Genomic DNA, 57,671 nt, shown 5'->3' with positions numbered 1-57,671 from the left:
ATCCTTCATTAATTGTATATATCTGACCAACCGTAATCTTCATATCGACAACATCTCCGGTCAGATCCAGTCGTTTATTATTATTTATATCCTTATAAACATTGATCTGTTTAATTTTTCTTTCATCAAGTGTTCCTAGTTTGTCTAATTTGATCGACTCCCAATTTATCTGTTTTCCATTAGTCGACAACGAGAGGACTGCACCTATTGCTTTTTCCTCAGCCTGATATAAATTTTTGCTCACAACATCACTGAAAAATACTGTTACATAATTCCTTGGAATACTTATTGTAGAATAGTCCGTCTCGAATACTGCGTTATCAACACGCACTATAGTGCCATTGTCTACTCCATAGGAATCAGCTGATTCAACTCTTAATTGAAATTTATTCCCAATATTAGCTGAAGGATGTACATCTACAGCCAAGAAATACCAGTTGGAGGTACCGGTCATTACTTCTGCATTATCAAAAGTAAGCTCAAATATTTTTCCATTTTTATAGGTATTTACAGTAACTTCGCTATCCCCCAGGTCGCATACACCAATACTACCAGTATTAGGATTATCACGAATAATATGAATTGAAGTTATTTCGCTATCTTTCAATGTTCCGTTAACTCTAACAATAAGCGAATTCCAGTTTAAGGTAATGGATTCATGATTAGAGCTTAACAAAAGCTTCTCCATAATATTAAAGGTTGTCCCTGTCCCTGCCTCATGAGGAGCTAAACTACCTACATCGTTCACGTATAATTGCTTTGGAAGCTCATTAATTGAATGAAACCCATTGTAAAAAGCACCGGAAAAACTGACAATATCAGGTGAAGAAACCTTAAAATCGCTTGTGCTTATAGTAAACCCTAGATTACCTGTTATTCCAATTGGGGCAAGATCTTTCTCAAGGTCAACTACAAAATAGTAAACTACAGGCTGAGTACCAATAACTTCTGCAGCAGAAAAGGTAATCGTAGCTTCCTGTTTCTCAATAGAGCTTACTTGAAACCGGACCTCTCCAACAAAATAATCTTTCCCTGAATCAAAAGCGTTGTTGCCAGAATTCTCTTTATATACAGCAAAACGCTTCAGGTCAAGAAATTCGCCTGGGACATCGTTACCGGCATTTAGCTGAAAGTGAATAGCTTGAAAATACGTTTCATGCTGATTCGCAGATAGCGTTAATTTAGAAATAGGAACAAAACGATCTCCACGATAAAATACATAATCCTCGTTTAAGGTATAATCATTTATGCTTACAGTCAACATATCAGTAGCTTCTATAATATTTATCGTTGCTGCTGAAAAATTTCCCATTTCAATTTTATCCTGATCATCCGTCCGAGAAAGATACAGATTATCTTTTGAACTAATGATTTTAACGTAGTGATTAGCACTCGCATGTCTAGCAACATCGAACAGAACAAAATAATTCCTGGTCAAGACATCAGTCACAATCATTCCATGTTCTGTTCCCTGAATCATTTCATCGGGGAATACAAATTCTACCGAATTATCATTTATAGTTGAGGTAGCTATGCGCTCATCCTGAACATCGTAGGTGCTATTCAAATTCGTATCTTCATAAAGATAAAAGGCAGAAAAATCATTAGAATTATAATTACCGGTAACTTCCAACTCCAGTTTTTCAAGAACAACTGAGTTGGATGATGCCCTTAAGGAAATTGCAGTTAATTTGTTAAGCTTTGAGTCACTCGTTACAATATATTCCTGAGTAAGATAATTATTGAAGATAACGTTCAAAGTATCCGATGAAGCTTCGATAGCTAAATTATCTGATTGAATTAAGATAGCATTGCTTGTAACCTGATCAGAGAAAAGAGAATCGTTAGCCAGTATAAACGAATTATTGGTAATCGTAAAAATTGATTGATGATTAATCTCCGCGATATTATCGATAACCGCAACTACATGTATATAGGTTGGATTAGAAGTGATTGTTATCAGCCCATTCTCGACATTAGTGAAATCTACTTGAACTGGAGCAGCAATATCTGTAATACTTGCGATACCAAGCAACTGCTCAGCAATTCCTCCAGTCGGGGTCTTTGCTAAAATTTTCGAGTCACCGATCACATCCTTATAAACTTCTATAGCTTTTATATCTGACGGAAAGATAGTTCCGTCAAGTTTAATTAACAACGAAGCTAAACTAGTTTCATACTGGTTGTTGACTCTGACCCCTGCATAGAGCACATGAACTTTTTCTCCCTGTTTCACCGTTCCGGTAATCTTGTTGCCTGATTCAAAAACCTCAAGGATACTTGGTGGATCTATTATTTTACCATTCATTGTCGGAGTTATTACAGTAGAAGGGAGCATAGACGTTTTTGCAGCTCGGTCCAGTTCAAAGTTAGCACTTGTTATTTTTAGGCTCAGGTACCTTCTTGGAGTAGCATTCGAAGATACTGCTGCAACAATCCAGTAGATGCTGTCTGTTTTCGAAATCATTACTGGTACAGATAAAGGAATATTCCACTCTAATCCGCTGGTTGGGTTAAATGTAGCAATTATCTGTGTATCCTCAAGTTCCGAATAATTATCTGGGTTATTCCCATCTTTAACAATTTTGATGGCAAAAATATCATTAACATTTGTATATTCGGAATTAGCATATTCAGCGCCATCAGTTTGCATACTTATTGTAACAGAGTGCAAATTACAGTAACTTACGTCCGTCTTTAATTTCAATTTAAAAAATTCGGAATGTGCTCCTTGCGCGACATCACGTTCATTCGGCAATACAAGGTTTGAACCTGACTCATATTGATTTACTTTGATGCTTACCGTCGAAGAATCTATAATCGCCAGCGTTGACTGCCATTCATTAACCTGTACCACTGCACCGGGAGCAAGAACCTCGACACCCGAAATATTAATGCTGACAGTATTATTCGGCGTTGCATTTTCTTCGAATGAAATTACCGCAAAATAGTTTACTGTTGAGCCATAAGGAATTTGCCTATATACAGAATCAACATTGATTATATCTACATACGGCACACCAGCTAACACATTTTTTTCGGATATTAAGGTATCACTTGCCGTCTCAAAAAAACCGAATAAATTATTCTGGTTCTTTTCATCTTTATATATTTTAATTGATTTAATATCATCACCAGTTGCTGTCCCTTTTATGTTCACCCGAAAACTTTCCCAGGCAAACGCTTTTGGCTTTGCTCCCATTTCTATTCGAAGCATTACATTATTTGAAGAATTGAGAGAAAACACTGAAGGGTAATTCAAAGAGAGGAAATCTGTTGTCTTAACCGAAACAATTATTTCTGCTACATCTATACCTACTCCGCTTAAAGGATTAACTACCGGATAATTGGCAGAAACTTTGTCCCGAATATCACGTAACCCAACCCCGACTACCTCTACTCCTTGCGTAACTCCTGGAGTTGCATCACCTTTGATATCAAAAAGAATAAAATAACCATTATTGGTAGTTGTAATATGCTCAGGGACATTAAGACTTACGGTAACCATGCCATTATTATCAAATGCATAAGAATTTGACAGCAACACATCTATATCAGGAGAACAGATATTGTCATCATTGCTATCTCTGAAGATTTTAGCTGAGCTAATATTCCTTGTTGGAAATGCATCCCCTGTACTATGGATATTTAGTGTAGTCCAGTGCGATTCCCCTGTATCCATTGCCATAATTAATCGCATGACTGCAACATTATTAGAACCTTGAGGAGATCTGGAGTTAATGCTGGAGGCAATAATATTTAATGTTGATGGTTTAGGGTCAATCGTAGCGACTTGTGACCCTAGAAGACCAAAATTACCACTGAAATATGCCTGAGGATCAAGAATGAAACTATTCTGAGAAATACTACTGCCAATATTAGTATAATCTCGGGAGTTATCATCGATAACAAACTTTATAGAATAATTAGTCCAGGTTTCATCGAGCACTTGAACCGAATTAAAATTCACAGTTACAGAGCTATTAACAGGACATGGAGCTGAGCCTATCAATTGATTGTTTTTATAAACATTAGCCGTCGCTACATTAATCTCTGACTCATTGCCTGTAATACTTATACGAAGGCCATAAAAGAATGAGTTGTAAATCGATGTGTTTTTTATTTTAAAAGACTGAAACAGGTATTCATTATTTTTTTCAATATTCGTAGATGGCACAGCATACGGATAAATAATAGGAGCTACAGAAACTATTGAATCATGTTTTACAATAGTTAAAATATTTGAGGTTACTCTTATTCTCCCGTCAAATTTGTCCTCATCTGCCGGACGCAGCATAATACCGCCGGGAATACTTTCTGTATCGAGTGACACATTAAATGTCGAATTTACACTCGCATTGGGATTGATTTTCGCTTTGACATTAAACGTAACCAAAGAATCTTTAATTACCATAAACTCACTCAACGAAATAGTACAAAGCCCTGAGTTATTCATGTACTGGTTATCGAGAACACTTGCGATGGCAATATTTTCTGTCACACCATTACTTTTCACATAACTTAATGTTAAATAATCAATATCACTGGTAGGATGAGTACCAAAAACTTCAAAGTTCATTGTATTAACAACAAAAGCTCCTGAGCCGGTGTTAAGAGTAAAATTAAACAGATCAAGCTCTCTGTCCTGAGTAACATTGATAGGCGCTATTAACTGAATCGCCGTGTTGGCAGGCATAAAACACTCATCTGTAGGATTAGGAGTTACAAGATTCTGTGCTGTAATATTTCCTAATGGTAATGGAGATACCTGATCCCAAGCTCCTTCTCCCTGCACCCATGACCACCCGTCATCAGGAATACTAAATTTTAGCAGTCTTCCCGGGTATGCGGCTGGAGACAACTTTACGACAACATACCAAGTATTAGTTGCACTCTCAACTATCATGTCCGGAACTGAAATAGAATACCGTTTATCATTTGCCGGAAAAGGAAATGTAGCAGCTCCGACCTTTAAATCTTTGTCTTTATTCCAATCAAGAGTATTTATCTCTTTCCAGATCGATATCTCTTCAATATCCTTCGAGGTCACATATCCGATATCGGAAGGAATATCTATAGAGATTGTTGCCACCTTTGCGTAGCTTGGCAAAGCGTTCATTTCTAATTTCATAACCGGAATTTCAGCATCTTGAGTAGCCGCGCTTTGGAGAGTGTCGGTAAAAACTAGTTGAACCTTTGAGAGAACAGCTGTAATCGCAAAGGTCCTGGAATTTAAAGGCATATTCGATACATTAACCGAAGCAGCTAATCCGGAAGGTGTAGCGACGACAGTAAAATAACTGGAATCATTACAGGAGATGTTAATAGTAGAATTTCTTTTAGAATCCGGACAGTCAATAACTATAAAATATGTTGCAATCTGTTCATCAACAGTTACTATACAGGACGTAAGATCAAGAATCACCACGCCTTCGGAAACATCCGCAGATGCAATTAACGTCTCATCCGGTGAGACTCCTGCCTCCGGGTTGATAACATAGTTATAATCATACACTCCGTTACCTTTATCTTTATATAGATACACTTTATCAACATCCCGATTAATCGAGGTACCGCTAAATTCCAGCTTCAAGGTTGACATATTAGAAGTATTCAAATCATTACTCAAAAGTATTTTTCCAACATTGCTGAATGATTCTCCCTCATGAATATGGTTCAACCAGCCAGCGGGACCAGGAAATCCAACATAGCCTGGTTTACTGTCAGGAGACAGCAACTGGACCTGCAAAACAGGGATATACCTGGATATCTGAGAATCTGCTCTACTGGTAAATTCCAGAAAGCTTGTTATTGCCGGAGCTTTAAAATAAAAACCCGTTGGTTCTATTTTGTATTGAATACTCTCGCTGACTGTAGCTCTGGGCTTGATATCGAAGGCAAGAAGATAATTTCTGGTTGCAGTAGAATTGATATTAATTGTTGGAATAACTATTTCGTTATATGGACCAACATTTGTCTTCGTAGCAAGAACATTCATGTCTTTGTCTAGCACATTTATTGTGCCAATATGATCATAACCTGATAATATCCATAAATTTAATTTTGTCCAGTAACCATCAGAAGCATCGGTACGAATATTGAACGAAGCAACAACCGATTTGGTATTCTGAGTAACCAAAGCAGGAGTAGTGTCGACAACCTGAATTGATACCAATGGAGCTTGATAATTAAACAGTGCGCTTGTCAACAAACTATTAACAGTTACTTGATTAGCTGTAACAACAGCCATATATCGCAAATACCTCCCCAGCTTACTAATACCAGCTATTTGGGTACCGGATATAAAAGGAGAAAACCCTGCCCACAATCCATCATCTCCTGCGATATCATAAGATAGCGAGAGATTATTTCCTTGTGAAGCCCAGTTTAGCGCATTCACAGAGACGACAGAACCAATATCGATAACGCGTGAAACAAACGATCCTTCAGAATTATAGACAATAGAGCTATCAAATTTAGCTCTATAAACACTTGAGACCACAGTTGAATTCAGCATTCCACCGATAACATACAAATAACTGCCAAGCACAGCAGTATCATATTCAAATATTCTTCCCGGCATTTTATTTGAGGCGGTCTTCCACGATCCAAGAACTGCCCCATCAAGCGATAAATATACAATACCATCCCGCCCGGCACCACCATCATTACCACCAAAAACATATAAGGTATTATTATATACCTCGCACGAAAAATCCTTCACAGGATATGGCAGATATTTACTTGTATTATCGACTTGCCATTCCCCGCTTAATTTACCCTGTGCATCGAATTGAATATAACGAACTTTATTTGAAATTCCATCTCCGGTTTGTCCGCCGAGAACAAGTATATAATCTCCAAGAACCGCGGTAGAATGACGAGAAACTGCATCGAGACTCTTGGTAACAGTCCAGCTATTTATAGATCCGGTCGAAGTTATTGTACCCACCAACACCTGAGAAATACATGACTGAGTACTGGTACTTCCACCAATCACATACAATGTATCTTTGATACAGACCGCAGAATGATTCGCTAATGGATTAGGGAATTGAGCCATTTCATTCCAGGTATTAACTAGTTCTCCGGTCGAAGCATTTATAGTAATGACGTAATTTCTTGAAGTACGTCCCGCGTCATTGATTCCACCTAGAACATACATTCGGCTCCCAATAATAGTTGCAGAAAAACTATCCATAGGTATTGGGAGTGTTCCAATTTCCTTCCAGGGCATAATAGACCCATCGGAAATATTCTTTGTAGTCATCAATATCTTGTTCTTGTATGTATCACCATATCCGCCAAGCGTATAGAGATAGTTCCCGGTTGAAACAACGGATTGGTCACGTAAAGGGTCCGGCATATTATAAAGACCATTTGAAGTAAAGGTATCTAGAATATAATTTCCTTCTATGTTTCCATAATATATATCCAGTTTCCCATTATTAGAGATGAAACTATAAATAAATGAAGAATTATCGCTCTCATAAGGTATGGACGCGAAATTACTTCCGCTTAAAGGAAAATTAGACGCTGTAGTCCAGGCATTTATATCTCCATTTGAATCGATGGATGCCACATACACAGAATTCTTATCTGTGCTATTTTTTCCACAAACAACATAGATATTACCTTTATTTATCACTAAAGAAGCTTTCTCACGGGCCAGAGGTAAAGTCGCCATAGCGGTAAGAACATTTGTCTCCATATTGTACTTGAGAACTTGATTGCTCACACCACCACCGTCAATTCCACCAACTATGTACATATAGCGACCACTCACACCAATACCTATAGATGCATTACCGAGGCGATTGTCAGTCTTTACCGTTTGCCAGCTTTGTATCGAACCGGTAACATTTACTGTAGTTGCATAAATATTTGAATTAAACCCACTATTAGTTGATCCACCTACAACAAATATCTTTCCTTTATAAAAAACTGCTCCATGGTCCTGCAATGCAACAGGAAGTTTATTTGTAGATGATTGAAAGGAATTTATATCACCATTTGCGTCAATTTTAGCATAATTCACTATATCGCTTATTGCACTGCCGTTGTAACCGCCAATAGTGTAAACATAGCTATTGTAATTAACCACCGCAAAATTTTCTAAGGGTTCATTTAGCTGCTGAGTTTCTTGATATCCGGTAAGGGTACCATCAGTGTCTATTCCCCAAAAATAGATTTTATTCGTTACGGTTCCATTATTGCCGCCTGCCACATACATCCTTTTATTATGAAAAAAAGCTCTATGCCCAGTTAAAGGCTGGGGTATCTTAATAATATCCGATGATTCCTGTACCCATGACGGATCAATATTTCCTCGTGCGAACAAACCTATCTCGCCGTCAACAGTATTGTATGGGCGGGTATTGTAAAAAATACCTTGTTCAAACTCATTCTGCTTATTATCACCAATATTTCGTTCTAGCGCACAGAGTGACGAACTTACCAGTAATAGCAAGAAGAATACCTGGAATAGCGTTTTTTTATATCGAGTTAAGTTCATTTTCATAGTTATTTAAATACACCTCTAAATACAAGCTATTTATTAAATACAATATTATTACCGGAAAATTTCCCATAGAATACAGTAGCAGCAGTACCAGAGATAAATTTCATGGTAATCCCTGTATCATCGCCATCAGCATAAAAGTTGGATATATCATTAATAGTGTTAACCTCTTCGGGGAGAAGCCCTGCCCTCCGCCACTCCAACGTGTCAAGTCCGTCCTTGACATAAACACTCCAAATAGTCTTATTAATGAAGTTATTTGCAATGGTCCCGCCAATCACAAAAAGAAAATTATCATGTTGAAGAACTTTATAATTCCTTATACCATCAGGGATCTTGAGATGATGGACTGCCCAGAGCCATTTAGAATTCCTGTTCATTACCATAACAAATCCCTGAACAGCAGTACTATAGAAATAGTCTCCTTCAGGGTTCGAAACCAGGATGCAAGAAGCTGGCAACTCTTTAAGCGTATAATTAAGACCGCTATATTCCCCTCCGTAATTCAATTCGGTGGTTCCTTGATCACCCGCCACAGGATATACAACATCCTGAGCATAAGCACAGGTGTTTCTTGCCATGAAAACAGTAATTATGACGAGAAGAAACAATAATTTCTGCATTTTCCCCACTCTATTTTTAGAATAATTCAAATTAAATTATTATCTGCAATTTAATCTATCGTAAAATATAAGATATTTCTTGTGCCGAATTATTCAGTACTTTCGCTCACTTAATTCTGATCAGCCCTTTTGCCTCAAAGGTAGCAGAATAATCGATTATATATTTTTGAGCTTGCTCAATTTCGTGCTTGCCTATGGAATCTCCCCGCAACTCGATAAATTCATTGATCATCATTCCCATACCTTCAGATACGGAAGCAAGAACCTTTTTCTTTTTATCATCCGGCATATTCACCATTGCCGGGGCTAAAATATTAGCGTCTATACCTGAAAAAACCATATTAAAATCTTTAGCTTCCATATCAAACAGATCATCGAATAGAATAACCAAATGAGAAATCTTTTGAGAACACTCAGAATAACTCTTACTAATCGAGCTTGTAATAGCTATTTTTTCATCGTTATCTAGTCTCTCAAATACTTTTTTTGTAAATTCCTCTCCACCCAACACACATTTAATATTTTCGGAAAATAATTCGACGACACGTTTCACTTCTTCCGCTTCAAACTGCTGGTAATTTACCAGTCCAACCATAATCTCGGCCTGCATTTCCATTGGATAATGTTCAAGAACATCCACAGCAAGCTCTCCAGGCAAACAGCCTATAACAATTGTCAATAACTCAAGATCTCTTCCCGGATTTTTTGCAAGTTCTTTATCAAGTAAAAAAACAAACTTTTGAATATTTTTTTTTGTAATAAAATAAAAATAATTTTCATTCATAATCAGGTTACGTCAGCTTTTAAAAAATCAATCTTTTCTATCTTAATTAAACCTTCACTTTCAAGTTTCTTAGAAAAATTAATAACTTTATTCTGGGCTTCTTCAATCTCCATATAAGAAATATTATTCCCTTTGAGTTCAACCCATTGCTCAATCATTGCTGCCGTACTCTTTGCGGTATTCCTGATAATACCGTCTTGCTGTGCTTTAGGTAACCGGCAAATAGCAGTTGCAATAGTGTTGGAATCAAGTTCACTGAATATTTTCTTTATAGACATTTCATCAAGTGCAATTATGTCTTCAAACAGTACAATATAATCACGGATATCATCAAGAACTGACGGGTATTTCTGGGCGATTGTCTTCGTAATAATCTTCTTATTCTCTGTAGACAAGCTATCAATAAGGCTTCTAATAGTATATTTTCCTCCAAGCAGAGTACTGATCTTGCTTGCGATTTCCTTTTCCAGATTGGTGATTGCTTCTTCATCATATTGTTCAAGACTAACCAGTATTGATACGATTTCTGCCTGTATCTTAGGTGGATATTCAACTAGAATCTTTGCTGATATATCCGGGGACAAACAGGCAAGTGTCATAGCAATCGTTTGTGGAGTTGCTTCGTTTAAAGCAATTTTTATTTGCAAAAGATGTTTAAGCTTATGAACATTGTTTTTATTAATAAACGCAAAAAACTTCTTTTCTTTCATATGATTCTCTTCGCTCTCATCTTGAACGGAAGCCTCAACAGAATGAGCAGGAGCATATGTTTCTCCAGATGTTGTCGAACCAAATCCAGATCCCACTGCTGAGTTGCTAAAGCTTCCAGCCGTCATAGACGAAGTTTCGGATCCATGCTTTCCATTTTTTAACACAGCCATAATGAGTATTACAAAAAGACCGATAAAGAGCAACAAAACTCCAACTGAGATTGCGCCAATAATAACTAAATTGTTTTTTCCAGGCAGCCCTGAATTACTATTAACCTGAGAATTTACTTCACTAACAATCGGAGATGTTTCTTTTGAATCCGGAGACTTATTCGAAATGTCTCTAGCTACTTCCCTGGCTACATCTATTAAAAAAGATTTAGCCTCATTACTATCCTTAAACTTACCAAATGCAGTATCAATTCCCGATTTTTCATTAAATTTCTCTTTATATATTAATATGGAGCGGCTTCTAGATTTTGTCCGCAGATAATTCTCTACAAATTTTCTAACGTTGCCCATCTGACTTCCGGAAATTTCTGAGTTAAACAGAATGTTCACATTTATCTTCTTTATTTCAGAAATTGTTGATTCTTCCTGATAGTCAAACGGGAGCGAAGAAGAAGCTGCTTCATTGATGTTTTTCAGAGCAGGAACTCCCGGCATTAAATATTGTCCTTTTACTTTTGCTTCGTTTTTTTTCACTTCTACATCGGATTGATTCGTATAACTTATTTTTTTAAGACTGGGTGCCAGGTCCACATTTACGGCGATGACCGCTTGCCCGTTACCGGCAATAGCATCTACCATTTTCTGTAATGTTACTTCAAGATTATTTTCGTACTCGCCCTTCCCTGCAATTGAGGAACTATCAAGAGCATAACTCTGAATCGGAATTATAAATAAACCTATCATTATCAAAATTATTTTTATATTATTCATATTTATTCTATATATCCTTTATAAATAGTGTTTTACCTTAGCAAAAAAACTCAAAACATCCAAACCAAACCACGACTACTATTTTTTGAAATAGTCATGCCACTGTTTAACAATTAACCCTTCGAACTAATCATAACGTTATATTTAATTATACCTTTTATTTTCCAAATAACAAATATAGTTGTAATTGCAGGGAAACAAACAAGGACTTACCGATAATAAAAAGAATTTCCTGATTACATTTTTGGTGATAATTACTGGGATATTTTCAATAAAAAAAATTGGGTAAGCTAGGTTTGTCTAAAATTTGTCCAAAATATTTTTTTTGATTACAATGAAAAAACTACTGGACACACATATGGTATTTACAAAAAACTAGTTATACTACTTAAGAATAAGCTCTATTTATCTAGAATTACTTTATCAATTACCTCTTTTAAGTCCTCCGAATGAAATGGTTTGTGGATAAATTTAATAGCGCCGAGCTTTATAGCTTCTATAATCTTATCCTTCGACTCCACGGTACTAAGCACAACAACAGGTATTTTTATACCTCGGGCATTAAGTTCTTTCAAAAACGCTATCCCATCCATTTGCGGCATATTGATATCCGAAAAAATTAGATCCACTTTTTGTTTACTCAATAGTTCCAAAGCTTCTTTTCCGTTTCCAGCTTCATAAATTTGTTCAGGAACCATATCAGCCGTATTGTATAGCGCGACTCTCAATATTGTTCTAATAACTGCCATATCATCAATTATAAGTATTTTAAATTTATGGTCCATTATCAAAATTCCCCACGTCAAATGTAATATTGTATACTTTAATTATACATACATTATTCATTTTAAAGAAATTTTTTGTTAAATTCTCCCATATGTTCGATGCAACATATACCAAACCAAGCCACTAAACAACGGTTCAAGGTATACATACCCAGGTTCGTGAGCGAGTTCCTCTCACCGGAGTCCTTAGGGAACCTCCTAAGCACCTTTTTGGTACTTTTTTGTGGCACAGCAAAAAAGCATATTCTATATTTCTTGTTACCTAAAACAAAAACCAACAAACTATTTTACTTTGTATTTTTTTGTTGTTATCATAATAAAATATCTATTAATATATATATAAACACACTAGGCTTAGCGAAAAATGAATTACATAAAAATGCTTATATTATTAATGGCTTTTTCAGGAATCTTTCTCGTTCCGGCAATGGGAATCGAGCTTGAAGATATAACGATGGAAGGACTCGATGTTAACTCTGCGGTAACAGTGGGAATATCTCTTAGCGAATTCAAGTTTAATGTGCTCGATATTCTCGCATCCGGCACCTTGAACGCAACAACATTCAACAACTTAGTCCTCGATAATACAACTCTAATGACAGACGCTATTATAATACCGGCATTGCTTGGTGCGCTGCTTAATTATCCGAACCCCTTCATCGCAGGCAAAGGGACAACCATTGGCTATAGACTCTCAAAAGATATGGATATCCAGATCAGAGTATATAACATGTACGGATATGAAGTTGCACGGAACAATTATCAAGCAGGCAACCTTGGCGGTAACGGAGGTTACAATAAAGTTCTTTTCCGTGCTGATCAACTTCCGGTGGGCGTCTATATCTACATACTAATTTATGACAATCGAGTATTAGGAAAATCAAAAATGGCAATAATCAAATGATTAAATATTTAATTATCATACTTATTACATTTGCACAGGCAACACTTAATGCTGAGTATCTTGATCCCGGAGCACTTGGCACAAGCGCGTCCACAATAGGAAATGCAAACATTCAAGGTTTCGCAAAAACTGCAACTACTATCTTTGAAAATCCCGCCGGACTCTATCGCATTAAGAGTTTTTCAATCGAAGCTTTTAACACAAAACTCATGAAAGAAGTCACGCACACTAATATAGCAATAGCGTTCAACTCAATCATTGGAAACGTCGGATTGGGATATATAGACAGCCGGATATCTAATATTTTCAATACCGACCTAGATGTCTTCGACGAAATATACACAAAAAGCACATTCGGCTATAACAGCTCGATACTCTATTTCTCTCACGAAGTAGAACAAAAAGGATTCGTCTATGGATACTCCCTTAAATATTACATGATGAACATGGGTAGTTATTCGGGACACGCGTTAAACGCCGATTTTGGTATTTTATTTAATAGCTTCCGGGATATGGAAATATCATTATGCGCAAAAAACGTGCTCCCGGGCTCACCTTATAGATACTCTTCCGATGATTACGAGGTCATTCCGATGCAACTGATAGCGGGCATCAAAAAGCATATTTTTGATATTGATATTTTATCACAAGTACAGGCAAAGAATACCAGTAACGCCAATCTGACGAAACACTTCGCCCTTAATTATACACCGGGCATCATGCCCTTTTTCTCTATTTTCGGAGGCTGGAAAGAATACTTTATTCTGAGCAATAAGCACACAGGAATAACCTGGGGAGTTAAGCTCAACATATCGGCACTCGAATTAAGTTATGCTTCGGAAGCGACAGAATATTATGAAGAAAAAAACAATAATTATTTTTCTTTGGCAATAAACTTTTAAAAGAGGGGTGAATGGTTATGAAATATAAAAATATGTTAGCACTTATGTGTACATTGGTCTGTCTGCTATTCTTTATAAATATGAGTGCCGATGCAATACCTTCAGCACTTAATTTCACCGCACGAATGAAAGATGCAAACGGCAATGTGCTCAATGGCCGGCACAAAGTCATCGTAAGGCTATACGGCGGGATAATTAACGCAAATGATGCTCCGATCTGGCAAGAAGTCCATAACAATATCAATTTTGAAGCCGGAAAATTCACGATTTCGATAGGATCAGTCGCCCCCTTCTCCAACTCCGTCCTTTCAAACGATCAACTTTATATTGGAATGTCTATCGATGACAATGCTGACGAAGTAAAAGTACCGCTTGCCGCACAGTCATTCGCACTCAAATCAAAATACACAGAGCTTGCTGATGATGTCAGCTGGAATAATATAGTGAACGGTTCAATCCCCGGTTCCAAAATTGCAACGATCAATGCGGGTCAGGTTATCGGATTATCAGCCGGTAGCGTTGCCACAGCTACAACAGCTAACTATGCGGTGGATTCTGGCACAGCAAATATCGCATTAAGCATTATAAATGGAGTTATCACGACAGCTAAACTAGCTGACGGAGCAGTCACCGATGTAAAAATCACATCGCTTAGCGGACAAAAAATTACCGGGATCGTTAATCGTGCCACTTATGCTGACACAGTCCTTAACACCGTTTCGACCGCAAGCATTGCACTCATTGCAAACACAGTTGTTCCGGGGAGTATCGATGCAACGGCACTAGCAAGCAATGCAGTCACAACGACAAAGATACTGAACAGTGCCGTAACTGATGCTAAGATTGCTTCGGGTATTGACGGCGCAAAAATCGTCAACGCAGTCTCGACAGCATACTATGCAGCAACTGCCAATTATGCACATGGAGCAAATACCGCAAATATTTCCTCAAATTCTCAATTACTTGGAGGAAAAACCGAATCAACTTTAGCTGTCGCAACCGCAAACTATGCAGTTATGGCGGGAATCGCGACAACCGTAATTAATACAGTAAGCACAGCCAATGTTGCCATCACCGCAAATGCCGTAGCTGCCGGGAGTATTGATACAACCGCTCTGGCAATTAATGCAGTTACTACAACAAAAATAGAAAACAGTTCAATAACAGATGCCAAAATCGCAGCTGGTATCGATGGAACCAAGATTATTAATGCTGTTTCAACTGCTAACTATGCGGCGACCGCGAGCATAGCGATCACTGCAAATGCAGTTGCTGCCGGGAGTATAGACGCAACGTCTCTTGCCTCCAACGCAGTAACGACAATAAAAATAGCAAACGCAGCCATTACCAATACAAAATTAGCAGCTAATAGTGTCGATACTGCTCAATTAGTTAATATCTCAGTAACTGATGCTAAGATAGCCACAGGCCTGGACGGAGCCAAGATCGTCAATGCCGTTTCAACTGCTAACTATGCGTCAACAGCAAATTATGCCACCTTGGCTGATACGGCAACAACCGTACTTAATACAGTAAGCACAGCCAATATTGCTATCATCGCAAATGCCGTAGCTGCCGGGAGTATTAACGCACCAGCACTTGCATCTGATGCCGTTATAACAGCTAAGATATTAAACGGCGCTGTTACAAATACTAAATTAGCCGCTGATAGCGTTGACACGACCCAATTAGTTAATGTATCCGTAACAAACGCGAAGATTGCTGCCGGCCTAGACGGCGCAAAAATCATTAACGCGGTTTCTACAGCTAACTATGCAGCAACCGCTAGTTACAGCATAACAGCTAACACCGCAAACATTGCGATTACAGCAAATGCCGTCACCGCTGGAAACATCGATGCAACAGCCCTCGCGCCCAATGCTGTTACCACGATAAAAATACTCAACAACGCAGTAACCGATGCTAAGATAGCCTCCGGTATCGATGGAGCAAAAATTATCAATGCTGTTTCAACTGCTAACTATGCAGCAACAGCAAATTATGCGACCTCGGCTGATACGGCAACAACCGTACTAAATACAGTAAGCACAGCTAGCATAGCCCTTACTGCAAATGCTGTCACAGCCGGAAGTATCGATGCCGTAGCACTCGCCGATGATGCAATTACAACTGCAAAAATAATTAACGACGCAGTTACCGATGCAAAAATAGCCACAGGAATTGATGGGACCAAGATCGTCAATGCTGTGAGCACTGCTAACTATGCAACAACAGCGAATTACAGCGAAACAACTAACACCGCTAACATTGCTGTTACAGCAAATGCCGTTGCTGCCGGAAATATAGACTCCACAGCCCTGGCATCCGATGCAGTCACTACTATCAAAATACTCAACAACGCAGTCACTGATGCTAAGATTGCAACCGGAATTGACGGTGCTAAGATAATTAATGCAGTCGCTACTGCCAACTTTGCAGCAACGGCAAACACGGTTAGAGGAATTCTTGCTCCGGCTCCAACTCCTTACGATGGATCGGTAGGCGTCATAGATGGCACGACAACCAACACTTACATTCAGGTAGGAAATGCTGGCGGACCAGCTGTGGCAACAACAATTACTGCGGGTTTCCATATCGGGCAAATATTAATAATTGAATATACTGCTGCCGCAAATAGCATTATCTTCTCTAAAGGTGTAACGTTATGCATTGCTAATGCAACCAGAACTCTTGACGAGCACGACACGCTAACATTAATTTGGAATGGAACTGCCTGGGTTGAACTCATGTATGCCCAGAATGCGGAGTAATGATTGATCAATAAAAGGACTTACCGATGAACATAAGAATAGTATTTATATTATGTTTACTGCTATCGGCGGCACTTCCGGTATCCGCCTCTATTATTGATTCGTCACAGAGCGAAATTAACGCAAGGCTCACAGGGATTGGAAGTAAAGGAATTATAGTTCCGCAAACTTATGGACACCATAAAAGCTATACCTTAGGATATATCTCTCTTCAAAAACTTCAGAATACCTCCTCGTACTTTCTTTTAAAAAACATATATGGCATGGACATTACGCTAACCATCCAAAAACAGGAACTCAAGCCGGAACGATGGCATTATTTTGGAATAGAAAAAATCAATACGAACGTCTATGCAAAACAGCACAAAACAACCTTATCTACGATAAAAGCAATCAGCAAACAAGCAAATTTAAATGTTAACACTACATTAGAATCAATATCTGACATCGGCTTTGGTTCAGGCAAAGGCTTCAGCATGGATCTTGGAGTTATCTACGACCTGTCAAATGGAATCAAAATTGGAACTCAAGTACGCAACCTGGCAGGAGTTGTATTCTGGAATAGAGGAGTGAACGACATATTACTAGCCCAGATTGGTACTGGACTAAGCATGCAATTATCTGAGGCAGCAACATTATATATAGAAGCACTGACCGTAAAAAAATCCATACAAACTGGATTCGGGATAGATTTCAGGCCGAACAGCGAACTCATAATTCGACTTGGCAGCTCCGAATCACTTAAATATAATGCCGGATTCACTTACAATAGTGGATTTGCGGATTTTCATTATTCTATAAAAAAGGATGCCGTAAATTCCAGGAACGACATGAGCCTTTTGGAAGTAAGCATTTCGTTCGATGACATTCTTGCCAAATGCATCAGAAATATGAATGCTATCACCGATTCAACACCAAATGAACTACCGGAAAATCAAATCAAAAAAAAACCACAGGAACCCAACAAACCCTCAGTTAATATAAAACCAGAACCAGAGATTTCTATTATTCAAAAGCAACCCATTCCTGATATTACTGCTAGAAAAGAACTAACCTTACCATCTGTCATCATTAATACAGTAACTACAAATATCACTCCGGTTGTCCTAACGGGGTTATCAGCAATCGTAGCTACGATACAAGCACAATCAATTGAGGGAAAACCAGGCACCTCTAATTTTTCATCGACCCCGATAACCAGAGCAGAATTTGCGCAATTACTGGCTTTTACGAAAGAATGCAATGAAAAAATATCGCTCATTACAACTCCAAATATAATAAAGTTCAGAGACATTCCCGATACTTACTGGGCAAAGCAATACATTGAAAAAATAGCTGCCGCAAAAATCACGAGCGGATTTGAGGATGATACCTTCCGTCCTGAAGAATATTTGACAAACGTTCAAATGCTGGCAATGATCATCTTGATCCTTGATATACCCAACAACCCAGCGCCGATCAAATTTATTTCGAGATACCCAGTGGAAGAAAATTGGATGATCGATGTGATACGTGTAGGCTATAACTATCATTTATTTCCGGAAGATATCTATAATTATAACCCTAATAAGTTAGTCGAAAAAGATGCAGCAAAAAACATAATTAAAGAAAAACTGCGCCCTGTAAATTAGTTTTTTCCTTATTCTTTTTCCCCGGGCCCAAAACACTGGTGCGAACTAAATCCAGGGGAGAATTATCTTTTTTAACTCAATAGCCCCGTGAGGACAAAGCTCTTGGCAACAGTAGCAGTGAATACATTTATCATAATTAAAAACAGGCCCATTGTCTGTATTTTGAATGACCTTTACCGGACATACTTCTCCACAGATACTGCACCGGGCACATTTACTTACAATAAGTACAGGCTTCTCGATAAGAAACCCTTTCAATAACGTCTTCACGAGCATCAAGATTTTGTTTCTCAGCTCTTTTTTGCGTGTAGTTTGTTTGATAAGTTGGAACCCCTCGATCTTAACATCCTGGATATTCTCGCCTCTGGTTTCAATATCATCCAGAGCAACAAGGTCCCGGTCAGAAGCATAGGTAAGAAAGGGAACCTCTTGAGGAGGCAATCCGATAATTTCACAGGCTACAGCATCAAGGGCAAAAGTATTGGTGCTCGCCATAATGAGTCCGACCTTTCGAGGCGTTCCATTGCTGGGGCCATTCCCTTCCATCCCGATAACCGCATCCATAATATTAATGTGAGGAATGACAGCAGTATTGAGGTCAACGATCATGTGAGAGAACAGCTCTCTGCTCGGCATTTTCACATGCCCCTTCCCCTTTTCAAGTCCAGGCAAGCAGCCATACAGATTTTTAGCAGCTCCGGTAAAATAGGTTAACCCATGCGTTTTAAGTTTAGGAATATTGATAATAACATCTGCGATAGTAACCGCTTTTTCTATCTTGAAGTGCCTGACAAGCCGACCATTTTCAACTGCAATCTCAACAGGCTCATTAAAAGGAATAAGCTTGGCCCCAAGCTGTTCTATAACCTCGTACATTCCTGTTTTCTGCGCGTTTCTCTGCGTCGAACCGAACCCTGAACTGTCACCGATCCATAATTCCCCGCCATACTTTTTTACGATTACTCCAACAGCCCAAAGAATTCTCGGATGAGTCGTCACAGCTCTATCCGGAGATAGTCCCATTAGGATATTGGGTTTTAACAACACCTTACTTCCTTTTCTTATCAAAGACTTCAAATCAACCACCAGGGATAAAGCCTCTTCAACTTTACGCACCAAATCTTCATCCATATAATCATCGCATTTAACAATAGAAACTGCCGCCATCTGACGCTCCTTTATAGCCTCAACTCTCTAATTCCCAGGAATACAAGAGGTTATTAACACAAGATATCATATTCCAGACATAGTTAATTATATGTTTTTTTTATTAATTTCTCTCATTTAATTTTTAAACAAAAATAAAAATATCGTCATATCGAAATCACCTCATATAAGAACTCTGTATTAGAAATCTTTTGTGATACCCGCACTCCGATTCCTACGGTTATTCTGTTATATTTATTATTAGCTCTAAAATTGTTATAATAAGAATGTCAAAAAATATTTAATATTCTAAAAACAAATAAGATTCAAAAATCTTTGAATGAGGTCATTATGAGAACCGAAGAACATCTTTTACAACTGCATGTCCCGCATCATACAAAAACACACTGGGACAAGATAAGTTTCCAGAAAAGAATAGGTACCGCAATCCCCCTTTTCTCGTTAAAAAGCGAAAAAACCATGGATTTCGGTATTGGCGATTTTGCCAGTCTGAAAGAATTCATTGATTTATGCAAAGCATACTCACTGGAAGTTATACAGCTTCTGCCGATAAACGAAACGTCGCCCCATGATAACAGCCCGTTCGGCGCAATAAGCGCCTTTGCCTTGAATCCTCTTTATGCTGATATCGAAAAAGCTTTTGCTGCCCAAAACATTACAAATATAGAGGAAGCTATTAACTCCGACATTGAAATATCCGGATTATACAAAAAAATAAGCCAGAACAAAAGAGTTAATTACAATGAAAGCCGAACACTGAAAACATTTTTACTACAGTGGGCATATGACCATTTTCTGTTAGATACAAATAGTCCCAAAAAGGATTCTTTTATTGCATTTTATCAGAATAACTTATTCTGGCTAAAATCTTATACCTTATTCAAGCTATTAAAAGAAAAATATAATTGGATTGCAATAATAGACTGGCCTCAGGAAATCCAAATCTATAGCGAAAATCTCTATAACCAGTTCCAAGTTAGCGATGGATATGAAATGGATTTCTATGCATATATCCAATGGATATTATTTCAACAATGCAGCGACATCCATAACTACGCACAAGAAAACAAAATTCTTATTAAAGGAGATATACCTCTCCTTGTAGGCAAAGAAAGCGCCGATGTCTGGCAACATCCCGAATATTTCGATACCAAACTCAAAGCCGGTGCTCCTCCTGATTTTTATGCTGAAGAGGGGCAAGATTGGGGATTGCCCGTATATAAATGGAAAAATATCGAATCAGATAAATTCATATGGTGGGAAGAGCGTCTGCACTACGCCGAAAACTTCTTTGATATCTATAGAATCGATCACGTACTAGGTCTGTTTCGTATATGGGTAATTCCTGAAGAAACCCTGGCTAAAGATGGCTACTACTTACCAAGAGACAAGACAACCTGGGAGCAGCATGGAAAAAAAATGCTCCAGATGCTGCTTCACAGCTCTACCATGCTTCCTATTGCCGAGGATCTCGGCACAGTCCCGCCAATAGTCCGAAAAGTACTCTCCGAATTGGGTATACCAGGCTACAAGGTAATGATAATGGAACACAAAAAACCTACCGAGGTTTTTGAACCGATATCGCTCGTCAGCACAAGCACTCACGATTCCTACACATTACAGGGTCTCTGGGAAAAACTTCCTTCACATGAAAAAATAGAGTTTTGTTGTTTACTGGGAATAAACCCCGAAGAAAACCTTCATTTTAACAATTCCCTCCATAAGAAATTACTCAATAAATTTATTATTGGGACACCAGCCCTTTTCATCATACTCCCGCTTCAGGATATTCTCGGAACTATTCCGGGTATTATCGGTGAAAATATTGAAGAGGCAAGGATCAACACGCCAGGGACTGTCGGTGACCATAACTGGTCGTACAGATTTCCCAGCATAGCTCTCCCAGAAATTCATCAAAAACTTAGCATTATTTCGTCAATATGCAAAGAAACCAAAAAAAGTTTCGCACGCTGGAAAACAATATCGACTCACCCGCTGATCAAGAACATTAACATAGACACGCTAAGACAAAAAAAGCATTTAACAGTCGCTCCGGATCAGGATATATGGATCCAAACTAAACTGGGCGGAATGACAAGAATTATCGAGATACACCCTGACAACACGTTTGATCTAACAATCAAAGATGTACCACTTACAAAAAAAGATCACGAAGAATCTGGGGTCTTGCTATCCGGACCTGATAAATCAAAGGAAATAAAAATCACTTTTTTGTGGCGGATTGATTCTGATAATTACGAATGGGAAGGTGAAGACTATATAATCACCTATAAAGAAAAATAGTTTTCGAGTTTTTTGGAGATTTGAAAATGTTAAAAGATATTTATTCAAGATATGCAGGAATATGCGCAGTAATAATGAAAAAAACCAGCGGGAACAGCTATGATTTTCTGGGTTCAGGCTTTTTTATCACGGCACGCGGATACATTATTACTTCGTCAAACATTGTTGCCCCTTCTGACGAATTGTATATTAATATCCCGCACAGCAACAAAAGCTTCTCAAACATCATTGACGAAAACATAACAACAATCCCCGTGTCACTTCAGCAATACGACGAAGAAAACGGTTTAGCCTTATTAAAGACAGCGGAGCCAACCGACCTGTCAGTCCCTCTTAAATTATTTGATTCCACTGAAGACCTGCAATGTGGTTCCAGTATCTCATGCATCGGATTTCCTTTTGGACGTGAAAGTATCTATGTACCATCAATTATCAAAACAATTATCAGCGCGAAATACCTTCTCAAGAATGCTAAAAAAATCCTTCAGTTAGATACTCCTTATTCTTTAGGCTTAGTTGGGTCACCGGCTATCAACATTCATTCCGGCCTGATTGCAGGAGTAATGACAAACCCACTAATCGACACCTCGGGTACCGATCTCAAGCTTTCTTATGCTATAGCTATCGACCAAACGGACAGTGTGTTGCGAAGCGAAGGCCTATACATCAAATAATAGTATTGTCTCAGCGTCACTAAGGAATTGCCGGTGGCACTAAATCACTCTCAAGATTAAAAGTAACATTCATGACACTTTCTCCCTCGGTAATAACAACAGATTTCGTTGCTTGATCATTTTCCGCAATATACCAGGCGTTTTTAGAAACACTCACTTCATAAGTTCCAACGGTTAAGCCACTGATAACATACATACCGGAGGTTTCCGTTAAGCCCTGTTTTATAGCATTTCCACTCCTGGCAGTCACCACAACACCACTATGATCTACTTGATCCTTCAATAGCACAGAACCATAAATTGCCCCATTCGTGTCAGTGGTAACTTGTTTGCAGCCACCCAGCAGAAACACTGCCGCAAGAAAAATAAAAAAAATAATTATCGACATTTTCTTCTTATATATTAGATTCACGGAAAAATCTCCTTTAGCTAAAATCCAATCTCAGCTTTCAAGCTGTCCCCCAGGTCATGTTTGCTATAGGCTACATTTATCTTTATACTATCGACGGATAAGCCGCAGCCCATAGTAACCATATCATTCACATAACCAACCTGAAAGCTCACTTCTTGAATTACCGAAACCTCTGCTCCATAGGACATTGATCCCTCATAGTAATCCGTACTGACAATAACATTCTTCATAGGCTTGATAGCCATGCCAGCTCTGATCCTACTTGAATAAACATCATTTCCTATCGCTGTTTTATTGATGTCGTGGATCGATATGCCTATATTCATTATATCTGTAATTATTAATGATGAAATATCAATACCAAGTCCTCTTTTCACGTTTCCATTACACTCTTTTACAAGGTACTTCCCAACGATTCCAAGGGATAACCAATCGACCCCAGTGTTCAATCCATAACCTAAGAGATAAGCAGTATCTCCATAACTGAAACTACCCTGAACTGTTCCGGCATCGTCAGTCCGAACAATGTCCCTTACCTTTAACCCTATGTAACCGATGCCTATTGCCCCTCCTCCTACTGGAACTACGAGGGAAGCATGCGTCTTACTTGCCATGCCAAACACGTTACCATAAGAAGTCAAAAGTGCTGCACTCTTTATCTCTCCTAATCCGGCTGCATTATAAAATATCGAGTTGGAATCATTGGCTACCGCAGTGTATGCAGACCCCATCGCCAATGCCCTGACCCCAGTATCTGCAGAAAGGAAATCATTGCCGATAACATTAGCATTTGCATTAGTTGCTAAAAAGGAAATAATGAAAATGAATAATAGATATATTTTCATATTTGCACTCCCCGCAGTACATATACCAATTTTCATACCAACTAATGAATCCTTTATTCTGTAAAGGTCTGAGACAAAAAAACAGAGGTGTTGCAACATGCAACACCTCTGATCTATTTTAACGTGAATATTGAGATTTTTATTGCTACATGTAGCAATTTACGGCACAGAAAAAGACATCGTATTTTCGGGTTTAGTTATTCCAGATTGCTATCTTTTCTTTCTTCTTAAAGGAACTTCCATCAACACTTCTAGCATCAATGAGATAGAAATACACGCCTGAAGCAACTCGTTCCCTGCTATGAGTACTTCCATCCCATCTAATTATGTTGTCCCCCACGACAAAGTTGAAATCATTTTTATATATCTCTTTTCCAGTCACACTGTAAATCTTAATATCACCGGCACCCGTCTTGTTTGAGTTAAACTTGACCTTAACATCGGTTTTATTGATATTACAGGGATTCGGATAATTGACAAGTCCGCTTATTTCGAAGAAATCGCTGGAATCTAATACCTGAATAGTGAACACCGTAAAGCCCCCCTCACCGGCTAAACTAAAAGAGTTGCCATTCAAAGGTACTATATTTCCGTTTCTGTCAGTAACGATTAGTGTCTTGGACTTAGGAAGAGAATTCAATCCTTCAATCATAACAGGAATAACTGGAACACCTGCATTCTCAACGATCATCTTCCAGGTGCTGTCTTTCTTTTTTATATCTGCTTTATAGTATCCTGAATATTCTCCCCAACTACTTTGTTCTTCATAAAAAGAGAGAGCTTCTTTGTTAAATCCAGCAATCTGAGGCGGTATCAAACTATCATGATAATCATAGCCATCCACCGCATCATCGCTCTGACCCAACTCAAAACTCTTCCCTTGCACTTTAATAGTTACCACCCAGCCATTAGTCTTACTCGTCGAATAACCCTGATTAGCTAACGTGCTAAGTGAAGTCCATTCTGTAGAATAGGGAAAAATCAGTTCGATATCTTTAAAGGCCTTAATCCATGCACCTTCAAATGGATTGAGCACAGTTATCTCTTTGTAATCGTCATGAGCCTCATTAAGGCCAAAGAGTTTTGAAGCAATAATGCGAGCTTTAACCGCATCCGCCCAGCTATATACTACTGTGCTATCTTTTATTTTTATTGCTGAACAGGGAAGTGCAATGAAGAATGGATCTGAAATAAGATTCCAACCCTTAGCGATTTTCAAGGTATAATCTTGAGTTAGCTTTTTCGGATTATTAAGCTTCACTTCAACCGCATTCTGTACTTTGACAAAACATGAATTCGCAGGAGTGAAAGGCTCATTTCCTATAGAATATTTTTTGCCGTTCCAGTTATATACAATGAGTTGAGGGTCTCGAATGCAATCACTCATTGACAGCTCTGTTACGATATAAGGAACTGAAATCAGGTTAATCCCTGGACTGAGCATAGCAGTATGGAAAAACATCTTTGAAATAACATTAGTTTTAAAAGATTCATTTCCTGCGTTGTCAAAGGCACTAACTTGATATGAATAAGTAACGTTATAGCTTAAACCCGTATCTATCGATAAAGAATCACCGCTAGTAAGCACCCTGTATTTTTCTCCATTTTTATAAACATAATAGCCTTTGGTATCATCCGAGTTTTTATCCCATTGCAACCAAAGTTCGTTCTTCACGGTAGTAGTAGCAAAATGGAAATTAACAGGTGTTTTGGGTGGCTTTTCATCCTGAGGAATAATGGAACGCTCAGGAGAAAAAGCTTCCCTGCCAGAAGAATTTAATGCTGCGACCTTGAATCGATAACCTGCCGTATTAACCCATCCCGGGGTTAATTTGTTGGCAATGTACGTTGTGTCTCCCTTATTAAGGGTAGCAATTCGCTCATTATTCCGGTAAACGATATAAAAAGAAATATCGTTAAACCCATTACCGTCATCAGCAGATTTTACCCAGGTCAGGATTGCATTATCACCATTATCAGGAGAAACGTCGGTTACTAAAAAGTTCGTGACAGGCGCAGAAATATAGATATCAATTTTTGGTCTTACCACTCCCGAAAATACACTTTCGATTTCGTGTCCATCTCGATTAACAGTATAACTGAATCTGTAATCGGTATCTGAATTGAGATTTGAAACGATCGCAGCAGTACTCACTGAAGAAACTTTAATCCACTCATTCATCAAACCAGATGTTTTGTTAATCTTATCGACACCTAAAACAGGCCAGATTACTTTCAGTTGGGTACCTCGATCATTTGGAACATCGATAACTTCAGGAGCTGGCGGGGGCGTATCATCATACGATTTAACACTTACAATATTACTTGCAGTTGATGCGAGGTTCGAAAAGCTCTCGATTTTATAGTTATAAGTTACGGATGGCTGTGAAGCTGCATCCAGATACTCGACAAGTGCTGAACTACAGACTGCGATTCTTTGCCACTGATTTATTGAACCTGAACTTCTATAAACCCCAAGTGAGCTTATTTTTGTATCAACTACTTTTGACCAGGTCAATTTTATAGTCTTACCTCCGGTACCTAAAACATACTCGGCACGAAGATCGTTTATTTGATCAGGAGTAATTTCGTCTTTAGGTGTCACCGGAGGTAACTGAATAGTATGCGGTCCTGAACTATTAGTATAAGTTAATTCATAAATATACGTTGTATCTCTATTCACCTTATTATCAATATATTGGTGATCAGTATTAGAAAGATATTTAATAATCTTACTACTATCATCGTACGATGTCTTCCTCATAATAGTTACAGCAGAAAATGCAGGATCTTCGCATGCCCAGAATAACTTGAGCTGAGAACCATTGTCAGGAGCGACATCTTCAACCGTAACCACTGGAATATTACGATATGCACAAACCCGATTTGTCGGATTAGATTTCGATTGGTTACCTGCCCTGTCTTCAGCAATAACTTCATACTTGCCTTCTACGGCCAGATCATAATACTTCAAATTAGTAGTACTTCCGATTTCATGCCCATTCCTGATAACACGGTATATTACGACATCAGGATCACTGGCAGTCCAGTATAAATAGATGACCCCACCTTCATCATTCGGATTGTCGACTGCATTCAGGACCACTTGCTGAGGAACAATCTCATCTTTTGGCAAGGTAGGTTCGCTTTGTTTACTATCAGCTTGATTACGGCTATCAAAGACCCTTACCTTGTATATATAAATCGTAAGCAGATCAAGCCCTTTATCTTCGAAACATTCGATATTTCTGTCCATGATTGTCGATATCTTTTTCCAGGGCCCATATTTATCCTCCGGATTTTTTTCCATTCTATATATCTCATAGCCGATAACATCTTTGCTATCGGACTTAATCCAAGACATCTGAAGTATTCCGCCGTTATCATATGGATCTGTTACGTCTATTTTTGTTACCGGTTCAGGTCCCGTATTATCTATAGCGATCCCGTTCACAGAAACGAGCGAACGATTATTATCCATATCCGACACTTCTATGGTATAGAGATAATTAACCGAAGGAAGAACCCCGGCATCAATATAACTAATAGCAGTTTTTTCCAGTTGCGTTATAATCTGTCCATTTCGACAGATAACAATAGACTTCAGATCAGTATCTGCGGGATTAGTCCAAGACAGTCTTAGCGCATATCCCTCATCGTCCGGAACATCCGATACAGAGACATCTTTAACAGGATTAATATAATCATCGAGAGGAGTCGCCGTAATAGTATTTGACGTTGTTCTATATGTACAGTCATCAGCGACAATACAATAACTGTAGCTCTTGCCTTTAACGAGGCCGTTATCGATATAGACGGTATCACGGAGGTCATCCTTCAGAAGTTGTCCGTTACGGTATAGCTGATACTTAAGTCCTGTTTCGGGAGGATTCTCCCATGACAATGACAGACTAGTGCCGTTATCATTCCTCGTATCAATAACGACAAAATCCTTTACTGTCTCAGGTGCCACATTATCAACTGCCATCGCATAAGCAACATTCGACTCCACATCATATGTTCCATCAAAAACAAGGATTTTGTAGTAATATTTCTTGTTATTTGTTACGTTATCAGTATAGGATATAAGGTTAAACGTAACGGCATTAAAGGACGCAACCATAGCGAAGCTGATACCATCCGAACTACCATAAACTTTGTACCCTTTAATATCAGGAGCAGAAGATTTCGACCAGGTGACATTGAGCACTCCGCCGTTGTCGTTGAGATTGTCTGCTACCGCCAACGGCTTTACATCCGGCGGTAGATTATCAATAGCTTTTACCTTGACAGCTGTACTAAATATTTTCAATATTCCATCATCGGCGGTTATCTCATACACATACTCATTATTCGGATCTACCGTATCATCAATATAGCTCATTGAATTGCTCCTGTAAGTCTTAATCAGAGCACCTTCTCGGCGTACGTTGTATGTGGAATATTCTGCACTTTTTTCACAAGACCAGCTTAGCTGAATAGAATTACCGTTATCGTTTTCTTTGTCTTTTCCTGTCAGATCAACCAACACTCCCGATACGGTATCGGACTTCGTTCTGTAGGTACCATCATCACTAAGGATGTAATAATTGCAAACAATTCCTTTAGTAATATTCATATCTGTATAAGTAGTACCAAGCAGATTGTCCGCCAACAGCTGTCCATTCTTATACAGGCTATAGCTCAATCCAGCCTCTGCCGGGCCCTGCCAGGCAAGAAATAACTTCCTTACCTGACTTTCCTCTTGGATATTGATAATTGTAAGGTTCTTAACCTTTTCCGGTGCGATATTATCGATTGCTTTACCGGAAGCAATATTTGAGGCTACCTCGTTTGTTCCATCGGAAACGACTACCTTATAATAATAAAGATGATTGTTCTCTACGTTATCGGTATACGTTACCGTATTTGCAGTAGCACCGTTTAAAGTTACACGAATATCAAAGGTACTTCCATCCAGACTTCTATAAAGTTTATATCCCTTCACGTCCAAAGCTTTAGAACGGTCCCAGCTTATTACAAGCATTTTCCCATTATCTCCAAAATTATCTTCAACTTTAATAAGTTTATTGAAATCAGGTACGATATTATCTATGCTACTTATATGAACAACATTACTGGTAATCACATTTTTCCCATCATCAGCTTTGATTAGATAAGAATTAAGTATATTAGGAGCGACAGAGTTATCTGTATATGTCGTCATATAAGTGTTAAACGAAGAAATTACAGCACCGTTTCTTAATATTGTATAAACTACGTCTGATTCAAAGTTATCGAACTTCCAACTAAGCTCTATATTTTCGCCATTATCATCCGCCCTATCCTGCGCATAAAGCTCAATAGGATATGGATTAATATTATCAAGCGACAGCCCAGGGAGCACATTACTCGATGCCTCATTTCCAAACCTATCAACCGATTTCAAACAATATGAAAAAATAATATTCTTTGTTGCTGCCGTATCTATATAGCTCGTCACATCGGCATCTAAAATAGTTAGTTTCAGATTATTACGGTATAAAAAATATTTCGATAAATTAGGTTCGGAAACAGGCGCTATCCAGGTAACTTTGAGCATTCCACCATTGTCTTGTGCAACATCCTCGGCTTTAAGTAAGGTAGGAGGGACAACCAGGTTGTCTTTCGCAAATCCGATTACGGGCTTACCTTTGGAATAGTTAACTCCGTCATATGCAAGAATATAATAAGAATAACTGACATTATCAAATGGAACATTATCAAAATAATTAATGCTAACAGCATTTAAAGTGCCGATTATTTCATCATTTCTATAAATAACATAACTAATAGTATCATCAGTATTCTTTGTCCACGTGACAGCGGTCTTCCCACCATTGTCATTCGGGTTATCCTGAACAGTTAAATCTTTAACCTCGTCCGGAGGGAGATTATCGATAGGAATTACACCGTAAGGCAATTCCGTCGTGGTCACACATGATTTATCGCGTGTTTCTATTTTATATCGGTAAACAGCATTATTTGACACTCCAGAGTCAATGTAAGATGTCACTCCCTTCAAAAGGGTTGCAACCACAATCCACTCTCCGGCATCTTTCCTGTAAACAGTATATCCGGTAACATCCTTGGCCCCGGCACCATCATCTTCTGATTTCGTCCAGGTCAGCTTAATCTGATAACCATTGTCACTGGGATTGTCTTCTCCTTTAAAATTGGAAATGCCTTTTGGCGGAATATTATCAATTGAACTCCCATCCACCCAGGAACCATAACTCCAGTTTTCGCCATCAGTAACAGCTAGCCGGAATTGATATACTACAGTATCGACAGTGTTCACTTTAACAGCATAGCTTTCATGACCATCAGCTACCTGTTCCGAAACCGAAACCCCATCGAGATCATTCAAAAATTTTCGGTAGAGGACATATTTCACAAGGTCATTCGAGCCACCGCCGTCATCAGCAGATCGAGGATAACTAATCTGCACCTGCCCCCCGGCATCGTTCAGAACATCAGCAACCGTAATTGTCGGAACTTGAGGTGGGCGATTATCCCTGGCATAACAGGAAGTCTGAATTGTTTGTGCTTGATTCCCGTTATAATCTACCGTTTTCAGACTAAAGGTATAAGGTTTATTTTTTTGTGTCCCTGTTAAAGTGTAAGTTGTAGATCCCGGAGGAAGTTCAACGACAGTAGACCCGATGTACACAATATACTTTGACAAGTCGTTACTACCTGCACCATCATCAGCAGACTTAGTCCAGGCAGCAATAACAGCTTCACCATTATCTTTAGCTACATCATAAACTCCGAAGTTAACAGGAAGCGCAGGGGCCAGGTCATCCTTACTACTTCCGGTTGCTACATCGGAGGCGATATCATAAGTTTTATCGGTCACAATTACTTTGTAGTCAAATACTTGATTAACCGTTGCCGAATAATCAGTATATTTATTATCTCGCAGCCAACTACTTATCATCGACCAATTCTCTAAGCCATGCTCAGATCGATACAATTTGTATGAGATTGTCAGATCAGTCCAATTGAAACTAAGACTATGGTTCCAGCTAATCCCCAAAACCCCGCCGTTATCTTTTATATTATCGGTCACTACAACATTTCCAACTTTATAGGGAGGGTTCTCATCCTTAGGCGTAACCGGGCCTGTTTTCTCACATTGATTATAGTTTAAGCCGTCAAAAGTCTTAACAAAAAAGGTATAAGTTCGCATTTTGTCAGTGGCTAGCGTATACGAAGTCACCCCTCGCCCTAAAGTAACGGATTGCTCACCGTCATTAACAACCAGGTAATAGTTCACCAGATCATTACGACCGGCCCCGTCATCGGCAGATTTCGTCCAGCTAAGGAGCAGCTTTTCTCCGTTATCACTGGGATCAGTAACCTTGAGGTTTGTGACATTTGCAGCAGGCTTATTATCGATATATATCTTTCGAAAGACATAGCTGCTATAAGCATTGTCCATCGTCATCGAACGTGCTCTGACATATACATCGGATTCATTTCCTTTTGGTTGGCTATCCCACAGCATCTCAACCGGACTATTATAAATACCATCCGCCTGTTGCCACGTTCCATTGATTCCGTTGGTAGAATTAAAGCTATACTCAAAATCAATTTTCTTTACCCAGGAGTAATTACTGAAGGTTTTGACTTTAAGCAATACTTGCCCGTTCGTTCTATAATACGTTGCCGGTGACTCAAGAAAAACCGTCGGATAAAACCCCGTGTGGTAGGGATCATGCTGGAAAGTCGACCATTGGGTGTTATCACTGTCATAGACGCCATTAGTGCTCCAGGCACTTATCTTTCCTGACCAGTCGCCGGACAGGATATCTGTTTTTCCGTCATTCTCAAGATCAACCAGGACCGGACTGAGTCCCATAGTACTGCCCAACTGTTTGGGAAACCCGGAGACTAATGCTCCTTGCTGCGTATAAGCATAAAGTTGGTTCCTGTTCCCACCAACAAGGATATCAGGTTTGCCATCCCCATCGAGATCGCCGATAACAGCACTCGAACTTAATTCGGCTTTCACTTGGACCGGGAAGTTAGGAACGATTTGTCCTCGATAGTTAACCGCAAATAATTTATTGTCGGACGGGTCCAGATGAGGGATAATAATATCGAGATATCCATCGCTGTCGATATCTGAGAGCACCGGACTTAACGCGAAATGTCCGCTAGCAAGCCTAAAAGGATATCCTGAAATAGGATTTCCTAGGGAATTGAATACATAGATTGCAGGCTCTTGTCCGCCGGCAAATATTATCTCGACTTTGCCGTCATTATTGATATCACCCATTACAGGAGATGCTGTCATCCAGACTGAAGGCGTGGTCTTATCCCAGATTAATACTCCATTATGATGGTAAAGCTGGAAATGTGTTACCGGATTAACATCAGCGGTACTAAATGCTAAAGCAATTTCCAGATCGCCGTCACCATCAATATCGCCAACAGCGGGAGTCCCGAAGATATCAAAGCTCGCACCGCCAGACAGATTCACAGGGAACCCGGCCATAACAGTACCGTTCATACCCTCAAGCGCATAGAGTTTGCCATCAGTTGCAATAAGAATATCTTTAATGCCATCGTTATTAATATCAGCGATTACCGGACTGGAATTGTTAGAAAGCCCGGAAACAAGATTCTTCCATTTAAGGCTCACATCAATTTCATATACGCTGATCCCTACGAATGACCCGAAAACAATAATCTCATCCCTGCCGTCATTATCGACATCGGCAATTGCCGGTGACCCTGCACCTTTAACTCCTATCTCTTTTCCATTTTCCCAGCCGGTAAAAGGTGTTCCATCGTGATTGAAAATATATACTTTTCCATCATTAGACTGAACAACAATTTCAACATTCCCGTCTTCATCAATATCTTTGTAGGTCGGCACTCCGTAAATTGCGCCTGTTAACTGGATTGGAAACCCCTGACGGGCTTCCTTGTCAATTGTAAAACTAACGGTTACGGTATTCTGTTTATTTCCTGCTTTATCAAGAGAATAAAAAGAGAGATTGTAATTCCCCCCCTGGCTAATGATCAGAGAATCTGTATATTCTTGCTGGGCAATATCTCCGATACTGAAAAATATCTTGTCTACGCCGGACATGGCATCAAAAGAAACAATATTTATGGAAACCTCGGTATTATAAGTTTTGTTTTGAACTGTAGTTGACGTTACCGGCGGCGTATTATCGATGCCGAAGGAAGCTATTTGAGAATCAGAATTACCATCAGGATACTGAGCTACGGCTTTTAATTGAAAGCTTTGTATATCTCCATAAGCCGTCGTATCTAATTCATAGGCTAAGGTCAAAGAGCTAACAGTTGTAAGCTGTTTCCAACTATCGTTATCGCCAATACGGTAATAAAGTGATTGAGAGATTAGTTTGTCACCAATAGCACTCGTCTGAACCGAAATTGTTCCCCTCTCCCATTGATCGAAACCGCTGACAATGGAAACACCTTTTCGGGCAGTAAAATCCGTAACTATTTCTAGTGAGGGATCGCCCAGCACGTTAATAGCAAAATAGAGTAACCGGTAACAGTTACTTCCATCGTTTACGGACCAGTATGGAAACATTACTTCGCGTGAAGCTACAGCTGCTCGGCTTATTTGTTTGATATCCTTCTGAACAACCGCCTTATTGAATTCATTGTGATACCTGGCTGATGGCCCATCGCCTGCTCCCCGGTAATACCAACCATAATGAGTATTACCGATAAAAGCAGCGGCACCTTTCGCTCCGGTCAGATATGCCTCACTAATTGAATCACTATAGACAAAATAATTGGGAAAACACCCATCAGTATAATAAATAAAAGGCAAGCTATTATTTAGACTTTGTACACTAGAATTGTTCAGTTTTGCATTATAAACATGATTCGAATGCCCCATATGGGAATAGAATTGCGCACTATTGCTGTTTATCAATGATACCAAATCAGATCCGCCCCAGTATTTAACATCATCGGCATATTTGGTAACGCTGAACTTAGCTGCCAGTGCTGTGGACAGATAAGTTGTAAAAGAACTGCCGGATGTATATGAATCTAGATTTTCACCTAATACAACTGTTTTTTTCATATAAGGGGTTTGAGGGTCCATCGATGAAAGCTGAATGGTCTTGTTTACCATGTTCGTCACTTCTGTAGCGCTCGATGCGGGAAATCGTCCAACATATACTTCAGAATAGCGGTCATAGTTCTCGCCTCTTTCTGCATATATTCTATTTCCATTCGGGTCCCACCCATCATCGAGACATGCATAATAGATATCGGTATTGATATTCTGATCATCAGGCCCGCCATAGTCCCCAATATATGAAGGGACCTTCCTGGTTGGTACATATTCAGAATCCGCACCTAAAACAACGTACTGAATACCATAAGAAGTGTACGCATATTTAATATAGTTCTTTATTTTTTGGGCATTATCGACTCCAGCTTGATTGCTAAAAATCTGTTCTGTCGAGACGAAAAGAACTTTCATTCCGAGTGACTGTTTATAAGTAATTAACGGAGCGTAAGCGGATGAAAAACCTTGAGGTGCAATAATAATAAGATCGTACGTATTGCTAACCGCCCTTTTTTGAACGGAATTTATCTTTAATTGAGTATCATTCTCCAGAGCATCCCTGTTATCAATCAGCGCCTGAACAATCTTTTTTGCATTATTGATCTGCTTTATTGATGACGGGCGTAACACATTTTTCATTCCAATCGATCGGTCAGCAACCAGGTTTACCGTCACCTTAAGTTTTCTTGAAAAAATTACCTTTTTATCCTTAGCATAATAAGTAACAGGAGTAATAAGCAACGGTAGTATTTCATACCCGGAAAGAAGTTGGGGTGACTGACTGCTCAGACTCACATTTGGAGTATTGCTTTTGTAAACCGATTCATTAACAGTAATGGTCTTTTGGTCCTCAGTACTGCTTATCGGTATCGCCGGCTGCTGGGGTGCTAACACCTTATCTTTGTAGATAATAGTATCAAGGTTATCATATTCTATAGATGCTACTTTATACCCATCAGGTATTAATAAATGGCCAGCTCGATAAGGAAGCATCGGAGTGCCGACTGTGCCTTCATTATACAAGCCATTAACTGACATAACCTGAAAACCATCACTAGTAATTTCAAACGTAGGATCAGCAAAGGTATAGGTCACCTCGATCATTTTATCATAGCTCTGCTGTTTTGCAGCAGGAACCGAATTGAAGGAAATAGATTGCATTGGGTTGAAAGGAGCAACATTAGAAGCTACCTTATGATCAGAATAATTAGCGATAACTTTATAATAATTAGTGTAGAAAGAAATAGCCGTATCAATATAAGTAGGTAACTTTGTTTTCCCTACGAGTTCCCAATCTTTCTGATTAGTGCTCCGGTAAATGCTATATTCGTTTAATGTTGAACCGGATTCCTCCCAGTACCCCGACCAATCTAGCATGGGTCTGCCTGCCGAATTACCAATTACAAGTTTAATATCGGTAGAAACCCCCTGTTCTAAAATATCCTTCGAAAAAAGAGAAAGATTGCTCGTGCTCGTACGCGCAAAAGCTTCTAAAACACCGTTAAAAACATTAACTAAAGGAGTGAAAATATCTGCCGAATAACCAGTCTGCGGAGAGAAAAAGAAAAGAAAGATAAGAATAACCAATAGTTTATTATGCTTCATTGTGCCCTCTTTTCTGTACAAGTCATATTCGAATATTATTGCTGCCAAATAAACACCGCCTGATGATTATCAATTTTTATGCCAATTGCTTAAATGCAGGAATAATGAGGATTAGAAAAGAGGCTGACTTTTGTGGTTGCAAAACGCCACATACTTCTACTCTGTTTTACCTGGTACTGTTGCAAAATACCAACTTGCCGTCGATAGAAGAGTATAGGAAATTGAAATATGCAGCTAAATACCACATATTATTATGCGAATTTATACTAAAGCTATTCGAAACCAATTTTTTGATGTTATTTGGATATATAAATATAAAGAAAGAAAAAAATTATTACAGAATAAACCTAATAATTCTTAGTAAATTTCAAATTGCCATTTTCTTCATATGCCCTACGACTTATCTTAACCCCGTTACGGTATGAATCCATGTATTTAGTTAATCCATTTTCATAGTATTCTTTTCTAGTTCCAAAAAGAACCTTTCCATCGGCGTAACTCATATGATCTACCAGTCTGCCAGATTTATCGTGAGTAGTGAAGATACCATGTTGTTTCCCATCCTTAAAAGTCTTTTTAGTTTTTATTGAACCATCTCCGTAGTATTCGTTCCAATCACCATTAAGATTGCCATTATTATAATTCATCTCGGCAGCGACTACTCCGTTTTCATAATACTCCAGACAGACACCATCATTGGTTCCCTGTTTAAAGCGTCCCTTGAACTCAACTTTGCCATTTTCATAGAATCCTATATACTCACCATCTTCGATACCATTTTTATAGTATTTTTGAATTTTTAAATTACCATTGAGATAATATTCTCTCACTAATCCATCAGGAATTTTGCCAGTACTATTAATCTCCGAGATACCGTCAGTTATTTGTGTTGCTAACCATTTCCCGTTTTCATAAAATGACTGCTCAATATTCCCGTATTTATCCTGCCTTGTCTTCATAACTACTTCATCAGCAAAGCAAATTCCCATAATGGACAATGCTATGGCCGCCGCTAGTATTTTTAAAAATATGTTACGCATTAAAAAACTCCCTTATAAATTTTTTATGTTATCTACCTTTAGTATATCAAAAAAAACGCATCTACCAAAAGATAATTTAACCCGGATCAATAACTGACTTGAGCACATTATACGCCTCAATCGACTAAATAATCTACCATTTTTCTGAAACCTTAGCCATTTTATTACGATAAATATATGAAGAAAAACTGCTATTAGGTATAGGCAAATGATAAACAAATTAATAGCGTTTAAAGAAAAAAGCAATCGGTTGGCAAAAAATGACTTAACGGTTAGCCAGGTCATCCATCCCGAAAAAATAACCCTCAATCCTTATGATGACCTAACAAACAATATTTACTTCAGGGCGCTGGAACAGCTCGACCCTTACTTCACTCAGAATACATTGCTACCCCGGTATAGAATGCTGAGAGACGAATTAATCCCGCAGATTATAAGAGATATGATGGAGCGCTACAATAATAATATTGTGATAAACAGCATCATCCTTACTGGTAGTGCCGGATGGCTCAAGGATTACGATGATATCGATCTAACGGTAGTTTTTCAGGGTGATATCGACTACCATAAAATTACGCCCAATGAGAAATTTACTAAAAAAATTCTCTGGGATGGCACAGAGAAAGAACTCGAAATCAGACTCAACAATCTTTATGGCTACGACTTGTTCTGGATGAACCAGACAAAAGGTTTCTCCATATTCAATATTTTCTATAAATACATATATAAACATCCAATACTTTTTGGAGAGTTACCAGTTATACATAACCCTGAGTATTTACTCCAATGCGTTAACTGGATGGCCCAGGACATTCAGAGCGATCTGGAAAGAAACCTCCGATTTTCCATAACTCCCCGCGATAGCCACAATGAGGACTGGGCAAGATATCATTTCGCGAGAAAGCTTACTCATAAACTCTTCCATCTCTCCCTTTATCTCATTGATCTCTGTGAAAGCAGCGGGAAAACAATACCTGAAGTGATAACCACCGGACTGAAGGCAATTTATATGCTGGCCAGTCAGGCTGCCATCCCTGACAAGAGTAGCAGAACCCCTGATGCTTTACTTCTGGAAAAAGGTTTAAGCGAAATATTTAGCTCTGTGCATTGCTTTATCGAATCTCTCACTCATTCCCGGGAAATAATTGACTCGGTAATTAAAAAGCAAGAAAACCAGAAAGCTCGCATAGCGATTAAAGATTTACTTAATCTCTATGTTATTCCTGTATTAAAAAGTATATCTCTCGACTATCGAGATATTAGTCTCTGGGAATCATCAGTCTCTTATGTTACCTATGAAGACCAGGAAGTTATCATGAGCAAAGGTGACGAAGCGCAAGATATCTTTTTCCTGATTAACGGCACCGCCGAGATTTATGATATAAGGATCGAAAATGGAAATATGGACCAACTCAGCCTTGCCCGGGAAAATGGCCATTTCAGACGCCTGCGTTTCTGTCCCGGCACTATCCTCGGAGAAGCAACCTTATATGAAAACACTAGTGATAGAAAACGCACGGCAAGCGTTGTCTCCAAAGGAAGGTCCTCCTATATCCGAGTTGACCTTGACCGGTCCATTAATTTGTTGGGAAAAGGTTCCTCAATTACAGGGCTCGCAAAAAAACTTCTGGATTGGAAATGGCAGCGAAAAGACAATCTGTTGATTAACCTGAATCTTTTTAAAGGGATTAATTCTTTTACGGCGAATTCCTGGGTTGCCACTCAGTCCACTCCGACTCAAGTCTCAAAAGGTGAAAAGCTAATCAGAAAAGGTGATTTACGAAACGGTCTCAGGATAATCATCCCGGGGAAAGATAGAGCGGAAACACAAGTCTCTACCGGCAAAAACCTGGATGACTACAATCCTTTCGGGGCCGTACTAGGAATCCGGTCCTCTATTCTTGGCCAACCGGAAATGAATGACATTTTAGCCCCAAAGAATGGCATTACATACAATATCCATCAAGAAGCTGTTGATATATTCGTAACAAATAATCCGGTTATTCCTGAAGTTGCCCGATTACTCGAAAACCAGATGTCGCATTACCTTTGAGTAAAAACCAAAACCTTAATCAGGGTTGCACGCTAAGAATAAAGTTTATATTTACCAAAAGAAGTGTATGCTCTTAATTCTTCAATATCCGCACGAAACAGTCTCATTAAATTATCGTCGTTCAGAACTATATCCGGTGCCCCATATCCCTGGATAATTCCTCCGGCAAGCAACAGTATTTCATCAGAAAGTGCAGCTAGAAAATTGATATCATGAGAGACCAGGACAACTCCTACCCCCATTCCTTCAGATATAGACTTAATAATATTACCAACAGCGATAATACTTGTTATATCAAGGTTAGATGTTGGCTCATCAAGAAGCAAGAATTTTGGTTGCTGCATCAAAGCTTTGGCAATAATAACTTTCTGTAGCTCTCCGCCGGACAACTCATTGCATTTCTTGTCTCTGAGATGGTTACATCCGGTTTGCTGCATTACTTGATCAAGCAATACGGGATTAACATCTGACCGAAAAAAAGTACTATACGGGTATCGTCCCATCATAACCACATCAGTTACAGAAAAATCCGGCATTTCACCAACTGCCTGTGGAACATACGCCAGATTTCGTGCAAATTCTTGATGGGTATATGACCGGATGTCTTTGTCGAACAATGAGATGCTGCCCTTCGACAAAGGCATCATTCGAAGAATTGACTTCAACAGCGTAGATTTACCCGACCCGTTAGGTCCTAGTATCGAGGTAATTTTGCCAGACTTAAATTCGAAAGAAAAGTTTTCGATCACACGCTTACTGCCATATTGACATTCTATATTCCGAAGCAATAAATCCGTCATTCTCTATCCCTGTTTCGCTTATTAATAAAATTACTTTTCATTGTCCAGAAACTGGATATTACAATTTCTTACCCTGCCTGAAAAGCAGATAGATAAAAAAAGGAGCTCCGGCAAGCGCTGTAATCACACCTACCGGCAAATCAATCCCATCAAAAAATAACCGGATAATAGTATCGGCCACAAGTAAAAACAAAGCCCCCCCAAGGGAAGCGCTCAGTAATAAATATTTATGATTTGCCCCAACCAGCAACCGAATGATATGGGGAACTATGATTCCCACGAAACCAATAACGCCGGAAACAGCAACAACGCCACCCGTCATTATCGTAGTCAGCGTGAGGAAAACAATTTTGTTTCCGACAACATTCACACCACTGGCAAGAGCATGATCATCTCCCAGCGCAAGGAGGTTAAGCTCTTTCCACTTTACTTGAATTATTACAAAACAAATCAGAACAATAGCTCCGAGAACGAGAACAAGTGATAGCGGTTTATTTGCCAGATTCCCCATAAGCCATAGCATAACACCCGAAGTCTTAGAAGAAAAACCGGTAATCAGGAGCATAAGAATAGCCGAAAAAAAGCTATGAACAATAATTCCCGATACTATCAAACGATAGAGAGGATAACGTCCTCCGATCCTGGCTACACCCAGCACAAACAAGATACTGATCAGTGCGCCCGCAAACCCGAACCACAGAATAAAAAACCCGGCAGAAACACCAAGCACCATCCCCAGTGCAGCCATTGCCGCTGCACCCGCAGAAGTCCCTAAAACATAAGGTTCAGCCAGTGGATTCTGAAGTAAAGACTGGAATACTACCCCTCCGCACCCGAGGGCAAACCCAACAATAATACTCAAAAATATTCTTGGCATTCTCACCTGGAACAATATAATATTCTGGGTAATGTCATCAATACAAAAGACCATCCCGGCAGGACCGGAAATCATCGCGACAGTTACGATCACCAGTAACAGCAAGCAAAGCAGTATGATGTAATGAACAAATCTTTTGCTATTTTCCATTAGTCTCAAATCTTCTGGATAGTTGTTCAACAGCATCAACAACCCGTGGACCAGCTCTCAAAAACAGGTCCGTGCTTAATGAATTAATAACTACCACGTGGTTCTTCGTTATGTATGACTGTAATGCCTGATTATTAACTATTTTTTTTCTCTTGCCATCCATCATAACAATAAGGACTGTATCCGGTTTTCTGGAGAATATTTCTTCCGCATTTACCTGGAAATAATCTTTATCAACATTCTCAAATACATTCTTTCCTCCGGCAGCCTTAACGATATCGTTTATAAAAGATCGTTTTCCAACAGTTTGCAGGGGATCATCCCAGAAAAGGATCAGAACTTTCCTTGTCTTAGTATGAGGCAACTTTTTCACGTTATTAACTCTATCTTTCAAGACCGCAATTTTGTTGTTAGAGGAAATTCCAAGCCGTTGAGAAATATCTTTTATCATAGAAAAAATGTCATCCAAAGTATCAACACGAAAATCCGTAATAGGATAACCCATTTTCTCTAACTGAAGGGAGACCGGATGACGGCTGGAACTGCACGAAAAAATATAAGTCGGCTGCATAGCAATAATCTTTTCTAACGAAGGATTAAAGAAATCTCCGATCTTATCGATATTCTTAGCTGCACAGGGATAATCATCCGAAGCTGTTACCCCAACAAGGTGGTTCTGTTGTCCCAGAAAAAACATAATCTCAGTAATATTCGGCGACATAGAAACAATACGGCTGTTTTTCGCCTCGGCAAAAGAAACTGATATTAAAAGAAAAAAAACTATGAATAAAATTTTAATGACTCTATTGTTTTTCATGTTTATCAACTAAAGCTTGAACCTTACCCCGGCGTAGATCTCACGCCCTGGCGCCGGATAGTAATCAAGTTTTACACCATTAACCGAGATATATTCAGGGTACTTCGTATTGAATATGTTATCAATTCCACCGTAAATTTCAGTCAATCCAAGATCATAGGAGGTTGAGCAATTATAGTACGAATAGCCACCCTGCTCATATTTATTATCCAGATCATTTATAGGATAATAGGGACCAAAGGCATGATATTCAAACACTGAAACCCATTGCGGGACGATTTCGTATGATAAGGAAGCCAGCATTTTACTTTCATAATTATAAGCTAAATGATGATTTTTTTGCATTCCCGAAAGTATTAATCCATGATCCCTGGTATATCCCAGCTTCATTGTTAAATGAGACAATACATTCAATTCAATATCAACTATTTCTCCGGCGTGGCCGGTTTCAAAATTTTCATTAGACCAGGAACTAGGATTATATATGATCTCGTTTGGCAAATACATATAATAGTAGGAAATCCCAGAACTGAACCCTTCGACTGCATAGCGATAGCCAATCTCATTATTATGCGAAAGCTGCGGTTCAATACTGGAATTCGATTTGTACGGAGGAAGCACGGCTCCAAAATCCTCAAGCGGCGGGACTTTAAAGCTTCGGGAATAATTCGCATAGAATCGGTGGTTCATCTCAGGAACGTAACTAAGTCCAAAATATGGAGAAAGACCGTTCATGACACGTTTCCCGGACTCAAGACCATTTCCGCCCCAGAGATTAGTATATTTTACGGCTGCCGAATCATATCTTCCTGCAAGGCTAAGAGTAAGCGAGGCATTCAACGGCATAGAAGCATTCAAATACAAAGCAGAAATCGATCGCTTAGTTGCTGTGGTAGATGTTCTCACGCTTACATCGTCATTATTACACTCCCCGCCGATAAGCAGTTTACCAAACCCGATAGGAGCGGCATACTCGGCAACAACCCCTTGAGAACCAATGTCATAGGTATATGCACCATAGCCGATATCACTGGACTGGTAACGCTGTTTTGCAACATATTGAACTTTCAAATTTTGACCTCGATCAATGTCGAACCTGCCGCTGACAACTGTTTTCCATAGTTTTTCACGATAATTATTAGTACTTCCATACGAAGAAAATTCTGGATCAGAAATATATTTCTGAAAATTAAGAGCCCCTGGCAAATCACTGTTTGCGCCAGTATAATAGCGTGATATTGTCATAGTAAATGGATTAATCTTGGCCTCTATCCCTGCATTTAAGCTATCATCGTTATAATCGGAGTTATTTCGTGCACTACGTCCTGTAACCAGAGACTTAGCTATATGCCAATTTAGCATATCCAACTGTTGTCCAACATTATAGTATTGCTTTGACAAGCCATACCTGCCGGCTGTTACATTAGTTTGAAGATTAAATGGCAGGGAACTCTTAGGTGCTTTACCTGTCACGATATTGATAGCGCCAGCCAAAGCACCTTCGCCGTAAATAAACGCATTCGCACCTTTGACGATCTCAATATGTTCGATACTGTCAAAGGGGATCGCTTCCCATAGCACCGTTGCATTTTGGGCATCGTTGAGCTTTACGCCATCGAGCAAAACAAGTACATTTTCCTTATCGGAAAATCCGCGAAAACAGACATTCTGATTAAGTCCGATACCCTGGCTTTGAATAGAACAATCCAGAGTATTGGAAAGCACTTTTTTAATGTTGGTTTTCAATTCTTTTTTTGTAATGACAGTAATTTCTGAGGCAGGATGCTTTTTGTTGAACTCATGCTCAGGCAATCGTCTGGCAACGACAAGCATTGGTTCGGAAGTAAAAACCAGACTCCGGTTAGCAGTAGGAATTTGATCGGCAAAAATCGTGACTGGAAAAATAATCAGGATAAACAAACAAAATAATGTCAGGTAATTCTTTCTCATTTTTTCTCCTTATTTTCCTTCTGAAAATTAAGAGTAAAATGAGAAACACATTTAGCTCCCTTTGCCTCGAAGGTAGTTTTAAGATGGGCCCACAAAAAGACCCTAAATTCATCAAGAGAAGGCATTCCGGCTTTAACGGTTGCGGGACAGCTTGGGATTCACACCCAGATTTCCCTTTTCTTAATAAGAAAAACTTTAACATCAGAACATTTATTTGTAAACAAAAAAAATCGTATTAATCGATTAACTTATCTAGTTCCGCTATTATTTCCTCGGTACTATATCGAGGTTCACGCAGAGTGCTTTTAATTATATCCCGCTCAACTGGAATTACCGATATGCCATATTTTTTTTCAATTTTACATCTATCAACAGGAATAGTTGTTCCTTCAACATATAAGAGATGAGTAACCAAATCCTTAGGATCAAACGATATCCCATTGTTTTTGCTGATAGTTCTGGTAAAAGCATCAATATGGTCTATAGCAGTCATATTGTTAGTTTCCCTGTCACTCCATCCTCCCAGCATTAACAATTTAGGACAATTATTCTGAACAATCTGCTGCCCAACGCCATTAAGAATTACCGAAGGCATGATACTCGTCCAGAAAGAACCCATCGAATAACAGATAAGCTTAGAATTCTCGATAGCATTTATTGCAGCAGGATTAGCCGGCGGTGAAATTAGCCGATTCAATTCGTCATAATAAAATAGCCGTTTTATCTTCGATGGTAACATTTCAGTACATTCTTTATCCACAAAATCCCCGGGGTGCGATATCTCATTTTGTCCATAAACAATCGATTTGTCCGATAACTCACAGGCAATATTATGTGGTTCATTCGAATCAATGGCTGGAATAATTTTGGTCTCGTAAGGAATATTAACAACCCTTTTGAACAAGCATATTGCCGCGGTTAAGCTGTTCATTCGTAGTCTGGCACCAGTCAGAAACATATTCCCGATGCATGCACCCTGGTAATTAAATTCCTTTTTTGATCTGGCAACGACACTTGAAAACTCGATAAGATCGCTATGGATAATAGGCTGCAGATCATCCGGTATATGCTTCCAAAGAGGATGGGCTGCCTGGGTTATTTCGAGCCATTGCTTTTTTGCCAGTTCATTATCGGCTTTATCCAATCTAAAAGAAAGCAAATCAAGAATAGGCTTAACTTCCTTATTTAGATTTCCTGCCAGATTAAAACTGGCTATTCTAACCAATATAGCGCGAAAGTCCCCAATAGCCGGGCCGCCTCCTCGCTCAAAAGATTCCAACACAGTTCTGATCCCCAAGCTACTGCCGCCATTATCAGAAGTAGGAATAATAACATTCAGGTTCCAAGACAACTGAGCTAAACACGTACGTAAAAGATCGCCATTCCCTGTACCTCCACCAAAAAAGGCAATATTAGGTCCATTTCGCGGGTCCCGAGTTGATTTAACAGGATCTTTTACTGCTATAACTTTAGTAACTATCATCGTCATTACGGCTTTCAGTGTATTTTTTATACCTTAATTGGTTAAAAAAAGATTATCCTACCTATAAGTATTTCGATATGTTTTCATAATAATCTCAAATAATTAATCGGGGTTCTCGTCGAGTTTCATGTCATACTGTCCGATGGGTTCATCCTGATGAATTAATAGCCGACAAAATAATTGCAGTAATTATTCTGTTAAAAATGTGCTTAATGGAAATTTTAAACGGATTATCTGGGTTGAATAATACCAGCTAATTATTTGTGCTTTTATAGCTATCGATAATATACCGTAATGTTATTATCGGATGCCACAAAACCATACGGGGAGATGAATACTTCGTTATTCTCTTCATCATTTCTTTTACCGATCGCTTGTAACAATACAACTTACACTTGGAGCACACAGTCTTGTTCTCATTATAGATGCATTTATCAATCCTCTCTTTTACATATGACAACAGATCTTTGCACTCATTACATAAACAAATGCGAGAAGCATGCCTCCCCTTACAATAAAGTTTAACAGTTTTCTCAACAACTATTTTTTCTCTCTTAATCCGAGAGCTCGCCATCATATAAAACTCCTTTCAATTGCTGCGCAGGCAGGATCTTATGCTGACATTCATGCAGTGGAGATTAATATAAACAAGCCTTTATTTGCAAGAAGTAATATTAACGGCCATTATAGGAAAAACAAAGAAATTACTTTATCGGCTGAATATAGATTATTTTTTTGTTAGTCATATCATAAACTTCAAGTGCCGGAACCGGATTATAACCTTTTTCATTCGAGTAGCCTTGAAGCGCAGGATATATTTTCATTACGGCAATTAAAATAGATATTTTATTCTTAAATGGAAATTCAACTATAATACTTTTAGTACGGGGAAAACCTCGAACATTGTATTTTTCCCGAATGTTTTCTAAGTTATTCAAGTTTCTATTTTCAAGAATACACCCGACTTCGCTTCTGAGTGCTGTTCTTTCTATGTTCTTAGGATCATCATAATATATTCTGTATCCCTTGTATGTCTCTATCTTATCCTCATTAAAAAGGGCATCATAGATCCTTTTTTGTATTTTTAACGTTTCATTGTAATCACCAACATGTTTTTCATAGACCAGCCCGAATGGACCAACTTCCTTCTCTACAAATTTCACTTTATAAAACAAACCAAGATAAGCCAGGTAAACAATAACTGCCATGAATAATATCATAATTATTAATGTTACACGCTTTAACATCTAATGCCCCTCATATATCGAATTTTAACATACATACCGTTCTTTTTTAACCCGGATAATTCTTTTGAGTTTTCAATGAAATTTAATTTTGGTGATTAGTGCAAATTTTTTCGAGCAAAAAAAACGGAAGGATAATTGAACTATCTTGTAAATATTTTATTAAAAAAAAGCACGATATGCACTGGATAAATCTGTTTATGAGCGATTATAGCAGACGAATAGTCATTTAAATCGTTTGACATATGCCTTCGAAAGAGTATCCTAGCGTAAAAACAATAACAGAAAAGGAGGCATATATGGAAAAATATATTGTAGTATCTCTTATAACATTCCTTACAGCAACTACATTGATATATGGGATTTACATTCCTTTTAGCAACCATTCCCAGCCAAAGAAAGCCAAAATAATTAATGAAAAAATACTTCCTGAGGAGAAAAGCTCGGAAAATAATACAGAGGAATTTGAATCCCCAGTATCGCAGGACAATCAAGAAATACTATTAGTAAAGTATCAACTCACAAACAAAGATATAGGACAGTTCAATCATCAATATAACATCTACCTGAACAAATAGGATTATGATCGTCCATTAACATTAGCCCGCGTTCCTCTCGCGGGCCTATGACTCAAACCATGAAAATGCAAACAAACTCATTTTCCTAAAACTTTGTATAGAGACCTAAAACATTGCGATTATTAGAAAATTCCTCTAAAAAGAGACTGTCATGCCCCCTAATCAAACTTCTATTTGACCATCGCCATTCAACCCAAAACGATTCAAACAATCTATAAGAAATGCCAAAATCGAGGCACCAGGAATGATGATTCGGCACACTAGCTACCTGACCGCTAGGATTAGAAAAATTTTCGTTTATCTCAGCTTTAAAATCAATATTATCATTAAAATGCCAGAGGCCTCGAACTGCTGGTGTGATAAGAAGAGGTCCATTTTCAACTTTTGTCAATTCTAAGCCTGCCTTACCTTCAATATTAATATCTGACGGCTCTATCGCGCATACGTTTATGGTAAGCAGTAAAAAGATAATGGTTAATACATGCTTGTTCAAATTAACCACCCCCCCAATTTATTTCCCTACAGCACAAAGAAATTAAATATTACAAGAGCAGCTCCAACAACTAATGTTAGCTGCGAATATACTACCGTTGAAATCTGAAGTACACAATAATTATGGACTTCATATACCCCAAATGTACAGAGATTTCGAAAAGGAGGGATTTGCTAATAGGATTAATAAGATAGTACTCGATAAAAAGATTAAAGCTACCTCAAAGTGCAAATACTATTCGGGCAATAAACCATGTCGCCAGAAGTCATAATTATTAACGACCTCATCAAAATTTATATTCATTTTTTCCAATTGTCCGCTTAAATAGTTATTGGAGATTACATCCATATAGTCTATGGTCTCCCCAATCTTCAAGTAAGATCCATTATCAACGTTACCTGGTCCTGAATTATAAGCACCCAGAGCTTTTTTCAGATCGTTAAAAGTATTCAACTGGTCCCGTAAATATTGGCATCCACCATCAATGCTTTGTTCGGGATCTCTTGGGTTTATTCTTTTATTTTTAGGATTACTGTCCACATAAAGCGTTGAAGCTGTTGCTGGCATGAGTTGAGTTAGCCCTATTGCACCAGAACGTGACGTATTCAGTATACCATTCGGGAATTTATGAACAAAATTACTTTCTTTCTTGATCAACATGGTAACCAGCAGCGGATTAAGTTCGTATTTTTTCGAATACTTCATTATCCAACTTGCATATTGGGTTATCTGCTGTTCAGACAATTTAATTAAAGGCAAGGATTGATTCTTCCGCTCAAAATTAACTTCTTTTATAGATTTCTCGATAACTCCTGATATAGTTTTATTCATATAATCTTGACCGTACACACCTCTACTAATATTTTTAGTCACTTCAATAGTTTTATTCGCTATCTGAGAAAGTTTAGGATCATCCCCACTATAAGTTACCGTTTGAGAAGTAATCGAAGCTTCTTCGGGCTTAAGATTTGACACGTCAACTTTCCCTCCGTTCATGAGCGCATCAATAGCATTCACTAGTTTACTAACGCCAATTGTAGTTGAACTGTTATCCGTTTGTTGTTGACAGAGGTCGGCGAGAGAAAGCTCACCATTGTTCCAATTTCCCAATAGGCTTTCTGAGGCAAATGCTTTTATATCACTATAAAGAGCCGCATTTTTATCGAGCAGGAGATTAATCAATAACTTTGCGTTCTCGGACAAATACGGATCGTTTTTTGCTTTATTGAGTTCTTTCTGGGAAATATGACTATCCTGCTGAAGAATAATTAACAACTGGGATTTGTATTCATCATATTTCTTATCAATATCTAGTGTAAATTTTGTATCCAGACTTCGAACATCCCCGGATATCCTGCCGGCTCCATCAACGTAACCCTTGCCAACAAGCATTTCCCATATCTCAGAGGACTTCTGTTCTCCGATGGGCTTATGATCAGCCCCTGTTATCCGGTTTAAGGCTTTTTTATCAATAAAATAATCCTTAAAAAAAGGAACTCCGCTTGAAGAAATTTCTTGTTCCCCTTTACTAAAATAATTGATTAAATCAGCGATACCGGATTTAATATCTATGCTTTTCTTTACTTCACTAAAATCATCAAAAGACACCTGTTTATCATTTCCCCAAAAACTTTCTTTCTTAATATCCATCATCGATTTGTAGAGATCTTCGTTATTAGAAAGGAGCGCTTCTATATAACTTTTACCTTCTTTACTGATATTTTTGTCATCCTTAGCTTTTTTTAATTCATCCGTCGATATATGATTATCTTGCTGCAAAACAATAAAAATTTGATTTTCGTATTTTCCGAATTTATCAGACAAATTGAGAGAAAGACTAACATTTGAGTTCCTTATGCTATCAGCAATTCTTCCGGCATTATCTATATAGCCTTTGCTGATGAGTTCATCCCATAGTTCGTCCGTCAAAGACTGTGAAATAGGCACCTTATCTGAATCTGTAAGGCTTTTGAGTGCCTCTTTTTTTAGTTCGTAATATTCCTTCTTCCAAAACAAATGCCCTTCTGATTTCTGTACGAGATTATTGACTCCTTTATTGAAATAGCTAAAGACATCATTTGCGCCTTTATTAATCTCCATATAGTGCTCCCTGGTTAATCAGAATTTTCAACTATACTAGTTATGCCCATATTTTGTTACCACTAAACAAAAGAATATTGATACATTATCTGTTAAAAAAGCACGTGGGAAAAGGAGTCTATGGTTAATTGACACTATGGCACGGTACGAATAACATTAATTATCATTCTTTGATAGATATTTGTTGAATTTTAACTATTATAGTACCATACATATATAGTTGCTAAATATAACCTAACGAGCAAAGGACTTCATCTGTGATAAAAAAACCAAGTCTTCTATTATTATTTCTGTTTATTTCCATTGGAATAGCCCAAGCATCTGTATTCGACTGGAAATGCTATGAATCAGATAACTTCGCTGTTTATTTTCACAAAGGGTTTGAGTCTCGTGCCAGAGAAACCATTTATTACCTCGAACTATACAAACCTAAAGTCGTTAAACTGACTGGGAACAATTATGGAAAAGTCACGGTAATACTTGAGGATAACGGGCTTAACAGTAATGGAAACGCAAATCCAATAAATAATAAAATGGGATATTACTTATCATCTCCGGGAAATGAAGGATTTGAAAGTTTATACGGTAACTGGCTTGGCGGACTTAGTATTCATGAACAAACCCATATCGGCAGTCTGACAAATGCAACAGGACTGAGCCAACTATCCTGCACTATTTTCGGGAATATTTTTATGCCGAATATCTATTCACCTGGCTGGATAATTGAAGGGATTACAGTGTACCATGAATCCCACCTCAACAAATATGAAGGCCGGCTAAATGATGGATTGTACGATGCAGTAATAGCCAGCAAGGTAAAATCAAACTCCTTCCCTACCCCGGTGATAGCTTCGCTCCCGGTCAAAACCTATCCTATAGACAAAATCTATAATTATGGCGGAGCTTTCTTCCGGTTTCTTGCCATACAATATGGAGAAGACCGGTTTGCCGATTTTTTTAATACACTCGGATCATATTATTGGATACCCCTTACGCTTGGCACACTACCGGCTATCGGAATCGACAAAGCGGCACACGAAGTATATGGGAAGGACTTCCCAGAGCTGTTCAGCGAATGGGAAGCATTTGAGGTAGCAAGGCACAAGGACTGGACCACTGACGGGGTCCAAATCACATCAAGTAGCTGGTATAAGGGAGGCTTGCGGTCATATAATAACAAACTTTACTATTCGAAGGTCTTCATAGTACAAACATCGCCTTACTCCTCTCAATATTCTACCCAGATTACCGAGTACGATCCAGCCACGAATGAAGAGACAAAACAAATAGATCTAGTCAACGAGATTAATTCACCGATCCAAATTGTGAATAATATTCTCTATTATACGGTTCCTCAGTTTGGAAATAATTATGCAAACTTATCGCAGAAGGAACTTGGAATAGTAAGTTCTCTGTATGCATACAATCTGACAACCGGAAAAACAAAGCCGCTGTTAAAAGAAAGTATACGTGCTTTCTGTGTTAAACCAGATGGAGAAATAATATACGCCAAGGAAAAAACAAGTGACTTCGGTTCAGAACTGGTAAGCTACAAAAACGGACAGATCTCAAAAATAGGAACTATCCCCGAACTCATTTCTGAAATTGAATTATGTGACGACAAATACATTGTTGTAAGTAAAAAAAACAACAACGCCTGGAATATCAATTATTTATTACCCGGTTCGCTGCAGTTACTGCCAATCATCAATAGTTCCTGGGCAGAGTTCAATATCTCCGTTGATAAAGGAATTATTTATTATACTGCTGATTATGACAGCAAATACGCCCTCTATGCTTATGACCTCTCAAATGGGACGGTTGCACAACTTACCAACGGAGGTTATGCAAAAAGCAAAGCAACTCCAATTAACGATCGTATCTACTTTATTGGGATAGACAATGAAGGAGAAGATCTGTTTGTAAAAAAATACTCACCTCGACCATATAAAGTACAGGAAACAGAAACTATAACAAATATTGATTACGATAAAATTTCACCCAACATCACTGAATATGACGGGTTTTCCCACAGCTTAATGGAATTGTTAAAACCTAGCCAGAGAATATTCCCTTCTCTGCTCACGGGAGAAGATGCTCTGGGAGTTAATATATATCAAGTAGGGCTGGGAAGTGCAGGCCTGGACATAACAATAACAAACAAATTATTCACTCCTCTGACACTTAGCTTTGGGACACAAACGATTCTTAATCGCCACAGAAACTTTGTAGGTGTTACCTATCCGGTTTATAAATCCCTGGAAGAAGGTCTCTCTTCATTAGAGGTTGGATTTACAACTAACTTCAGCAGTAATTATATACCGAAAACGGAAGCGGTGTTCCGATATCCGAACTACTCCATAAATTTCAATATCATGGGAGATATACAAAACAAAGGAGCGCTAACAAACACTAGTTTCAAATATACCTTGAATAACATCGGCATACGTTCCTCTGTCAGCCTTTTCAGGAACTTTGACATTGTAGAAGACATTCGAGGCAGCAATCTACATTTCGCTAAAAATCAAAGAGGGCTTGTTGCCAAAGTCGACATAACAACTAAGATAGGCGAAATACGCGACGGCTTATGGAATCCGAGGATATTTGCCGGAGATATGTATGGAGGTTTTTTTGTTGATTACTCTTCAATTAAAAGTGACAGGGCAACTTATGGATACGAGTTTTCATTAGAAACCGGACTGGGTGATGTGCTCTTGTTCGTACCACGCGTCGGCATAGCATTTTCAGGCAAAAAATTTGACTTCTACAGCAGGTATAATTTTATGCTACCATTCTAAAATGCAAGAGAAAAAAAAGGCAGTTCTCATTTTCAGAGGTCTGCCTACAAAATCATCCGTTCACTTTATTAAGAAGCCATGCCATGTTCTCACCCAAGGTCTCCATCGTCTTAATTCCTTCAGCATCATTTTCGACCTCCCCGATGGCCCTTCCGATACCCATGTTCCAATATGAAGAACCCGGAACGATCATTTCATTAATAAGAAAAAAATCATTAATAGAGTTGAACACATTAATCGCACCAGCTCTTCTTACTGCAACAACAGCGGCGCCTACCTTTCGTTTCAAAAGCATTCCGTTTGACCTGGTAACATAACCGGACCTGTCAATAAGCGCTTTCGTCTCAGTTGTAAGGTTAGCAAAATAGGTAGGTGATCCAATAATTATTCCATCAGCCTCTATCATCTTTCCGATGCATTCATTGATAACATCATTCTCGATGACGCACTTTTTATTCTGATTTTCTCCACACTTCATGCATGCCATACATCCACGTACCGGACTTCCGCACAACTGGACAAGCTCACACTCAATCCCGTTCTCACTAAGCTTACCAAGAGCATAATTAATGAGAATAGAAGTATTCCCATCTTTTCGAGGACTCCCATTAAAAGCAACAACCTTCATGAATTAGATACTCCTTTCCAATTCCATCACTTCAACATTTCCAGCTATTTCAATAATTGTTCAATCTCAGCTTCTAACCCAGGCTGATATAATACACCCTGTTTGTCAATTATGAAGGAAGACGGACTATTATATTTAGCAAGATTTTTAGGTTTAAGTTCATAGGTTTTCTGACCAGCAAGTAAATAAACCTCTACCAAAAAGTTCGAAAGTTCTAATATTCTTTTTATACGAATAAACTCTGGCATCCCGCCAACATTACTATCGTCAGATAACTTATGGCCTAGTTCGTTTCCTCTAAGCTTATCTTCATCAAGTAGCCTATTAATAATACCATTATGACTTCTATTCCACCTGATAATATCCTCTGCTGCCAAATGTGGAAATCGACCAATAATACCTTCATTAAAGCCAATACCACCCTCACATTTATTAATGGAATAATATAAATAATCCTGATTCATCACAGCCTGCCATGTTTGGAGAGAAAGAATAAGGTCCTTCTTTATATCCTTATAATTCGAGTAGAGGTCATGGTTTACATCGCTATTTTCGGCTTTACGTTTTGCCTCTGCCAACTCCGATAAAGAGGATAAGTATTTCTCGTAATTATGAATAACATCTGCAAATGAAACGTACGCTTCGTTTAAATCAATATTTTTTTCGATATTTTCTGTGGTAGAAATTATTTTAATTTTCATTTCCAGTTAACCTTGTAATAAAATCTTTTCTAATAAATATGTCGTATCGTATCGTTAGTAATTTCAAGGTTTATTCTATTAACACGTTTATTCTATTAACAACTTGTAGAGAGTGGCAGATCGGCAGGACTTTTCTTTCCGGTCATACTCGAAATGGCGACCTTAATAACAGCAATAGAATTAAGCGCGTTATCAGGATATTCAAAACTCACTTGATCGGAATAATGTCGCATTATGAGTACCTCGTCAAGAATAGATTCGATATCAGCTTTATCTTGAATCTCTTTGTCGTTCCGTATCATTTACCTAGTTCCTTCCTTACACTAAACAGGCACACAAATATCTGCTATTTATCACGTAGCAAGATAACTCCGCCAACCAAGCCAATAATAATTACAAGCATGTCCACGACAGTCCAGTAATATGGATTACGAATAATAAATCCTATAATTACGAGGAAAACCAGAAAAAAAAGCAATAATCCAAGAATCTTTTTAGCATTCATAATTTCACGCTCCTGCATCAATTTTCCTTATTGTAGCAGTATTTGAAAGCAAAAGTAAATATAATGAATTAATGAAAAAAGATAAAGAAAAAATGGTGGGCGCTGACAGGATCGAACTGCCGACCTACTGGGTGTAAACCAGTTGCTCTCCCAGCTGAGCTAAGCGCCCATTTTTGAGGTGTTTGAATTATCACATAAAATTTATTCTTTGTAAACACTGAAATATTGGTTCTAAAAATAACGCTTCAACACTTTAGCTTATCTCTGATACAATTAAACAAGGAGAGGTGTCTACCCAAGGATTCCCCGAATGAAACCAGTTTTCAGATTAAAGGAGTTGCTCGACCACCATCAGCGAAAAGGAGACGATCAACCTGTGGCAATAAAACAATTGTTAATAATCATGCTGATTCTTTCATTATCAGAAGTTTGCTCGGCATCAGAATTATCAGATAATTTTCTCAAATATAACAAAAGCATCCGGTCATCTTCATTAGGTGATGCCACATGCTCGTACCCCGATGGAACGGACGGCATCTATTATAACCCTGCAGGCCTCTCCAGTGAAAAATTCAAATATTCCAACGAAAACCACGACTACAAGAATAAAATATCAGACCAGAACAGTTCTCAGGCATTCGTAATTGGAAAACTTGGATATAGTGAAGACATAATAAATAGCGGAACAGTTCACCTTAACGTTAAATCTTTCGGGCTGGGAATTAATGGAAAGGAAAACAGCTGCTGGGGCATTAAATACAAAGATATTGATTACCGCATCGACAACCAGCCCGGTAAAGGTTACTCAATAGATTTCGGGCTGCTTTTGGTACCTTCCCAGAAAATGATTTTTGGTTTCTTGGCAAAAGATGTGTTCAAAAATAACGTTCCGGTTCCCTCTTCTTTCTGCGCCGGACTGACATTACTTTCATTCACGGAAGGCCTGGCTATATTAACAGAATTAGAATATTTTAAGACATACAATAAGCTCGTTTACAAAACTGGGGTTGAGTTCGAGTTATCTGATACACTTATTCTGAGAGCTGGCTATCGAGATACAAAATACGCTTTAGGAGGAACCTTTGTATTACCATTCGTACAATTCGAATATGCAGTTATAACAGGAAAAGCCAGAGATAGCGAAACAATACATCAGCTTGGCATATATTTGGGGAAATAATTTTCAATGAAACAATAGCTGCGCTACCAATTCGACTAACCTAGCCTGCTACAAAAAACCTGCTCGAAGTGCCACCCTCTCCGATTTTCACTTTAATAGGTGCTGAACACCGGGGACATCGACCTACATAGGCAGTATTTTCTTTGTTGGAATACAACCGGCCATAGGTATTACAACATTCGAATTTGACACCAAGAAACTTCTTTTTCATATTATTTATTATCAGTATCTATAATATCATATTTTTTACCACAGTACTTACAAACAGAGGCATTAATTGGGATCATCTTCCCACAAGCGATGCACTGGACTAAAGGATCATCGCCTGAGGTTGATTCAGTTTCTTTGTTAAAGCCAGGATATTTCATACTAAAATAGGTACTGCCTTTTCTAGGCAAAAGCAAAATAATGATAATCGGAATTGGCGGAAATAAGAAGCCGAAAAAAAACCAAAAAAACATATTATAGCCTTTACTCTTAGCAATCATGGCTACCGACAATGCAAATATTATAAGTAAAATAATTTTAATCACAGATCAATCACCCTACCCATTCTACTACTTCACCGGATGGTTTTCTAGACACATACGTACCTGTTTCGTCAGGGTATCCTATTGGAATCAAGGCTAAGATCCTCCAAGGATAAGCAATCTCTAAGAAGTGCTCAATCTTATCAGCTTCAAAAGCGCCAACCCAGCATGAACCAAGGCCCTCATTTGTCGCCGCAAGAATGAGATGGGTGATAGCGATACTTACATCAATAACATCACTTCGCATATAATTACCGATAATTTCATAACATTCAACCTGATTGGATAGCGCTATGACAATATATGGAGCATTCATCATATAAGAATTTCTTTTACACATGGCAACAATTTTTTGTTTAATTTTTTCATCAGAGATAACAAGAAATTTCCAGGGTTGCAGATTATTAGCGGAGGGGGAGTACGTTACTGTTTGATTAATAATTTTCTCAATGATTTCTTTTGGAACATCAGTGTTTTTGTATTTTCTAACACTTCTTCTTTTTTCAACTACTTTATCGAAATCCATAGTTCCTCCTATCTACCGATTAAACTTGTTCATAGCTGATTCTATCCCATTAACGATAATTTCTTCAATACATTCATTTATACTAACATAGAGTCCGGAAATTACCTTAGCCTCTTCTATGGAAAACCTCGACAAAACAAAGTCGACAGCTTCATTTCCCGGACAACCGATACCAATTCTTACCCGTACAAAATTCTCTCCGATATTAGCGATTATCGACTTAATACCATTATGGCCTCCAGCGCTGCCATTTTTTCGAATCCGGACCTGCCCTAACCTTAAAGCAAAATCATCGTAAACCACAATGATATCTTCAGGTTTTACCTTTAATGTTCCCATGAGTGCCAAAACAGCTTCTCCGCTATTATTCATGTATTGCTGGGGCTTGGCAAGAACAACCTGGCTATCTGCAATAGCTCCCTTAGCTATAAGAGATTTGTATTTTGAAGCAAAAGGAACAATGTTTCTTTCCGAGCAAATATAGTCGATAATGTCAAAACCGATGTTATGCCGGGTTTTTCTATATTTCTCACCTGGGTTGCCCAGCCCAACAATAATCTTCATTTTCCCCATAATGATTTAATAACCTTTATAAACGAATATCAAAACTACTTACGTAAACTATTTAACAGCATCATTATAGCATAAAAGCATTGATCAAAAAGGCATAAATTATAAAAAACTGCAAGAATAAAGAAGAAAAAAAGTAATTATAGCCACCCGCTGATTAGTGAAAATTTGCGAAGAATTATCTTTGTATTATGGTATACTAGGATAATTCATTAGACTCTTGTCATGGCTTAGCCTTGCACATAGATCTATTATTTTCAAAGAAAGAATCATCGATGAGCTTAGAAAAAATGATAAAAGAACAAATAGAAGCACGAGGGATCTCGTCCCAGAGTGTGCTCAATGCGATGAGGTCCGTCGAAAGAAAATATTTCATCCATCCCGAATTACGTAACCAAGCCTATAATGATGCACCATTGAGTATAGGCCATGGGCAAACTATGTCTCAACCATACATTGTAGCCTACATGCTGGAAAAACTTAATATCCAACCTTCTGACAAAGTCCTTGAGATCGGAACAGGTTCGGGATACCAAACAGCGCTACTCTCTATTATCGCGAAAGAAGTATATTCCGTTGAAGCAATCAAACCGCTCCTTATACAAGCGCAGGAACGATTAAAAAAACATAAAAACGTTCATATCAAGCTAAGCGGAAATGAACTGGGATGGAAAGAAAACAAGCTTTATGACAAGATCATAGTATCCGCAGCCGCAGAACAATTACCGATGATACTCGTAGACCAGTTGAAGCCAAACGGATCAATGATTATTCCAGTGGGAAGCCGGAATCAGGAACTATTACTCATCCATCGTAACCTTAACGATATTCGATTTGAAAAACTTATTCCGGTTGTATTCCTGCCGTTAGTATAACCCCAACTCCTAAACAGAGAACTATATCAACTCAAAAAAACATTGTAGTGATATTGAAAAATAGAGTCAAACAAGGATCACCTAATTGGTGAGAAAATAT

Annotated in this window: 36 protein-coding genes, 1 tRNA gene and 1 riboswitch (1 of these 38 running past the window's edge); of the genes, 11 read left to right on the top strand and 26 right to left on the bottom strand. The window is 38.4% G+C overall.

Features of this window, described 5'->3' with window-relative positions:
* The 5 genes from DKM50_01810 to DKM50_01790 form a co-directional block, all read right to left on the bottom strand.
* Positions 1–8,521, bottom strand: partial view of a hypothetical protein gene (locus DKM50_01810; GenBank protein ID PZM83639.1) — the 5' portion only. It extends 2,648 nt beyond the left edge of the window; 8,521 of the gene's 11,169 nt are visible here — the first part of the coding sequence; it begins with the start codon at positions 8,519–8,521; its stop codon lies off the left edge, out of view.
* Positions 8,522–8,550: 29 nt separating this feature from the next.
* Positions 8,551–9,144 (bottom strand): hypothetical protein, encoded by a 594-nt coding sequence (locus tag DKM50_01805; protein ID PZM83638.1) that lies wholly within the window; start codon positions 9,142–9,144, stop codon positions 8,551–8,553.
* A 106-nt stretch (positions 9,145–9,250) separates the two neighbouring features.
* Positions 9,251–9,928: a hypothetical protein gene (locus DKM50_01800; GenBank protein ID PZM83637.1), complete on the bottom strand. Its 678-nt coding sequence runs from the start codon at positions 9,926–9,928 to the stop codon at positions 9,251–9,253.
* 2 nt (positions 9,929–9,930) lie between these two features.
* Positions 9,931–11,580, bottom strand: coding sequence for a hypothetical protein (locus DKM50_01795; protein PZM83636.1), 1,650 nt, complete (start codon positions 11,578–11,580; stop codon positions 9,931–9,933).
* Between the two features lie 401 nt (positions 11,581–11,981).
* A complete protein-coding gene (locus tag DKM50_01790) occupies positions 11,982–12,365 on the bottom strand; it encodes a response regulator (GenBank protein ID PZM83635.1) in 384 nt (127 codons plus the stop codon).
* A 364-nt stretch (positions 12,366–12,729) separates the two neighbouring features.
* On the opposite strand from DKM50_01790, the gene DKM50_01785 reads away from it, so the two are divergent.
* The 4 genes from DKM50_01785 to DKM50_01770 are packed head-to-tail and all read left to right on the top strand — an operon-like array spanning position 12,730 to position 18,573.
* The gene (locus DKM50_01785) at positions 12,730–13,269 is read left to right on the top strand and encodes a hypothetical protein (GenBank protein ID PZM83634.1); all 540 of its coding nucleotides are present in this window, start codon (positions 12,730–12,732) and stop codon (positions 13,267–13,269) included.
* Complete coding sequence (locus tag DKM50_01780; protein PZM83633.1) at positions 13,266–14,171, top strand: hypothetical protein; 906 nt, start codon at positions 13,266–13,268, stop codon at positions 14,169–14,171. Before DKM50_01785 ends, DKM50_01780 begins: the two co-directional genes overlap by 4 nt.
* Before the next feature lie 11 nt (positions 14,172–14,182).
* Complete coding sequence (locus tag DKM50_01775; protein PZM83632.1) at positions 14,183–16,942, top strand: hypothetical protein; 2,760 nt, start codon at positions 14,183–14,185, stop codon at positions 16,940–16,942.
* A 26-nt stretch (positions 16,943–16,968) separates the two neighbouring features.
* Positions 16,969–18,573, top strand: coding sequence for a hypothetical protein (locus DKM50_01770; protein ID PZM83631.1), 1,605 nt, complete (start codon positions 16,969–16,971; stop codon positions 18,571–18,573).
* Between the two features lie 45 nt (positions 18,574–18,618).
* On the opposite strand, the gene DKM50_01765 is transcribed toward DKM50_01770, so the two are convergent.
* Complete coding sequence (locus tag DKM50_01765) at positions 18,619–19,740, bottom strand: iron-sulfur protein (protein PZM83630.1); 1,122 nt, start codon at positions 19,738–19,740, stop codon at positions 18,619–18,621.
* A 330-nt stretch (positions 19,741–20,070) separates the two neighbouring features.
* On the opposite strand from DKM50_01765, the gene malQ reads away from it, so the two are divergent.
* Positions 20,071–22,044, top strand: coding sequence for a 4-alpha-glucanotransferase (gene malQ / locus DKM50_01760; protein ID PZM83629.1), 1,974 nt, complete (start codon positions 20,071–20,073; stop codon positions 22,042–22,044).
* Positions 22,045–22,070: 26 nt separating this feature from the next.
* Entirely contained in the window at positions 22,071–22,718 is a 648-nt protein-coding gene (locus DKM50_01755; GenBank protein ID PZM83628.1) for a hypothetical protein, read from the top strand.
* Between the two features lie 19 nt (positions 22,719–22,737).
* Here DKM50_01755 and DKM50_01750 read toward each other — a convergent pair whose 3' ends face one another.
* The 4 genes from DKM50_01750 to DKM50_01735 form a co-directional block, all read right to left on the bottom strand.
* The gene (locus DKM50_01750) at positions 22,738–23,130 is read right to left on the bottom strand and encodes a hypothetical protein (protein ID PZM83627.1); all 393 of its coding nucleotides are present in this window, start codon (positions 23,128–23,130) and stop codon (positions 22,738–22,740) included.
* Between the two features lie 17 nt (positions 23,131–23,147).
* On the bottom strand, positions 23,148–24,074 hold the full coding sequence (locus tag DKM50_01745; protein PZM83626.1) for a hypothetical protein: 927 nt from the start codon (positions 24,072–24,074) through the stop codon (positions 23,148–23,150).
* A 94-nt stretch (positions 24,075–24,168) separates the two neighbouring features.
* Positions 24,169–35,673 carry a hypothetical protein gene (locus DKM50_01740; protein PZM83625.1) on the bottom strand — a complete coding sequence of 3,835 codons (11,505 nt, stop codon included), beginning with the start codon at positions 35,671–35,673 and terminating at the stop codon, positions 24,169–24,171.
* A gap of 347 nt (positions 35,674–36,020) precedes the next feature.
* Complete coding sequence (locus DKM50_01735; protein PZM83624.1) at positions 36,021–36,713, bottom strand: hypothetical protein; 693 nt, start codon at positions 36,711–36,713, stop codon at positions 36,021–36,023.
* 208 nt (positions 36,714–36,921) lie between these two features.
* Between DKM50_01735 and DKM50_01730 the strand changes: the two genes are divergently transcribed.
* A complete protein-coding gene (locus DKM50_01730; GenBank protein PZM83623.1) occupies positions 36,922–38,766 on the top strand; it encodes a hypothetical protein in 1,845 nt (614 codons plus the stop codon).
* A 32-nt stretch (positions 38,767–38,798) separates the two neighbouring features.
* On the opposite strand, the gene DKM50_01725 is transcribed toward DKM50_01730, so the two are convergent.
* The 7 genes from DKM50_01725 to DKM50_01695 form a co-directional block, all read right to left on the bottom strand.
* Positions 38,799–39,566 (bottom strand): ABC transporter ATP-binding protein, encoded by a 768-nt coding sequence (locus DKM50_01725; protein ID PZM83622.1) that lies wholly within the window; start codon positions 39,564–39,566, stop codon positions 38,799–38,801.
* Between the two features lie 58 nt (positions 39,567–39,624).
* On the bottom strand, positions 39,625–40,629 hold the full coding sequence (locus DKM50_01720) for an iron ABC transporter permease (GenBank protein ID PZM83621.1): 1,005 nt from the start codon (positions 40,627–40,629) through the stop codon (positions 39,625–39,627).
* Positions 40,583–41,419 carry a hypothetical protein gene (locus tag DKM50_01715; protein ID PZM83620.1) on the bottom strand — a complete coding sequence of 279 codons (837 nt, stop codon included), beginning with the start codon at positions 41,417–41,419 and terminating at the stop codon, positions 40,583–40,585. Before DKM50_01715 ends, DKM50_01720 begins: the two co-directional genes overlap by 47 nt.
* Positions 41,420–43,360 (bottom strand): hypothetical protein, encoded by a 1,941-nt coding sequence (locus DKM50_01710; GenBank protein ID PZM83619.1) that lies wholly within the window; start codon positions 43,358–43,360, stop codon positions 41,420–41,422.
* Between the two features lie 98 nt (positions 43,361–43,458).
* Positions 43,459–43,573: riboswitch (cobalamin riboswitch) on the bottom strand.
* A gap of 22 nt (positions 43,574–43,595) precedes the next feature.
* Positions 43,596–44,849, bottom strand: a complete 1,254-nt coding sequence (locus tag DKM50_01705) for a hypothetical protein (GenBank protein ID PZM83618.1) — start codon at positions 44,847–44,849, stop codon at positions 43,596–43,598.
* Positions 44,850–45,096: 247 nt separating this feature from the next.
* Positions 45,097–45,420 carry a nitrous oxide-stimulated promoter family protein gene (locus DKM50_01700; protein PZM83617.1) on the bottom strand — a complete coding sequence of 108 codons (324 nt, stop codon included), beginning with the start codon at positions 45,418–45,420 and terminating at the stop codon, positions 45,097–45,099.
* Between the two features lie 127 nt (positions 45,421–45,547).
* On the bottom strand, positions 45,548–46,090 hold the full coding sequence (locus DKM50_01695) for a hypothetical protein (protein PZM83616.1): 543 nt from the start codon (positions 46,088–46,090) through the stop codon (positions 45,548–45,550).
* 296 nt (positions 46,091–46,386) lie between these two features.
* Between DKM50_01695 and DKM50_01690 the strand changes: the two genes are divergently transcribed.
* Positions 46,387–46,665, top strand: coding sequence for a hypothetical protein (locus tag DKM50_01690; GenBank protein PZM83615.1), 279 nt, complete (start codon positions 46,387–46,389; stop codon positions 46,663–46,665).
* A gap of 85 nt (positions 46,666–46,750) precedes the next feature.
* Here the strand turns inward: DKM50_01690 and DKM50_01685 are convergent, their stop codons facing one another.
* Both DKM50_01685 and DKM50_01680 read right to left on the bottom strand, forming a co-directional pair.
* Positions 46,751–47,158 carry a hypothetical protein gene (locus DKM50_01685; GenBank protein ID PZM83614.1) on the bottom strand — a complete coding sequence of 136 codons (408 nt, stop codon included), beginning with the start codon at positions 47,156–47,158 and terminating at the stop codon, positions 46,751–46,753.
* A 234-nt stretch (positions 47,159–47,392) separates the two neighbouring features.
* Positions 47,393–49,258 carry a hypothetical protein gene (locus DKM50_01680; protein ID PZM83613.1) on the bottom strand — a complete coding sequence of 622 codons (1,866 nt, stop codon included), beginning with the start codon at positions 49,256–49,258 and terminating at the stop codon, positions 47,393–47,395.
* A gap of 257 nt (positions 49,259–49,515) precedes the next feature.
* Here DKM50_01680 and DKM50_01675 point away from each other — a divergent pair, with 257 nt between their 5' ends.
* Complete coding sequence (locus tag DKM50_01675; protein PZM83612.1) at positions 49,516–52,056, top strand: hypothetical protein; 2,541 nt, start codon at positions 49,516–49,518, stop codon at positions 52,054–52,056.
* A 52-nt stretch (positions 52,057–52,108) separates the two neighbouring features.
* Here the strand turns inward: DKM50_01675 and DKM50_01670 are convergent, their stop codons facing one another.
* The 4 genes from DKM50_01670 to DKM50_01655 form a co-directional block, all read right to left on the bottom strand.
* Positions 52,109–52,684, bottom strand: coding sequence for a flavodoxin family protein (locus DKM50_01670; protein ID PZM83611.1), 576 nt, complete (start codon positions 52,682–52,684; stop codon positions 52,109–52,111).
* 44 nt (positions 52,685–52,728) lie between these two features.
* Complete coding sequence (locus tag DKM50_01665) at positions 52,729–53,385, bottom strand: hypothetical protein (protein PZM83610.1); 657 nt, start codon at positions 53,383–53,385, stop codon at positions 52,729–52,731.
* A 95-nt stretch (positions 53,386–53,480) separates the two neighbouring features.
* Positions 53,481–53,687 carry a hypothetical protein gene (locus tag DKM50_01660; GenBank protein PZM83609.1) on the bottom strand — a complete coding sequence of 69 codons (207 nt, stop codon included), beginning with the start codon at positions 53,685–53,687 and terminating at the stop codon, positions 53,481–53,483.
* A 296-nt stretch (positions 53,688–53,983) separates the two neighbouring features.
* Positions 53,984–54,059, bottom strand: a tRNA-Val gene (locus tag DKM50_01655).
* Positions 54,060–54,200: 141 nt separating this feature from the next.
* Between DKM50_01655 and DKM50_01650 the strand changes: the two genes are divergently transcribed.
* Positions 54,201–55,070 carry a hypothetical protein gene (locus tag DKM50_01650; protein ID PZM83608.1) on the top strand — a complete coding sequence of 290 codons (870 nt, stop codon included), beginning with the start codon at positions 54,201–54,203 and terminating at the stop codon, positions 55,068–55,070.
* A 212-nt stretch (positions 55,071–55,282) separates the two neighbouring features.
* Here the strand turns inward: DKM50_01650 and DKM50_01645 are convergent, their stop codons facing one another.
* The 3 genes from DKM50_01645 to DKM50_01635 are packed head-to-tail and all read right to left on the bottom strand — an operon-like array spanning position 55,283 to position 56,690.
* Positions 55,283–55,603, bottom strand: coding sequence for a hypothetical protein (locus DKM50_01645; GenBank protein ID PZM83607.1), 321 nt, complete (start codon positions 55,601–55,603; stop codon positions 55,283–55,285).
* 7 nt (positions 55,604–55,610) lie between these two features.
* Positions 55,611–56,126, bottom strand: a complete 516-nt coding sequence (locus DKM50_01640; protein ID PZM83606.1) for a nitroreductase — start codon at positions 56,124–56,126, stop codon at positions 55,611–55,613.
* Positions 56,127–56,138: 12 nt separating this feature from the next.
* Positions 56,139–56,690, bottom strand: a complete 552-nt coding sequence (locus tag DKM50_01635) for an aminoacyl-tRNA hydrolase (protein PZM83694.1) — start codon at positions 56,688–56,690, stop codon at positions 56,139–56,141.
* Positions 56,691–56,971: 281 nt separating this feature from the next.
* Between DKM50_01635 and DKM50_01630 the strand changes: the two genes are divergently transcribed.
* Complete coding sequence (locus DKM50_01630) at positions 56,972–57,571, top strand: protein-L-isoaspartate O-methyltransferase (protein ID PZM83605.1); 600 nt, start codon at positions 56,972–56,974, stop codon at positions 57,569–57,571.
* Positions 57,572–57,671: the final 100 nt, after the last annotated feature.

Source organism: Candidatus Margulisiibacteriota bacterium (assembly GCA_003242895.1).
In the GTDB taxonomy this organism is placed as follows: Bacteria; Margulisbacteria; Riflemargulisbacteria; order GWF2-39-127; family GWF2-39-127; genus GWF2-39-127.
This window is presented reverse-complemented; position numbering and strand designations above follow the sequence as displayed.

Bases quoted from the DNA above. Each gene is read 5' to 3' on its own strand.
- DKM50_01745 (PZM83626.1), bottom strand. From the start codon at position 24,074: ATGTTGCAACACCTCTGTTTTTTTGTCTCAGACCTTTACAGAATAAAG.
- DKM50_01800 (PZM83637.1), bottom strand. From the start codon at position 9,928: ATGAATGAAAATTATTTTTATTTTATTACAAAAAAAAATATTCAAAAG.
- DKM50_01660 (PZM83609.1), bottom strand. From the start codon at position 53,687: ATGATACGGAACGACAAAGAGATTCAAGATAAAGCTGATATCGAATCT.
- DKM50_01770 (PZM83631.1), top strand. From the start codon at position 16,969: ATGAACATAAGAATAGTATTTATATTATGTTTACTGCTATCGGCGGCA.
- DKM50_01650 (PZM83608.1), top strand. From the start codon at position 54,201: ATGAAACCAGTTTTCAGATTAAAGGAGTTGCTCGACCACCATCAGCGA.
- DKM50_01710 (PZM83619.1), bottom strand. From the start codon at position 43,360: ATGAGAAAGAATTACCTGACATTATTTTGTTTGTTTATCCTGATTATT.
- DKM50_01705 (PZM83618.1), bottom strand. From the start codon at position 44,849: ATGACGATGATAGTTACTAAAGTTATAGCAGTAAAAGATCCTGTTAAA.
- DKM50_01635 (PZM83694.1), bottom strand. From the start codon at position 56,690: ATGAAGATTATTGTTGGGCTGGGCAACCCAGGTGAGAAATATAGAAAA.
- DKM50_01775 (PZM83632.1), top strand. From the start codon at position 14,183: ATGGTTATGAAATATAAAAATATGTTAGCACTTATGTGTACATTGGTC.
- DKM50_01640 (PZM83606.1), bottom strand. From the start codon at position 56,126: ATGGATTTCGATAAAGTAGTTGAAAAAAGAAGAAGTGTTAGAAAATAC.
- DKM50_01630 (PZM83605.1), top strand. From the start codon at position 56,972: ATGAGCTTAGAAAAAATGATAAAAGAACAAATAGAAGCACGAGGGATC.
- DKM50_01725 (PZM83622.1), bottom strand. From the start codon at position 39,566: ATGACGGATTTATTGCTTCGGAATATAGAATGTCAATATGGCAGTAAG.
- DKM50_01755 (PZM83628.1), top strand. From the start codon at position 22,071: ATGTTAAAAGATATTTATTCAAGATATGCAGGAATATGCGCAGTAATA.
- DKM50_01700 (PZM83617.1), bottom strand. From the start codon at position 45,420: ATGATGGCGAGCTCTCGGATTAAGAGAGAAAAAATAGTTGTTGAGAAA.
- malQ (PZM83629.1), top strand. From the start codon at position 20,071: ATGAGAACCGAAGAACATCTTTTACAACTGCATGTCCCGCATCATACA.
- DKM50_01780 (PZM83633.1), top strand. From the start codon at position 13,266: ATGATTAAATATTTAATTATCATACTTATTACATTTGCACAGGCAACA.
- DKM50_01785 (PZM83634.1), top strand. From the start codon at position 12,730: ATGAATTACATAAAAATGCTTATATTATTAATGGCTTTTTCAGGAATC.
- DKM50_01795 (PZM83636.1), bottom strand. From the start codon at position 11,580: ATGAATAATATAAAAATAATTTTGATAATGATAGGTTTATTTATAATT.
- DKM50_01720 (PZM83621.1), bottom strand. From the start codon at position 40,629: ATGCTGTTGAACAACTATCCAGAAGATTTGAGACTAATGGAAAATAGC.
- DKM50_01690 (PZM83615.1), top strand. From the start codon at position 46,387: ATGGAAAAATATATTGTAGTATCTCTTATAACATTCCTTACAGCAACT.
- DKM50_01735 (PZM83624.1), bottom strand. From the start codon at position 36,713: ATGCGTAACATATTTTTAAAAATACTAGCGGCGGCCATAGCATTGTCC.
- DKM50_01680 (PZM83613.1), bottom strand. From the start codon at position 49,258: ATGGAGATTAATAAAGGCGCAAATGATGTCTTTAGCTATTTCAATAAA.
- DKM50_01670 (PZM83611.1), bottom strand. From the start codon at position 52,684: ATGAAGGTTGTTGCTTTTAATGGGAGTCCTCGAAAAGATGGGAATACT.
- DKM50_01765 (PZM83630.1), bottom strand. From the start codon at position 19,740: ATGGCGGCAGTTTCTATTGTTAAATGCGATGATTATATGGATGAAGAT.
- DKM50_01790 (PZM83635.1), bottom strand. From the start codon at position 12,365: ATGGACCATAAATTTAAAATACTTATAATTGATGATATGGCAGTTATT.
- DKM50_01730 (PZM83623.1), top strand. From the start codon at position 36,922: ATGATAAACAAATTAATAGCGTTTAAAGAAAAAAGCAATCGGTTGGCA.
- DKM50_01695 (PZM83616.1), bottom strand. From the start codon at position 46,090: ATGTTAAAGCGTGTAACATTAATAATTATGATATTATTCATGGCAGTT.
- DKM50_01805 (PZM83638.1), bottom strand. From the start codon at position 9,144: ATGCAGAAATTATTGTTTCTTCTCGTCATAATTACTGTTTTCATGGCA.
- DKM50_01740 (PZM83625.1), bottom strand. From the start codon at position 35,673: ATGAAGCATAATAAACTATTGGTTATTCTTATCTTTCTTTTCTTTTTC.
- DKM50_01665 (PZM83610.1), bottom strand. From the start codon at position 53,385: ATGAAAATTAAAATAATTTCTACCACAGAAAATATCGAAAAAAATATT.